The 57671-nt window shown below is 60.9% G+C and carries 50 protein-coding genes and 3 pseudogenes (2 of these 53 cut by a window edge); 20 read left to right on the forward strand and 33 right to left on the reverse strand.

All coding sequences use genetic code 11. The features are described from left to right. Positions 1-233, forward strand: partial view of a mycofactocin biosynthesis glycosyltransferase MftF gene (gene mftF / locus F0311_RS14945; protein WP_150462740.1) — the 3' end only. Its footprint begins 1219 nt before the window's first position; only the last 233 of its 1452 coding nucleotides appear in the window; the start codon falls outside the window, past its left edge; its stop codon occupies positions 231-233. Here the strand turns inward: mftF and F0311_RS14950 are convergent, their stop codons facing one another. Continuing rightward, positions 234-1652: a class II fumarate hydratase gene (locus tag F0311_RS14950; protein ID WP_223881399.1), complete on the reverse strand. Its 1419-nt coding sequence runs from the start codon at positions 1650-1652 to the stop codon at positions 234-236. It abuts the gene before it with no gap. A 143-nt stretch (positions 1653-1795) separates the two neighbouring features. On the opposite strand from F0311_RS14950, the gene F0311_RS14955 reads away from it, so the two are divergent. Then, complete coding sequence (locus F0311_RS14955; RefSeq protein ID WP_191089959.1) at positions 1796-2560, forward strand: rhomboid family intramembrane serine protease; 765 nt, start codon at positions 1796-1798, stop codon at positions 2558-2560. A gap of 6 nt (positions 2561-2566) precedes the next feature. On the opposite strand, the gene F0311_RS14960 is transcribed toward F0311_RS14955, so the two are convergent. From F0311_RS14960 to uppS, 7 genes are all read right to left on the reverse strand, one after another. Further along, positions 2567-2962 carry a type II toxin-antitoxin system VapC family toxin gene (locus tag F0311_RS14960; RefSeq protein ID WP_150462743.1) on the reverse strand — a complete coding sequence of 132 codons (396 nt, stop codon included), beginning with the start codon at positions 2960-2962 and terminating at the stop codon, positions 2567-2569. Then, a complete protein-coding gene (locus tag F0311_RS14965) occupies positions 2959-3186 on the reverse strand; it encodes a FitA-like ribbon-helix-helix domain-containing protein (protein WP_150462744.1) in 228 nt (75 codons plus the stop codon). The genes F0311_RS14960 and F0311_RS14965 overlap by 4 nt, the downstream gene beginning before the upstream one ends. Before the next feature lie 485 nt (positions 3187-3671). Then, on the reverse strand, positions 3672-7931 hold the full coding sequence (locus tag F0311_RS14970) for a hypothetical protein (RefSeq protein ID WP_150462745.1): 4260 nt from the start codon (positions 7929-7931) through the stop codon (positions 3672-3674). Continuing rightward, positions 7928-8578 (reverse strand): hypothetical protein, encoded by a 651-nt coding sequence (locus tag F0311_RS14975; RefSeq protein ID WP_150462746.1) that lies wholly within the window; start codon positions 8576-8578, stop codon positions 7928-7930. Before F0311_RS14975 ends, F0311_RS14970 begins: the two co-directional genes overlap by 4 nt. Before the next feature lie 250 nt (positions 8579-8828). Then, positions 8829-10181 (reverse strand): PhoH family protein, encoded by a 1353-nt coding sequence (locus F0311_RS14980; protein WP_223881411.1) that lies wholly within the window; start codon positions 10179-10181, stop codon positions 8829-8831. A 28-nt stretch (positions 10182-10209) separates the two neighbouring features. Beyond that, positions 10210-10458: a hypothetical protein gene (locus F0311_RS18580; protein WP_223881400.1), complete on the reverse strand. Its 249-nt coding sequence runs from the start codon at positions 10456-10458 to the stop codon at positions 10210-10212. 420 nt (positions 10459-10878) lie between these two features. Next, positions 10879-11724, reverse strand: a complete 846-nt coding sequence (gene uppS / locus F0311_RS14985) for a polyprenyl diphosphate synthase (RefSeq protein WP_396897454.1) — start codon at positions 11722-11724, stop codon at positions 10879-10881. An 85-nt stretch (positions 11725-11809) separates the two neighbouring features. On the opposite strand from uppS, the gene trhA reads away from it, so the two are divergent. Continuing rightward, positions 11810-12556, forward strand: a complete 747-nt coding sequence (gene trhA, locus F0311_RS14990) for a PAQR family membrane homeostasis protein TrhA (RefSeq protein ID WP_150462748.1) — start codon at positions 11810-11812, stop codon at positions 12554-12556. Between the two features lie 105 nt (positions 12557-12661). On the opposite strand, the gene F0311_RS14995 is transcribed toward trhA, so the two are convergent. Next, a complete protein-coding gene (locus F0311_RS14995; protein WP_150462749.1) occupies positions 12662-14986 on the reverse strand; it encodes a thioredoxin domain-containing protein in 2325 nt (774 codons plus the stop codon). A 418-nt stretch (positions 14987-15404) separates the two neighbouring features. Here F0311_RS14995 and F0311_RS15000 point away from each other — a divergent pair, with 418 nt between their 5' ends. Next, the gene (locus tag F0311_RS15000; RefSeq protein WP_191089960.1) at positions 15405-16115 is read left to right on the forward strand and encodes a restriction endonuclease; all 711 of its coding nucleotides are present in this window, start codon (positions 15405-15407) and stop codon (positions 16113-16115) included. Positions 16116-16267: 152 nt separating this feature from the next. On the opposite strand, the gene F0311_RS15005 is transcribed toward F0311_RS15000, so the two are convergent. Next, positions 16268-17020 carry an ABC transporter permease gene (locus F0311_RS15005; RefSeq protein ID WP_150462751.1) on the reverse strand — a complete coding sequence of 251 codons (753 nt, stop codon included), beginning with the start codon at positions 17018-17020 and terminating at the stop codon, positions 16268-16270. Next, a complete protein-coding gene (locus tag F0311_RS15010; RefSeq protein WP_223881401.1) occupies positions 17017-17760 on the reverse strand; it encodes an ABC transporter ATP-binding protein in 744 nt (247 codons plus the stop codon). Before F0311_RS15010 ends, F0311_RS15005 begins: the two co-directional genes overlap by 4 nt. A gap of 313 nt (positions 17761-18073) precedes the next feature. On the opposite strand from F0311_RS15010, the gene F0311_RS15015 reads away from it, so the two are divergent. Both F0311_RS15015 and F0311_RS15025 read left to right on the forward strand, forming a co-directional pair. Beyond that, positions 18074-18634: a GNAT family N-acetyltransferase gene (locus F0311_RS15015; RefSeq protein WP_223881402.1), complete on the forward strand. Its 561-nt coding sequence runs from the start codon at positions 18074-18076 to the stop codon at positions 18632-18634. Positions 18635-19386: 752 nt separating this feature from the next. Further along, positions 19387-20076: a helix-turn-helix domain-containing protein gene (locus tag F0311_RS15025; RefSeq protein ID WP_150462753.1), complete on the forward strand. Its 690-nt coding sequence runs from the start codon at positions 19387-19389 to the stop codon at positions 20074-20076. Positions 20077-20123: 47 nt separating this feature from the next. Here F0311_RS15025 and F0311_RS15030 read toward each other — a convergent pair whose 3' ends face one another. Beyond that, positions 20124-21068 carry a helix-turn-helix transcriptional regulator gene (locus tag F0311_RS15030; RefSeq protein ID WP_150462754.1) on the reverse strand — a complete coding sequence of 315 codons (945 nt, stop codon included), beginning with the start codon at positions 21066-21068 and terminating at the stop codon, positions 20124-20126. A 101-nt stretch (positions 21069-21169) separates the two neighbouring features. Here F0311_RS15030 and F0311_RS15035 point away from each other — a divergent pair, with 101 nt between their 5' ends. Continuing rightward, positions 21170-21706 carry a DinB family protein gene (locus F0311_RS15035; protein WP_150462755.1) on the forward strand — a complete coding sequence of 179 codons (537 nt, stop codon included), beginning with the start codon at positions 21170-21172 and terminating at the stop codon, positions 21704-21706. Positions 21707-21796: 90 nt separating this feature from the next. On the opposite strand, the gene F0311_RS18175 is transcribed toward F0311_RS15035, so the two are convergent. The 8 genes from F0311_RS18175 to F0311_RS15070 all read right to left on the reverse strand — a co-directional run bounded on the left by F0311_RS18175 (position 21797) and on the right by F0311_RS15070 (position 29841). Beyond that, positions 21797-21934 (reverse strand): hypothetical protein, encoded by a 138-nt coding sequence (locus F0311_RS18175; protein ID WP_191089961.1) that lies wholly within the window; start codon positions 21932-21934, stop codon positions 21797-21799. A 632-nt stretch (positions 21935-22566) separates the two neighbouring features. After that, the gene (locus F0311_RS15040) at positions 22567-23013 is read right to left on the reverse strand and encodes a GntR family transcriptional regulator (RefSeq protein ID WP_317982621.1); all 447 of its coding nucleotides are present in this window, start codon (positions 23011-23013) and stop codon (positions 22567-22569) included. Beyond that, a complete protein-coding gene (locus F0311_RS15045; protein WP_150462756.1) occupies positions 23010-25628 on the reverse strand; it encodes an efflux RND transporter permease subunit in 2619 nt (872 codons plus the stop codon). Before F0311_RS15045 ends, F0311_RS15040 begins: the two co-directional genes overlap by 4 nt. A 270-nt stretch (positions 25629-25898) precedes the next feature. Next, positions 25899-26264, reverse strand: a complete 366-nt coding sequence (locus tag F0311_RS15050; RefSeq protein WP_150462757.1) for a GntR family transcriptional regulator — start codon at positions 26262-26264, stop codon at positions 25899-25901. 16 nt (positions 26265-26280) lie between these two features. Beyond that, on the reverse strand, positions 26281-26934 hold the full coding sequence (locus F0311_RS15055; protein WP_150462758.1) for an ABC-2 transporter permease: 654 nt from the start codon (positions 26932-26934) through the stop codon (positions 26281-26283). Continuing rightward, complete coding sequence (locus F0311_RS15060) at positions 26931-27803, reverse strand: ABC transporter ATP-binding protein (RefSeq protein ID WP_223881403.1); 873 nt, start codon at positions 27801-27803, stop codon at positions 26931-26933. The genes F0311_RS15055 and F0311_RS15060 overlap by 4 nt, the downstream gene beginning before the upstream one ends. Positions 27804-28077: 274 nt before the next feature. Beyond that, positions 28078-28341, reverse strand: a complete 264-nt coding sequence (locus tag F0311_RS15065; RefSeq protein ID WP_150462759.1) for a hypothetical protein — start codon at positions 28339-28341, stop codon at positions 28078-28080. Between the two features lie 246 nt (positions 28342-28587). Beyond that, positions 28588-29841, reverse strand: a complete 1254-nt coding sequence (locus F0311_RS15070) for an MFS transporter (protein WP_191089962.1) — start codon at positions 29839-29841, stop codon at positions 28588-28590. A gap of 62 nt (positions 29842-29903) precedes the next feature. Here F0311_RS15070 and F0311_RS15075 point away from each other — a divergent pair, with 62 nt between their 5' ends. After that, positions 29904-30404 (forward strand): Lrp/AsnC family transcriptional regulator, encoded by a 501-nt coding sequence (locus F0311_RS15075; protein WP_150462761.1) that lies wholly within the window; start codon positions 29904-29906, stop codon positions 30402-30404. Positions 30405-30482: 78 nt separating this feature from the next. On the opposite strand, the gene F0311_RS15080 is transcribed toward F0311_RS15075, so the two are convergent. Both F0311_RS15080 and F0311_RS15085 read right to left on the reverse strand, forming a co-directional pair. Continuing rightward, on the reverse strand, positions 30483-31337 hold the full coding sequence (locus F0311_RS15080) for an IS3 family transposase (protein WP_150462762.1): 855 nt from the start codon (positions 31335-31337) through the stop codon (positions 30483-30485). Further along, complete coding sequence (locus F0311_RS15085; RefSeq protein WP_150462763.1) at positions 31334-31639, reverse strand: transposase; 306 nt, start codon at positions 31637-31639, stop codon at positions 31334-31336. Before F0311_RS15085 ends, F0311_RS15080 begins: the two co-directional genes overlap by 4 nt. A 331-nt stretch (positions 31640-31970) precedes the next feature. On the opposite strand from F0311_RS15085, the gene F0311_RS15090 reads away from it, so the two are divergent. Then, entirely contained in the window at positions 31971-33032 is a 1062-nt protein-coding gene (locus tag F0311_RS15090; RefSeq protein ID WP_150462764.1) for an IS110 family RNA-guided transposase, read from the forward strand. Positions 33033-33160: 128 nt separating this feature from the next. Here F0311_RS15090 and F0311_RS18585 read toward each other — a convergent pair. The 3 genes and pseudogenes from F0311_RS18585 to F0311_RS19150 all read right to left on the reverse strand — a co-directional run. Further along, a pseudogene (locus F0311_RS18585) lies at positions 33161-34119 on the reverse strand (IS3 family transposase); the annotation flags it as partial. Positions 34120-34179: 60 nt separating this feature from the next. Continuing rightward, positions 34180-34503: a helix-turn-helix domain-containing protein gene (locus F0311_RS18590; RefSeq protein ID WP_223881413.1), complete on the reverse strand. Its 324-nt coding sequence runs from the start codon at positions 34501-34503 to the stop codon at positions 34180-34182. 216 nt (positions 34504-34719) lie between these two features. Next, positions 34720-35553 (reverse strand): annotated as a pseudogene (locus F0311_RS19150) (PucR family transcriptional regulator ligand-binding domain-containing protein); the annotation flags it as partial. Positions 35554-35799: 246 nt separating this feature from the next. Between F0311_RS19150 and F0311_RS15110 the strand changes: the two are divergent. From F0311_RS15110 to F0311_RS15150, 9 genes are read left to right on the forward strand one after another with little or no spacing between them, the layout of a single operon-like run. Continuing rightward, complete coding sequence (locus F0311_RS15110) at positions 35800-37215, forward strand: aspartate aminotransferase family protein (RefSeq protein WP_191089964.1); 1416 nt, start codon at positions 35800-35802, stop codon at positions 37213-37215. Beyond that, complete coding sequence (locus tag F0311_RS15115; protein WP_150462768.1) at positions 37212-39308, forward strand: hydantoinase/oxoprolinase family protein; 2097 nt, start codon at positions 37212-37214, stop codon at positions 39306-39308. The genes F0311_RS15110 and F0311_RS15115 overlap by 4 nt, the downstream gene beginning before the upstream one ends. After that, positions 39309-41006 (forward strand): hydantoinase B/oxoprolinase family protein, encoded by a 1698-nt coding sequence (locus F0311_RS15120; RefSeq protein WP_150462769.1) that lies wholly within the window; start codon positions 39309-39311, stop codon positions 41004-41006. Continuing rightward, positions 41003-42445 carry an aldehyde dehydrogenase family protein gene (locus F0311_RS15125; protein ID WP_191089965.1) on the forward strand — a complete coding sequence of 481 codons (1443 nt, stop codon included), beginning with the start codon at positions 41003-41005 and terminating at the stop codon, positions 42443-42445. The genes F0311_RS15120 and F0311_RS15125 overlap by 4 nt, the downstream gene beginning before the upstream one ends. An 18-nt stretch (positions 42446-42463) precedes the next feature. Further along, positions 42464-43543 carry a TRAP transporter substrate-binding protein DctP gene (dctP, locus tag F0311_RS15130; RefSeq protein WP_150462771.1) on the forward strand — a complete coding sequence of 360 codons (1080 nt, stop codon included), beginning with the start codon at positions 42464-42466 and terminating at the stop codon, positions 43541-43543. Between the two features lie 12 nt (positions 43544-43555). Continuing rightward, the gene (locus tag F0311_RS15135; RefSeq protein WP_150462772.1) at positions 43556-44149 is read left to right on the forward strand and encodes a TRAP transporter small permease subunit; all 594 of its coding nucleotides are present in this window, start codon (positions 43556-43558) and stop codon (positions 44147-44149) included. Positions 44150-44192: 43 nt separating this feature from the next. Continuing rightward, positions 44193-45497 (forward strand): TRAP transporter large permease, encoded by a 1305-nt coding sequence (locus F0311_RS15140; protein ID WP_150462773.1) that lies wholly within the window; start codon positions 44193-44195, stop codon positions 45495-45497. Positions 45498-45515: 18 nt separating this feature from the next. After that, positions 45516-46721 (forward strand): MFS transporter, encoded by a 1206-nt coding sequence (locus F0311_RS15145; RefSeq protein WP_150462774.1) that lies wholly within the window; start codon positions 45516-45518, stop codon positions 46719-46721. Further along, the gene (locus F0311_RS15150) at positions 46722-47816 is read left to right on the forward strand and encodes a mandelate racemase/muconate lactonizing enzyme family protein (protein ID WP_150462775.1); all 1095 of its coding nucleotides are present in this window, start codon (positions 46722-46724) and stop codon (positions 47814-47816) included. A 204-nt stretch (positions 47817-48020) separates the two neighbouring features. On the opposite strand, the gene F0311_RS15155 is transcribed toward F0311_RS15150, so the two are convergent. The 6 genes and pseudogenes from F0311_RS15155 to mca all read right to left on the reverse strand — a co-directional run bounded on the left by F0311_RS15155 (position 48021) and on the right by mca (position 53713). Further along, complete coding sequence (locus tag F0311_RS15155; RefSeq protein WP_150462776.1) at positions 48021-49088, reverse strand: IS110 family RNA-guided transposase; 1068 nt, start codon at positions 49086-49088, stop codon at positions 48021-48023. A 435-nt stretch (positions 49089-49523) separates the two neighbouring features. Then, positions 49524-50072: a recombinase zinc beta ribbon domain-containing protein gene (locus tag F0311_RS15160; RefSeq protein ID WP_449580830.1), complete on the reverse strand. Its 549-nt coding sequence runs from the start codon at positions 50070-50072 to the stop codon at positions 49524-49526. A gap of 252 nt (positions 50073-50324) precedes the next feature. Then, a pseudogene (locus tag F0311_RS15165) lies at positions 50325-51478 on the reverse strand (IS3 family transposase). A 131-nt stretch (positions 51479-51609) separates the two neighbouring features. Beyond that, the gene (locus F0311_RS15175) at positions 51610-51852 is read right to left on the reverse strand and encodes a recombinase family protein (protein WP_150462780.1); all 243 of its coding nucleotides are present in this window, start codon (positions 51850-51852) and stop codon (positions 51610-51612) included. 376 nt (positions 51853-52228) lie between these two features. Further along, positions 52229-52636: a hypothetical protein gene (locus F0311_RS15180; RefSeq protein WP_150462781.1), complete on the reverse strand. Its 408-nt coding sequence runs from the start codon at positions 52634-52636 to the stop codon at positions 52229-52231. Between the two features lie 180 nt (positions 52637-52816). Next, positions 52817-53713: a mycothiol conjugate amidase Mca gene (gene mca, locus F0311_RS15185; RefSeq protein ID WP_396897455.1), complete on the reverse strand. Its 897-nt coding sequence runs from the start codon at positions 53711-53713 to the stop codon at positions 52817-52819. Positions 53714-53836: 123 nt separating this feature from the next. Here mca and F0311_RS15190 point away from each other — a divergent pair, with 123 nt between their 5' ends. After that, positions 53837-54274, forward strand: coding sequence for a DUF4307 domain-containing protein (locus F0311_RS15190; RefSeq protein WP_150462783.1), 438 nt, complete (start codon positions 53837-53839; stop codon positions 54272-54274). A 187-nt stretch (positions 54275-54461) separates the two neighbouring features. Beyond that, positions 54462-54965 (forward strand): transcription elongation factor GreA, encoded by a 504-nt coding sequence (greA, locus tag F0311_RS15195; RefSeq protein ID WP_223881404.1) that lies wholly within the window; start codon positions 54462-54464, stop codon positions 54963-54965. Between the two features lie 127 nt (positions 54966-55092). Here greA and ilvA read toward each other — a convergent pair whose 3' ends face one another. Further along, the gene (gene ilvA / locus F0311_RS15200) at positions 55093-56364 is read right to left on the reverse strand and encodes a threonine ammonia-lyase (RefSeq protein ID WP_150462785.1); all 1272 of its coding nucleotides are present in this window, start codon (positions 56362-56364) and stop codon (positions 55093-55095) included. After that, positions 56361-57671: the 3' portion of an AI-2E family transporter gene (locus tag F0311_RS15205; protein WP_150462786.1), read on the reverse strand. 186 nt of this gene lie beyond the right edge of the window; 1311 of the gene's 1497 nt are visible here — the last part of the coding sequence; its start codon lies beyond the right edge, outside the window — the gene reads right to left on this strand; it ends in the stop codon at positions 56361-56363. The genes ilvA and F0311_RS15205 overlap by 4 nt, the downstream gene beginning before the upstream one ends.

The following is a 57671-nucleotide window of genomic DNA, read 5'->3' on the forward strand; positions in this document are numbered from 1 at the left end:
GTTCTCTCTTTTCAAGCCGAGCGCGTCGACTGCTGCTAGTCAGCGCCACAGCGGACACGGTGTGGGAGTACGCCCGCCTCAAACCAGAGATGAGCCCAGCCAAGTTCGCATTGGCCCGCCGGCTCGATGACCTCGCCTACAGCCTCGGCGTGTGGAAGTCGGCACTGTGCTCAGGATCCCTGCGCACAGCTCTGCGGACGCTTGCTCCCACGCGACCGACTCGTCGCACCTGATTAACCAGGGTGGGTCATACTCATGACGTCGAGAGCGGAGTCCAGCTGCTTCTCGGTGAGCTCGCCGCGCTCCAGATAGCCCAGCTCCACCACGGCCTCGCGCACAGTGACCTTGTTCTTCACTGCGTGCTTGGCGATCTCAGCGGCGGCCTCGTAGCCGATGTATTTGTTCAGCGGGGTGACCACTGAGGGGGATGCTCCTGCCAAGAAGGCGGCGCGCTCCTTATTGGCGGTCAGGCCTTTGATCATCTTGTCGGCCATCACCCGGGAGGTGTTGGTGAGCAGGCGGATGGACTCCAGCAGGTTCTGGGCCATCACGGGGATGCCCACGTTGAGCTCGAAGGCTCCGTTGGTGGAGCTCAGTGCCACGGTGGTGTCGTTGCCGATGACCTGGGCGCAGACCTGGATGGCGGATTCGCAGATTACCGGGTTGACCTTGCCGGGCATGATGGATGAGCCGGGCTGCAGGTCCGGGATGGCGATCTCACCCAGGCCGGTGTTGGGGCCTGAGCCCATCCAGCGCAGGTCGTTGTTGATCTTCATCAGCGAGTAGGCGATAGTGCGCAGCTGCCCGGAGGCTTCCACCAGGCCGTCGCGGTTGGCCTGGGCCTCGAAGTGATCACGGGCCTCGGTCAGCGGCAAGCCGGTGTCCTCGGCGAGGTTGGCGATGGCTTTCTCCGCGAAGCCCAGCGGGGTGTTGATGCCGGTGCCTACTGCGGTGCCGCCCAGGGGAACCTCGGCGACCCGGGGCATGGCGGCGTCGATCCTTTCAATGCCGTAGCGGACTTGGGCGGCGTAGCCGGAGAACTCCTGGCCCAGGGTGACCGGGGTGGCGTCCATCAGGTGGGTGCGCCCGGACTTGACCACTTCGGCGAACTCCCCGGCCTTCTCCTCCAGAGCCTCAGCCAGGTAAGCAAGGGCTGGCTTAAGGTGGTTGATCAGCGCGCCGGTAGCGGCCACATGCACGGAGGTGGGGAACACGTCGTTGGAGGACTGGGAGGCGTTGACGTGGTCGTTGGGGTGGACTTCTTTGTCCGAGCCCTTCTCCTCGAGGTGGCGGTTGGCCAGGGTGGCCAGCACCTCGTTGGTGTTCATGTTGGAGCTGGTGCCTGAACCGGTCTGGAACACGTCGATGGGGAAATGCTCGTTGAGCTGACCGGTCTCCACCTGCTCAGCGGCGGCCACGATGGCCTCAGCCAGCTCAGCGTCCAGCACGCCGAGCTCGGCATTAGCCTTGGCGGCGGCCTTCTTCACCCGACCCAGGGCCTCGATGTGCGCCGGTTCCAGGGTACGCCCGGAGATCGGGAAGTTCTCCACCGCACGCTGGGTCTGGGCACGGTAGAGCGCCTCGGCAGGCACCTTCACCTCGCCCATGGTGTCGCGCTCAATACGGTACTGGGTCTCTGAAGTCTCAGTCACGTTCACTCGCTTCCTTGTCTCGCGATTCTCGCGAGCCAGGATCCGGCTCGCTCTCTTACAAGTCATCCTAACGTCAGAATCGGGGCAGGATCAGGGCAGACTCAGGGGGACATGACGTCGTGGGTTTCCGTACCATGGGGTATATGGCTTCCAGCGACTCAGCACATTCGATCGGCGGGGACTTCCTTGCTGCACTCAAACGGACTTTTGTGCCGGTGATCCTGCCGCTGGCCGCGATGTGGGTGATGTTTGTGCTCTCGCTGGTCTTGGGCAACTGGTTCAACCGGACGCTGGCGCTCAACGCCCGGGACTTCGGCGGGCTGATCGGGATCATCTTCATGCCCCTGCTGCATGGTGGGTTCGGCCACCTGCTGGGCAATACGATGTCCTGGCTGATTCTGGGCGGAATGACCTCAATGCTGACCAAGCGGTTCACCACGGTGATGGTCTCGTTGTGGCTGCTATCCGGGGCGATCCTGTGGGTCATCGGGACTCCGTGGGTGTGCCACGCCCCGGCCGCCAGCGGATGCGTGGTCAACCATATTGGCGCCTCGACGGTGATCTACGGGTTCGCGGCATTCATTGTGACCTATGCGATCCTGGCCCGCAAGTTCCTGGCGATGATCTTCGGGATCTTCGTGGCCTTCATCTACGGGATCTCGATGCTGATCGGGATGCTTCCGATCACCCCCGGGGTCTCCTGGACCGGTCACCTGGCCGGGGTGATCGCCGGCGTGTTGGTGGCGTTCTTCCTCACCAAGGAGGCGCGTGCTCAGCGCCTGGTGGGCAAGTCCTCGGCCGTTGCTCCCGCCCTGGATGCCCCCGAGCAGCGCGGCCGGGGCGGCAGGAACAAGAAGAAGGGCGACGCCGCAGACGGCATGAGCATCGACTACTCCAAGTACACCTGAGGCCGGTCAGCTCAGAGCTACGACCTCGGCTCGGTGGCCTGGCGTATTGGCGAGCTTGAAGTCCGTAGTGATCAAGGGGGCATCGAGACTCTCCGCCATGGCTATATACAAGGCATCGTAAGCAGACATATTGTCTCTGAGCGCCCAGGCCCTAGGAAGCAGAGGGTAGTGCGGCAATCTCGCCACTGGCAGCAGCTCGAGAGAGTGGACGGCTTCGTCAGCTTGCTGAACTTCGATCAGCCCCTGGTTCAGCATCCGCCTGATGGCGCTGAGCACCTCAGCATCCATCAGATGGGGACAGACTGCGCGAGCAGAATGCTCAGAGAGTATTCGGCGCACCTCTGCTGCAGGTTGTGCATTGGTCAGCATGTCGGTGATGGCCGAGGCGTCAAGGATAATCATCCTTGTGCGTCACGGTCTGCCCGCACGGCCTGAGCCCCCGGACTGCCCTTGAGCGTGGGGTAGCGAGACAACTTCTCTAACAGTTCATCCAGATCTGGGCGCTGCAGTGAGCGCGCGAGCTCCTCAGTGGCATAGTCGGAAAGCGTCTTACCCCGGCGCGCGGCCCGCGCCTTGAGCTCGCGATGCATCTCCTCGGGCACATTGCGCAACTGGATCATGGACATGTTTCTACGATAACTTCATCCCGATCACATGTGAAGAGTTGGGAGCTGATGCGCTCTCCAGCAGGATCACGAGCTGCAACATGTTCACCTGGGCGCGGCCATAGAGTGCGTTCTTCTCCTTCCTGGCCCTCTGGTGAACGACGACGCCGGCGGCGGCACCGAGATCGACTAGATACGTCCGGCCGCCTAGGCGCTGCCGGGCCAGAGTGCGGCGAGGAGTGGCTCGAACGCGCGGAAATCCGACAGGTTGTCAGTCATGACCGGGACACCATAGCTATATGCCTGGGCCGCGATCAGAGCATCCTTATCTCTGAGCTTCGAGCCTCTGAGCCCGCGGGTCCGTGCATGCTCGGCGATAGTTCCGTACACCGTGGTGCACGGCAGCTCCAGCCAGGCCAAGACGCATCCAGGGCAGCCAACCGCCTGCGCCGACGCTCAGTAACATCGGGACTCGGGGCACGCAGCAGCCCGGCATCCGGTACGGATCACCAATGACTACCTCGGAATCCCAGGATATGCACCGGCTCACAGACCTCACGACAGTTCTCCAGCGTCACGAGCTCTTGCTGCTCTTCGCTTTCTGGCTCACACTCCCCCGTGACCCCGCAGTCATCATCATTGTCACCCGTGCTCGGTGGAGCATCGGGGACTTCAGCCTCATCGACGATCACAACGGCAATCTCTACGGACAAGCCGTCGTCGGTTTCATATAGGTACGCGAGTTGCCCCGGAGCTCCGACGCTAGTGTGGTGGGGCGTCCGCCCCCGCAGATCATCACCTCTCAACGCGATCAATTCCCACCCACCGAAGCTCCCATCGTCCGAAATCCACATTGACTTATGAGTTTCGGAAGAACCTTCCTGATTGAATCCGTAATAGCGCCCCTCCGCGTCGGCCCCAACCGCGGACCAACATCGTACGTAGCTGGAGCACTCAACGCGTTCCGCTGGCCAGTCGCCCTCTTGAGGCTGCTCCAGCAATTCTCCAGTGACCGGGTCCAGTCTCCAAAGATTGTGATCATAGAGATCTTCAGGCTGACCCTGAAGCATCCCAGAGAAGACCACGTGGCCACTTCCCGGGACTACAAGACGGGAGATAAGGTACTCATGCTGCCGCCCAGGTTGCGTGGAGAATGGGCCGAACACTTCCCCCGACAGAAGATCAAGCGTGACCACATTAGAGACGTCAAGAATGTGCAAGGCGCTCTCATCGGGCGCAAAGTACAGGTGCTCCTGCCAGTAGAGTGGGTTGAGCGAGTCCAGCTGAACATCGCTGAGCTCAAAGGTCTCCAAGGTCTCCAAACTGGCTGCGTCCAGCACCCAAACGTGGATGGTGGGCTCAGAGTCCTCCGTTGATGGACAGTCACTGTCCTCCCCATGAGCAAGTTCTTCGACTGCTCCGACGACAACTACCTGGCCGCTCGCTGGTCGCATTGCTAGTCCCAAGTTATTCGCCGAACTGCAGGCACCCAGTTCAATGCGCCCTTCCTGTTCAATCTCCAGGGCCCCAATTTTCTGTGCATTAATGTGAATGTGCGTCTCGTCATCCTGGGTCCCGAGAGTCGGCAAATAGACGATTCGATGACGGGCATCATCGACATCCCAGCGCCCGGAAGGGAATCCTGTGGTTCCATGTAGAGGGGTTTCCGATACTATGGACGCCCCGTCTCCAGCAATCTCATAAATGAAGTCAGCCCGCGGCTGCCAATTCTCCGTCCTATGTGCGCCGGCTATGTAAAATCTGCCAGTATTCTCACCGTGGTGAATCCGGCTCCCCACAGACCAGACATCGTCGGGCAGCGGCACATGTCGGACAACTGCAGTGTTCCCCAGTTCAGCGGGACCTTCAAAGGGCGGTTCGTCCTCCGGAGGTGGAGGGTCTGATGGATCCTCGTCGGCGTCGTCGTCCTCTTCACGGGTGTGGCTGAGCTCGTAGAGGGTGCCCCGGCGCTCGAACCGAATGATGTCGTTGACCTCAAGAATGGTCCGGTTGATGATCGGTACACGGAATCTCATGCCGGCGGAAGCAGTACGCTCGGCATAGATTTCAAAAGATGCCGATTCGATGGCGGCTTCACCAACGTTGAATTCGACTTCTCCGTCCATTCCGATGGCAGCACCGAGGCCGACTTCTGGACCGACGACGCCGTAGAGCTTGGTGCTCATCGCCACGTTTAGCCCGACACTGGCATCGGCTTCGATGCTCGCTGTGGCAGAGAAGTCCTCCCCCACTGTGGTGGGGAAGCTCCACTGCGGGGTCGGGTTCACAGCATTGAACCGTCCGTTGCGGTAACGGAAACCCACGTCCTGACTGCGTACAGCGGTGTAATTGACCTCCGCGCTGCCTTCGACCGACCATGCGGCGGTGAAGTCTATTCCTGCTTCCATGGTCAGGGTTACCGGAACCGGCCCGATGGCAAAGTTGACCGGCGGCAGGTGCATAGTGAACAGACGCAGCCGTTCCCTGTCGCTGATGGCGTAGTTCACACCCAGCGTGTTGTCGAACGCGGTGTACGAGCTGACCACAAAGTCGAAGCGAGTCACCTCAACCCCTGTCGGTACACGGAAGGTCCGCTGCAGCTCGATGGTCAGTCCGAAAGTCAGCGTGATGCAATGGGTGATGTCTGATTCAACGGCGATCCCGCCGTTGCCAAGAATTTCTGCGCGCTTATCCCGGAACTCGGTTTCGGCGCTGGCCATATTGAACTTCGCCCCGTCACTATCCATCGCGAACTTGGGATTCATGTTCACACACTGCTGATGCCGGTTATTCAGACTGAAACCTGCCGGCATCGGCTGGCTGTAGGGGCTGATCAAGGAGGACACCGCCCCGGAGTGGGAGAAGGGCGCCAAAGAGGTAGCGGCGGGTTCAGCGGAATCCGATGGTCCGGGTAGCCCTTCTGGTGCTTCCACCACCTCAACGAAGATATCCCCGTCATCGACAATCTCGACGTCTCCGGCCTCCGGACCCTCAGAGTGCTGCTCAAACTCGAGACCCTCAACCCCGGTCCAGAGAATCTCACTTTCCACATCAGCCTGCAGGATCGCTTCATCCAGGGTGGCCCAGTCGGTGTGCACGACCCAGCCTTCGTCGTTCTCGTCCACGGAAATCACCCGGCGCAGGAACCCTTCCTCAGCGCCCTCCACAGAGCCGGAGACCAGGATTTCGCCTGGTTCAGCCTCCGGCGCCTCAGCCAGGATCACATAGTCGTCGGTCAGCTCGTAGACAACGGCATGCTCTTCCTGGATCACGGTATCGGGATGAATCAGGATCTCGTCCTCATCAGGGATCACCAGTTCCATGTTCAGCGACTGGCTGTCAGCGGCACCGCTGCGGTCCACCGCCTCAACAGTGATCGCGTAGGAGTCCGATGCCGGAGCGCCGGTGGTGAACCTCCAGATGACAGTGTCACCGGAGTAGTCCAGCTCGGCGGCACCGATCTGCTCGCCGTCCACCGTGATGACGACAGACTCAGCAGCAGAAGACGAGGCCACCGTTCCCTCCAGCACGGTGACTGCATCCTCACCCAGTTCGACAGTTCCGCCGTCGGTGTGGGAGGTGATGGTTAGCTCAGGGCCTCCGGAAGCCCCTTCGGCCCCCGCTGAGAGGAAACTGCCCAGGGGCAGGACAGCGGCGTCTACATCACCTCGCCGGGAGATGAGCGCAGCCTCCTCAGCGTCCAGCACGGCAAGCTGGGCTGAAGCGCCCATCACGGGGTCCACGAAGATCCCGGAGCCGCGCAGCTCAGCGTCGAGGTCGTCCCCGAGGAACGTGGGCTGTTCCCCCGGCTGAGCTGAGACGAGTACGACGACGCTCTCCGCATCGGTATAGCTGGCAGAGGGCAGCTCTGCGGGGGCCTCGTCACTGATCATCAGGTCCTGGGACTCACCGCCCAGCTCAGGGACAAAGCCCCCCTGGACGTTCGCAGCTTGTGCATTCTGCGGTGCCTCGGGCGACCAGCCGCGGACATCCACGTGGAGATCTGCTTCTCCCCCGGTGAAGGCAAAGGGCACAGAGCCTGCCTGAACTGGCACCACAGTGGTCAGCGTCGTCGTGCCCTGTGGGAGGCTCGCCTGTTGGGGGCCGATGCTGAGCTCACCGGCGGAATCGGTCTGGACCGTGGCGGTCAGCCATACTGAGCGTACTCCAGTGGAAGGCACTCCACCTTGTCCGGTGACTCCGACTTCGGTGATATCGACGCTCAGGCTCTCTCCGGCAAGTCCCTGGGCAGTCTGAGCACGGGTGACTGGTTCGGTCAGCGCAATCGTGGCCCCCGGAGCCGATTCGTCTCCGGCGAAGCTGGCCAGCAGTTCGACACGAGCGTCGATCTCGGCATCCGAGCCCAGCTCCATGGACCCCTCCACCAGCGGAACCAGCACCGTGGTGGAGGCCGAGGCTCCCGCAGCCACGCTCAGGGCGGGTGCGCCTGCCGCCGAAACGGTGGTGTCCTCGGCGGCGTCGAAGCCGGTGAGGCGAACGAGGGCGGCGTCGTGCCCTTCTGGAACTCCCGGAAAATCAACCGCCTGGGTGCCCTCGCCCAGCTGTGTGCCGTGGCCGGCTGCGGAATCCGCTGCAGGCAGACGGTGGTAGGATGTCTCGATGCTGATCGCCGCCGGCACCGCTGTCAGTGAATAGATCTCCCCCGGCAAGTCCTCCTCAGCCTGCACCGGGGCAGTTGCAGTGAGCAGCATAGCCGCCGAAACGGTGGCTGTGAGCAGTACCTGGGCTGTGCGTCGGAGGTTCACAGCGCCCCTCCCTTCCGGGTACGGCCTGCGTAGGCGAGACCAGCACCGCCGAGAAGCAGCAGAGCGGCCCCGGCAACGGCCCAGGCAATCACGGTTCCGGTTGCGGCGAGCCCACCTTCATCCTCTGCCTCGTCCTCAGGCTCATCAGAGGGGCTTTCACTGGTAGTACCAACGGCAGTGGGCGTCCCAGACTCAGTGGGAGTGGGCGACGTCGTCGGTGTTGGGGAGTCTGAAGGTGATGGGCTCTGCGTGGGTGAGGGCGTCTCACCCTCCTGTGGTGCCGCACTCAGTACTTCGCTGCTGGTCTGGGAGCTGAGAATATTGCTCGCCTCATCGGTGAAGGCGATGTAAAGCTCAGTCTCCAGGTCCTGAGCCACCTCCAGCTCCAGGACCGCATCCCCGGGTGAGACCTCGGTGACCGCGGTAACTCCCAGGATGGTGTCCCGGAAGTCCAGCTCTGCTCCGTCCAGGCTTCCGGTGACCACCTCTGCTGCGGCCTCCGCCGACTCCAGGTCTACCCAGAGACTGGTAGCTGATTCCGGGACAGTCAGCTCAGCGGTATAGTCCCCTTCTTCAGCCGGGACGGCGGACAGCGGCAATAGCCCGGCACCCGCCAGGACGGCGAGCGCCCCTTCAAAGTGATTCACGCAGCTCTCTCTTCACACAGTGCGAGGACCACAGCCGCCGCGGCACAGTTCTCCCTCAGAAGTCACGGCGGTGCGGCGCTACCCGGATCAGGCAGCTGCATATGAGCTTAGAGAGTCCCGGAGTGTTCCGAGGCGTTTCCGGCCCGGAACCGGAAAACCGGAACGGCATACCGTGCATACAGGGGGACGCCGGCCGGTCAATTCAGCAGGCGTCCGTCCCTTCCTTTGTCAGCGCGACTCTGCCGCCAGCTCAGCCCTCCTCCAGCAGCTCCGTGACCAGTGCCGCGATCCGGGAGCGCTCGGAGCGGGTCAGGGTGATGTGCCCGAAGAGCGGGTTGTCCTTGAGGATCTCCACCACCGCGGCCACCCCGTCATGCCGGCCCACACGCAGGTTGTCGCGCTGGGCCACATCGTGGGTGAGGACGATCTTGGAGTTCTGGCCCATCCGGGACATCACGGTCAGCAGCACGTTCTTCTCCAGGGACTGGGCCTCGTCCACCACCACCCAGGCATCGTGCAGGGAGCGGCCGCGGATATGGGTCAGCGGCAGCACCTCCAGCAGACCACGGGCCATGATCTCCTCCAGCACGTTCTCGCTCACCAGGGCGCCGAGGGTGTCGTAGACCGCCTGCCCCCAGGGGTTCATCTTCTCCGCCTCAGTGCCGGGCAGGTAGCCCAGCTCCTGGCCACCCACCGCGTAGAGCGGACGAAAGACGATGATCTTCTTATGCTCGCGGCGCTCCAGCACCGCCTCCAGCCCTGCGCACAGAGCCAACGCGGACTTACCGGTCCCGGCCCGACCACCCATCGAGACAATCCCGATCTCGCGGTCCATGAGCATATCGATGGCCAGGCGCTGCTCAGCAGACCTGCCGTGCAGCCCGAACACCTCGCGATCCCCGCGCACCACCTGCACATACTTCTTAGAGGTGGCGTCAATCTTGACCCGGCCCAATGCTGAGCCATGCCCGGAGGAGATGACCAGCCCGGTGTTGGTGGGCAGCCCTGCCACGCTTCCCGGAGACATCAGAGATGTCCCCGGGTCCCCGGCGTGTCGGTCATCGGCGGCGTCGAGCTCGATCCGCTCACCGTCGTAGAGTTCGCCCACCTGCTCCTCACTGGCGGTGATCTCCGCAACCCCGGTCCAGCCGGAGTCGGTGACCCACTCATTGCGGTACTCATCAGCAGACAAACCCATGGCGGAGGCCTTCACTCGCATCGGCAGATCCTTGGAGACCACCGTGATCTCCCGGCCCTCATCGGCGAAGGACTTAGCCACCGCCAGGATCCGGGAGTCGTTGTCCCCGTGCCGGAACCCGGCAGGAAGGACCTGTTCGTTGATGTGGTTGAGCTCCACCAACAGATGCCCACCCTGGTCGTTGAGCGGGATCGGCTGGTTCAGCGCACCGTGGTTCACACGCAGTTCGTCCAACAGCCGCAGGGCGGAGCGGGCGTAGTAGCCCAGCTCGGAGTCATGGCGCTTCTTCTCCAGCTCGGAGATCACCACGATCGGGATGATCACCTGATGCTCGGCGAAGCGCAGCACCGCTTTGGGGTCGGAGAGCAGGACCGAGGTGTCGAGGACATAAGACCTCTGCGCCAACTCGGCGGCAACGGCGGTGTCGAGGTCCTCAGCGGGTGCAGTGGTGTTCAAGGAGGCCACAGTATCTCCAAACAGGGTTTCGCCGTGACGGGAAGAGAAAAGGCCCCGCAGCTGAGCAGAGGTGGGCGGCGTCGTCGTAATCTTCCTCATCTTCGGGCTCGCTCTCTTCCCCAAGCGCGAGCTCGATGTCGAGGTCATCGACGTCGTCTGGCGAGAACCAGCGGTTCTCGCAGTCCTCAATCACCTCGGAAGACTCGAAGCAGGCTTCAGTCTCCACTCGGTTCAATCGGACACCCCATTCCGCAGCTGCAGGACCTGATGCATCCCCGCAACGGTTCTCGGTGGGTGGTCGGTCGACCCTCTGCCAGCTGCCTGGCCAGGGACCGAACCGGCCCCCTCTGCCATGTGGCGTCAAGCTGTGGGCCTTCCGGTCAGTGTTCTGACAATCCCCAATGTAGACCCGCAGAAGCGGTCAGCCCGGACAAAACACGGAACTTACTGTGACATCTAGGTAAATAACAGTTAACGACGCCGCGGTGACGACTCACTGCCCAAAGCGGCACTGGCGGGCGGCGGCGTGAAGGCCGCGGCAACGCGGCCGAGGCGGACCCGGCCTCAGGGACCCGTGCCGACGTCTGACGTTGATGCGGGCCACGGCGGGGAGCGAGCCGGACGTGCACCCACCATCGGGAGCACCTCAACTTCCGAACCGTCTCTGACGGTTCGCGTAGTCACGGAGTGCTCTAAGGAAGTCCACTCGCCGGAAGTCAGGCCATAGCGCCTCGGCGAAGTAGAACTCCGAGTATGCCGACTGCCACATCAGGAACCCAGAGAGCCGCTGCTCCCCGGAGGTGCGGATGATCAGGTCGGGGTCCGGCTGGCCCCGGGTGTAGAGCCAGTCACTGATCTGTGCCGTGCTAAGTTCCTCGGCGACCTCGGCCAGAGCTTTGCCCTGCTTGGCCGCGTCACGAAGCAGGTCTTTGACAGCATCCACGATCTCCTGCCTTCCGCCGTAACCCACCGCCACGTTGACATGCACGCAAGGAGCCTCCCCCGCCGGCTCACCGTCGGGCCTCACCCGCGGGATGATCCCGGTGGCGGTGGTGACGTCCCAGAGCTTGGTGGCCAGCGGCTCGGGCAGCAGCTCCGGCTGACCCACCGGGTTCACCCGCACCGGTCTGCCGCCGGGGCGGGACTCAGCGAGCCGGTCCAGGGTGTCGCCGATGATCTCCATGAGCTGGTCCAACTCGGCCTCAGAGCGGTTCATATTGTCAGTGGAGAGCATGTAGAGGGTGATTGTAGGGATGCCCAGCTCCGCACACCAACCGATGAACTCCACGATCTTGTCCGCCCCGGCCCGGTGCCCGTCTGCGGTCGGCGTGCCGGCCAGCTTGGCCCAGCGGCGGTTGCCGTCCACCATCACACCGATGTGCTCCGGGATGCGCTCGGGCTTGAGCTCAGTACGCAGCCGCCGCTCATAGACCGCATAGGCCACATCGGTCAGCCCGAGCAGCGAACGCTTGAGAGGTCCCCGTGCAGTCACAGGCTCCACTGTAGGGGATGAACATCATGACGCCACCCAACCATCCAAGTTACTTGCCAGTCACCTAGAGTTGTAAACTGGTCCAATGGGAAATCCCCCACACTCCCCACAGGATGCCCTCTCACCTGCCGAACCTTCCTCTGAAGTCCGAGTCGAGCAGACCCGCACCGCCTCAGCTGGCCAACTTTTCGATACTGATGTGCCGCTCAAGCCCCGCATGCGCGGCTGGCTGCACGCGGGGATGGTGCCGCTGGCGCTGGCTGCCGGGATCGTGGTGATCGCCCTCTCCCCCACTGCTGGGCTGCGGATCGCCTCGGCGGTCTACGCGATGACCGGTCTGCTGCTCTTCACGGTCTCGGCCACCTACCACCTGGGCCGCTGGTCGCCGAAGACTGCCCTGGTGCTCAAGCGGCTGGACCATACCAACATCATGCTGATCATCGCCGGAACCTACACTCCGCTGACCCTGGCGCTGCTGGAGGACCCCTCTCGGACCATCCTGCTCACCGGGGTGTGGACCGGGGCGCTGCTGGGGGTGGCGTTCCGGGTGTTCTGGACCTCGGCTCCGCGGTGGCTCTACACCCCTATTTACATTGTGCTGGGGCTTTCTGCGGTGTGGTTCATCGATGAGTTCTTCGCGGTCAGCATCCCCGCAGCAGTGCTGATCTGCGTCGGTGGAGCCGCCTACATCACCGGTGCGGTGTTCTACGCCCTGAAGCGGCCGAACATCTCGCTGCACTGGTTCGGCTTCCACGAGCTCTTCCACGCCTGCACCCTGGTCGGTTTCATCACCCATTACATCGCGATCATGTTCGGGATACTGTCCTACTGACTCCGACCGTGATCGCGGGTAAGGACCCAATCGCCCGGCAGGATCCCGCTGAACCGCCTCGCGTTTCTGGGGGCCGGGCGTGGAGAGTATTTGGCGTGCTGTCCTTCAGCTGAGCTGGACCAGCGCTTCCTCAGCAGTGGGCTGCGGGGCCAGGCACATCCCCCCGGAGATGCTGTTGAGACAGATGCTCACCTGCAGCTGCTGCTCCGGAGAGGGTACGACGCCGTCCCCCAAAGGCTCCACCGGGATTCCCAGCAGAGTGCCCGCTCGCCGCACCTCAGCTATGTCCTCTGCTCTGCCGCTGAGGATCCGGAACGCTGGCGAACCCAGTGCTGCCCGGCGCGCAGCCAGCAGCGATCCGCCCACGGCGATGGGGGCTTGGGGGCCGATGAGGGTGAGGTGGTGCAGCAGGTCGGCCGGCTGCAGCGGAAGCCAGGCGTCCTCCTTCTCTGGGTGCGGGTCCGGTTTCACCCAGGGCAGTGCGGTGATCAGCCCCAGCGCCTCCGCCTGCTGGAGCGCCTGCGCCAGCGCTGCGATACTGCTGGGCTCGGGGCCGTCCACCGGTGTGGCATCGGCGGCTCCGCCCTGCAGAGCAGACAGCAGGCCATCCTGATCCAGGGAGTCCAGTACGCGCAGCGACGCGTCCGCACGGCTGGCCGTGATGAACTCGTTGAGCACGAATCTCAGCACACTGATTCCCCGGTCCTGCCAGGTGGGACCGTGTGCCCCGGCGCTCACCAGTGCGAAGCACATGCCGGCGGTGTGTGCGTGATCAGCAAGGGTGCCGAGCCCGGTGCCGCGCGCAGCATCATAAGAGGTGCGGAAGATCTTTGCGGAAACCCCGGCTTCACTCTGCGCACTGACCCATCCGGCGCGCAGCTCATCCAGTCGACCCTCGGCAGTGCGGGGCGGATCGCTGTGATGGACTTCTGCGTGAAGCTCCCAGAGCCGTTCTGCGATGGTTTCGGCCAGCTTCAGCAGCTCAGGTTCATTCCACAGTGCGGCGGCTTCTGCGAGAGATCGCACAGCTTGGGCGTTCCAAGCGGCCACCACTTTGTCATCCCGCGCAGGCTGGGGCCGGTCCGCGCGCGCCCCTCGCAGCTGGGACAGCGCCTGCTCCCAGAGCTCAAGGTCTGTTCCGCTCAACGGCTCGTCGAAGTGAATGGTCCGGGGCGTCTGTGCCGTAATGTTCAGCGGTACCCCGGAGCGCAGTGCGTGCTCATCGGCAGACAGCCCATGATTGAGTTCGGCAAGCCGCTGGGTCTGCCTCTCATCCAGTCCAGCGTCCCGTCCCGCCTGGATCAGCTGCTCATCGCTGAACAGATAGGTGGCGCCCTCTTCCCGTCTGCCGTCGGTCCCGATAGTGTCGGCATCCAAGGATGAGGCAAGCAGCCCTTGGCTGGTGAGCATCCGGCGCTGCAGCCAGTCGATGGTCATCCGAGCCGCCCGCCGGGCGGTCTCCTGTGTCTCGGCCTCAGCTGCCGGATGCACCGACAGTCGTGCGTAGGCACCGAGCAGCTGGCCGTTGTCGTAGAGCATCTTCTCGAAGTGCGGCAGCTGCCAGGCCCGGTCCACCGTGTAGCGGGCGAACCCACCCTCCACCTGGTCGAACAGTGCGGAACGGGCCATCGCCTCCATGGTGTGCACGGACAGCCCGCCGGCGCGCTCTGCAACCTCCTGACCAGCACCCTCCTGCCCAGCCTGACCGCCCCGCAAGCCCCAGGCACCTTCCTCCAGCAGCCAGTCCAGCAGCGGAGAGGGCGGGAACTTGGGCGCGGCCCCGAACCCGCCGTGCACAGTGTCTTCCTGTCCTATCAACTGCTCGAGCACCTGCTGAGCGAGCGCTGCGTAGCTCGCCCTGTCCAGCACTGATGGCTGGAGGTTGTTGTTGTCTGGCTGCACTGCGGTGGCCAACTGGCCCTGGCGGCGTCGTTGGTCCCCCAGTGCTTCGGCAATCTTGGCCGCCTGCTCCGCTACCTGGCTCCGCCGCTGGACCCAGGCCTCGTGCACTGCGTGCAATACCTCAGTGAAGGAGGGGATCTGGCCTAAGCGATGCGGGGGGAAGTAGGTCCCGGCGTGAAAGACCCGGCCGTCGGGGAGGGTGAACACGCTCATCGGCCAGCCGCCCTGCCCGGTGAGTGCCTGGGTGGCGGCCATATAGGCGTCATCGACTTCCGGGTGCTCTTCCCGGTCCACCTTGATGCTGACAAACCAGTCGTTGAGGAGGGCTGCGGCGTCGGGATCCTCGAAGCTCTCATGCGCCATCACATGGCACCAGTGACAGGCCGCGTAGCCGATCGAGACGAACACCGGCACATCGCGGTCCGCCGCCTCCGCGAAGGCAGAACTCTCCCAGGGCCGCCAGTCCACCGGGTTCTCGGCGTGCTGGCGCAGGTAGGCCGACTGCGCGCTGCTGAGACGATTGCCCATATCTCCACCGTACGGCACTGCGCGGCAGCCGTCTCAACCCCGTGCTCCAGCCTCGGCACAGGCACCCACCCTGAGCGCCACCTCCGACTCCGGAGTGCCCGCCACCCGACCTTGAGTCGCCCGCCCCCGCTCCCGCCCTTGGGAATCACTCGTCCGGCCCCAAATCGCCCTTTTAAGAAGTTTCTGTACCGGATCCTGGCGATATTCCGGACTTTTCCAGGCTGATAACACCGACATCTGGCACATCAACTGCCAGCATCAGCGGATACGATGACGAGCGATGGACAATATGCGACGACACTTTGCACGCTGGACTCGGAGGGCGAAAGGTCGAGACGCCCGGCCTGGCGAGTACCTCGAAAGCTACGTGACCTATATATACCAATCGCTGCTCGTACGTCATGCTCAGAATCTTCGAGTGACGAACCGCGCGAAGGTGCCGGACAAGCGTGGAAACAAGTACGAGATCGATGTGTTCTTCGAGTTCGAGATCGCAGACATCCAGCATCGCGTTGCGATTGAGTGTAAAGATCACCAGCGCCCGGTCACCCGCGATGAGGTCATCGCGTTTCACGGAAAAATCACCGATATGCCAAGCACGATCGGCGTCTTCGTATCGCAGAACGGCTTCCAGCAAGGAGCCAAAACTTATCTCGAGGAACACGGCGTCAAGTACTTTGACGGTACATCGCTGCCGACCTTCGGCAACGCCGTCACATCTTGGCTGCAGCCGGTAATGCTCCCGAACGAATCAGCGATCGGCCAGCCATTCTGGACAATCATGCCAGCCCAAGATCGAGAGCCAACCGGCTCGTGGCTAATCATCCCGTTGGATAAGGGTTCGCACACCGGTCGGATGGAACAAGACGGAGCCGTACCACTCTTTTGGTCAAAGCCTGAAGCATTGCGCTATCAAAAGTTTGCTCTTACGGATGACGACCCATCCTGTGTGCGAGGTCTAGAACAGCCCGCCTTGCGGGCCATGATCGGTCTCGCTGATCTGGTCGGAATTCGCTTTGCGACTATGTCGCCGTTCGTACATGATGGACGTCGTCTCTATGAGTGCACTTCCTGGAACCCACAGGACCTTGCTGACGAGTTCGTGTCAGTCGGCGTTACGAACCGGTAGCCGACGTCCCGTAAACACACTCACCTGTGGTCATGCGCGTAAACCAAACGAGCCCGTTGTGTCCGAGATGTGTTGGTACCCGAGTGTCCGAGATCTCCTGAGACATGACACATGCCTGTATTCCTGTGTCAGCGCGGCGTTTGGGTGACGTCTCATCGCGCTGGGTACCACCGAAAGCGCCACCGACCTACGAGTGCGGCCACAATGAGGACGACGCCGAGGAAGAGCAACGGCATGACCACGTCGCCGAACGGATCCCCAACCCAGGCGTGTTGAGCCGCTTCCACGAACCAGCGAACCGGCGAGTATTGGATGATCCGCTGAATGCCCTCTGGCAGTACTGCCAAGGGTGTGAATGCCCCAGATGTGAGCATGAGCAGAATCATGAGGACGTTCCCCATGCCCGTTGCGGCCGAGGTTGAGGGATAGACAGCGGCAAGGGCGCAGCCCACTGCGAGGAAGGTGCTGAGTCCGATAACGCACACGGCGAGGACGCCGCCAACGTTGCTTGGCATGGATACCCCGAAGACTCCGATCCCGATGGCCAGGGCAGCGAGCATCCCTGTGATGCCCACAAGGAAGTGGACTGTGAGGCTAGCTGCCATGAAGGTCGATCGGCGCAAGGGCGTCAGGCTCAGCCGTTGCAGGGCTCCGGAGTCACGCAAGGTGAGCATCGCCACTGGCACCTGGAGCACTCCGGTCATCGCGAGAACAAGGGAAGCGAATGCAGGCAGAGTTGCGTCGAGGAACCCCTGCCCCTCGAACTCCGGGCGAGGGGCATTGCCGAAGATTGTCCCAAGGGCGAGGACGAGGACAGGAGCGAAAGCGAAGGAGAAGAACAGCCCTACAGGGTCGCGGCGCTGAGAGCGCCAAAGGGCAGTGACGAGGCCTCGGTAGGCGTTCACGCAGTATGCTCCTCCGTGGTGATGTGACGGCCGGTGAGAGCGAGGAAGACGTCTTCCAGTCCAGGGCTGGTCGCGGTCATGCTCGTGACGGTGAGGCCGCGTGCCGAGAGCGCAGCGAGGACGGCCTGCAGGCTGTCCGCCGCGCCGTGAAGGGTCAGCTCATGTCCTTCGATATGGGCTCCAGTTACACCGGCAACGCCGGAAAGATCGAGTTCTTGATTGGGTGCCGTGGAGAGCGTAAGCCGGGCGGTGGTGTCACCGGCATGGTCTCGGATCAGTGCGGGCACGGTGTCCAAGGCCACGAGACGACCGTGGTCGAGGATGGCAACTCGATCACAGAGCCGCTCAGCTTCCTCCATGTAGTGGGTGGTGAGGACCACAGTGGCACCCTCATCCCGAACATGTTCCACGGTGTCCCACATGTTGCGACGTGACTGTGGGTCGAGGGCGGTGGTGAGCTCATCAAGGAAAGCCAGCTCGGGGCGGTTGATCAAGGCAAGTGCGACGAAGACCCGCTGCCGCTCGCCTCCGGACAGCCGGTCGACCCGCGCTCCGGCCTTGTCCCCGATGTCGAGGTTGGTGAGCAGCTCGCGCCACGAACGCGGGCGCTCATAAAGGGCGGAGTAGAGCTCCATGGCGTCCTGAACGGTGAGTCGGGGCGGGAGTGCGGCGCTCTGCAACTGGACTCCCACTCGCTGGGCTAGCGAGCGCTGCTCCCTGATCGGATCAAGGCCGAGCACCTCGACCCGCCCGCGCTCGGACGGTCAAGCCCCTCCAGGCAGTTGAGCAGGGTCGTCTTCGCCGCAATTCCACTTACATTTTCTCTCACCGTTTGTGCGTCTGCCCAGGGGCTTCTCTAGAAGTGAGCTTCGACAACCCACCGGCTTCTACGAGCTTGACGACCCGGGTGAGAATTCAGGTAGCGCCCTGTGTAGACGCAACAGGGGCCGCACTTAAACGACACGCCCTCACTATAGGGTCGCTGTCACCGGCTTGGAATCATGTGGCTCATGAGCGTACTCAAGGATCAGCCTCCACAGCTAAGCTTGCGTCTTGATCTTGTACGAGCAGAATCGCCGCGTTACTGGAGGGTGGTCATCTGGATTGACTCCGTGGAGGACTCGGGCTGAGCGCCCTGAAGACATCGCGGATATTCGCGCGATCAACCTGGCGGCATTCCCCAGTGATGAAGAAGCCAATCTCGTTGAGGCACTTCGCGCTGACCCCGAAGCATGGATTGATGGGCTCTCGATTGTCACCCTCGACAGCAGCGGCACCCCAATTGGCCACGCTCTACTCACTCGCTGCAGTGTCGGCCAAGAACCAGCCCTGGCGTTGGCCCCATGCGCAGTCCATCCTGAGTATCAACATCAAGGCGTAGGTAGCGCAGCAATCAGAGCAGGCCTCAACGCTGCAAGAGAACGCGAAGAGAACCTCATCGTGGTCCTTGGACACGCTGATTACTACCCCCGCTTCGGCTTCTCCCCCGCCTCACAGTTCGGAGTCACCGCCCCCTTCGATGTGCCAGACGATTCATTCCTAGCTCTCGTATTGGATACCACCCGTGAAACCCCACGTGGTGAAATCCAATACCCTGCCGCGTTCGGAGTATGAACCGCGGACCTCATCAACAACGGCCAGGCGTGGCTTCCCCGTCCCGCACCCACTACCCATCGCGGCCTAGAAATATATGGGACGCCTGACCTCGCAAGAACTCGCTTCTCGACGATGAGCAGACCGGGCCCGTCACGTGATCAAACACCCTTGGGTCCGAATACATTCTGGCCATCCGAAAGACGACCCTGCTCCCCCAGCAGGTGAAGATATGTGCCGCACTGCCCCAAAGCTGCGATCCACTAGAGTGCAAAACGCGACATGCGGTACTCGCCACAATTCCACCCACATTTTCTCTCACCGATATGCCCTTTGACCTGCTGTTTCACCAGAAGACGAACTCCACTTACCCCATAGGATCTCGCGCATCTCCCACTCCCAACAAGCCACTCGGTGGCGTTCCTTCTTCTGCGTAGTACCTCGCCAGCGGTGTGGACAGGCTGCGATCGCCATCACCGGCGGCGACCGTGCGCATCAGATACCGCACACCATCGCCCGCACTGAGCACCCGCATTGAAACCGTCACACACGGTGGGTGAGCCACCGCCCCGCCACGAGTACGCGACCATCATCGTGGATCAGATCGTGGTGCGCCCGCTGACCCAGGCCGCCCAGCACAAGGTGATCCGCACGGGCTGATTCCACGGCCGAGGCCATGTCACACCTGGTGCCGGTCAATAATTGGTGGCAGATGACCGTCTCGAACGACACAGACTTCCCACCCATCCGTCCGGTCGGCGCATGCAGGTCCGTTGCTTGCCGCGATCGCGGGCATCTCGGTCGAGTACTACACCCGCCTCGAACAAGGACGCGCGTCCCGCCCCTCGCGGGAGATACTCACCGCACTGGCGCGGGCATTCCGACTCTCGAACGCCGAGCGGGATCACCTGTTCCGGCTCGCCGACGAGCGACCTCCGCAGCCCCGAGCACCCGCCGCAGAAATCCGACCGGGGCTCCAACAGCTGCTCGACAGCCTGGACGACACCGTGCCGGTCACCATCCACGACGGCCGGCTCGACATGCTGGCCTTCAACTCTGCCGCGACGGATCTGTTTGGGCCCATCTTCAACGACGGGCCCTATGGCCACAACATCGTCTACCAGGCCTTCACGTCGGCAGGACTCCGCATAGTGCTCGGGAACGAAGGAGCGGAGCAATTGGCCCGAGTGGCCACCGCCGAACTCCGCAAAGCACTCAGTCTCTACCCGGAGGACGAACTCCTTCGTTCCTTGTTCCGTGAGCTGTTGAGGAGCAGCTCCGAGTTCAGCCGCCACTGGGAGCGAGGAGAAATCGGAACATGGAGCTCCGCAATGAAGCACATCAACCATCCGACTCAAGGTTTGCTCGCCTTCGACAGCCAGATGCTGCACGATCCCGAGAGCGACCACTGGGTCATACTCTTCACCCCCGCCGCGGTGACAGCCACCAACCTTCCTTACTGAACCGCCGACCCCGGCGACAAGCACGCCGCCAGCAAAATCCAAGCGCTTCACACCTCCAATCGGTTCGCCCAGTCCCGCAACCGGTCGGCGTACTCGGGAGGCGAAGCGCTGATGACGGGTTCGCCTGACATCCCGACCGCGATCACCGCCCAGTCCATGGAGTCGGCGTCAATCTCGACCCGGCACCGATCGGCCTCGACGCCGGTCACCTCGACCCAGCGGCCGACGGCTCGGCGGACCCGCTCGGCGGGCGCGGCCAGTTCGGCTACGACCTTGACGGCGTGGCGGCCACGGATTCCCGCCTCGACGAACTCGGCCGCGTCGCCACCGGGTAGGTCTCGTCTCCGGAACCGGTCGCGGGTGCTGTCGACTCGCGTCATCCTGTCGAACCGGAAACTGCGCCAGTCGCAGCGGTCCAGGTCGTAACCGACCAGGTACCAACGTCGGCCCAGAGAGACGAGCTGGTGAGGCTCCACTCGGCGGCTCGTCCGCTCGCCGTCGGCGGCGGTGTAGTCGAAGGTGACGCGTTCGTCGTCTCGGCACGCTTGAGCGACCGTCACCAGCTGTTCGGAGTCGGTCCCTTGAGCCGCCCACGGGGTGTCGGCAGAGACGGTCACTGCGCGAAGGGCCTCGACCCGACGCCGCAGCCGCTGTGGCATCACCTGAATGACCTTGGCCAGTGCGCGTACCGAGGTCTCAGCGATGTCGGTGATCGAGGTGTGGGCCGAGCTCAGTAGGCCGACCGCGAGCGCGACCGCCTCGTCGTCGTCGAGCACCAGCGGCGGCAGTGACGCGCCCGGGGCGAGCTGATAGCCGCCGCCGACGCCGCGGTCAGACCGTACCGGATAGCCAAGGTCCCTCAACCGGTCGATGTCACGACGCAGTGTCCTCAGTGAGACGTCCAGCCGGTCAGCGAGTTCGGTACCGATCCAGAACCGGTGGTTCTGCAGAAGGGACAACAGCCGCAGGGTTCGAGAGCTTGTGCTTGCCATGAATTGATTGTCGCGCAGATTCTTCGCGATTAGTGACAATAACTGTCACTAATAGTCGATAGCGTGTGGGTACCTGACCACGAACGATAGAGGAACCACTCATGTCAAGCACCGGTGACCATGTGACCATGGACCAAGAGCGGGCCGATCTGCTGTCGAGCCTGGCTCACGCGCGAGGCTTCCTGCGGTTTACCGCACGTGATCTCACCACCGAGCAGGCCTCGGAACGCACGACCGTGAGCACCCTGACCCTCGGCGGGCTGATCAAGCACGTCACGGGAGCCGAGAAGGGTTGGGCGGAGTTCATCGTGGCCGGTGCCGCATCGATGGAGAAGGGCTTCTCGGAATGGACCGAGGACGACTTTGCCGAACGGGAGAAGGAGTTCCAGATGCAGCCCGGCGAGACCCTCGACGGTGTGATGGCCGCCTACGACAAGGTGGCCGCCGGAACCGACGAGTTGGTGCGCACGCTGCCGTCCCTGGACGTCGTGCACAAGCTGCCGGAGGCGCCGTGGAACATCGAGCAGGCGTGGTCGGTCCGTCGGGTTTTCCAGCACATCATCGCCGAGACCGCGCAGCACGCCGGCCACGGCGACATCATTCGCGAATCCCTTGACGGAGCCAAGTCGATGGGGTGACCGCTATGTCGATCGAGCCCGACGGTAAATGCCCCACGCTGCGAATGGAATCACGACCACGGTGCCGATGATGGTCCACACAGCCATCTGTTACCTGAAGGTACCCACCATCACCGCGACCATGGTCAAGGTGAGCGCGATCGCTCCGACGACGAAGGCGGCGACCTGAAGCGGTGGCAGCCCGTAGTACCGGACGTCCCAGAATCCGAACAACGCGCCAGTGATCACGGCAGCTCACGGATGCGAAACCCATCGCGTCGACGAGCGCAGCAGGACACCGCGAAACCCGATCTCCTCCCCCAAGGCCCCCAGCCCGACCGCGGACACCCGTCGCGGCTCACACTTGGTGCTCCGTAGCGGCGGTACTGGATCAGGGTGACACCTTCGTGAACCGTTGCGTCCAGCGCTGCGCCACCGCGGCCGGCTAGCGGGCCAGTCACGATCTCCGGTAAGTGGCTTCGGGTCACGGTGTGGGCCTCTCATGCCACGTTCCCAGTCTGGAGCAAGGGAGCGATCGCCACCCATCCTAGGGAGGAGAGGCCCGCCAGCCTTACTACTGGTGGCTTGTCTAACCCCATTACCGATGTCGAGTGGGAAGAGACGCGCGGGCTCAATGCCCTGATAGATGCCCACCGACAGGACCCGGAGTTCGTGTACCGTACCTAGCCGATAAGACTGAAGAAGCCGGCTACCCCATGACTACCAGAATCGCCTTCCCAATGACCCTTACCAGGCGTATTGTTCGAGCTGAGCCAAGACGGCCAGATGCTACAGGCCTATACCGGCCTTGAACCAGCAGCTACGACGATCTGACGCCTCGCTGAAATCGGTACCGATGCTTCACAGTGGGCCGGCCCCGGTTATCCTCGCCAATCTTCGCTCGTTAACTGGGACCTGAGAATGTCGATTAAGGTCTCGGTGGTGGACAGTCCCAGAAGGCGAGCTTCGTCAAGCATGGGAGTGAGGTAGTTCGCTACGAAGTTCCGGCACCGCTCAGTAAGGATGGCTTCTCGGGCACCAGCGGCTACGAACGTTCCAAGACCTCGGCGTTTCACCAGGAGACCTCGCTCTACCAGTCGGTCGATACCTTTTGCTGCGGTCGCTGGGCTGACCTTGAAGTACGACCCGAGCTGCGGGCTAGAAGGAACACGCCCTCCCTCAGATAGCCACCCGTCAAGCATGCTTTCCTGAAGCTGGTCTGCGACCTCGACGAAGAGCGGAGGTTCCTCGTTCAGGTGCTTGGTTTCCCGTGGTGGCACCTCGCCGGTGGGAGGCTCTTCGGGTGAACCCGACATTTCTTGACTCATCTGGTGTACCTCCTGACAGGCACTTCGGACGTGGTGACCACCGCGGGGTTGTTACGCCGGTGCCACTTGTCCCACAGGGTCAGCAAGCTTGGGAGCACTACCGTTGCGGCAAGTAGGGCGAAGCCGACTGCGTAGATGGTCACCAGTCCGAGCTGGTGGAAGGGCGTGAATGTGGAGGTAGTGAGTATGCCGAAGGCCGCGCAATTGGTGATCGCTGCCCCGGCCAGGGCACCTCCTGTGTGTCGCATGGTTGAGCGGATTGCGTCGGCGGTGCTGGCGTGACGCAATCGGTCTTCCTGGAAACGGTTTGTTACGTGGATGGTGTAGGGTACCCCGGCACCGATTGCGAGTCCGGTGATTGTGGCCGTGACTGGCCCCAAGGGGATGCCGGTGGCCCCCATGGCCGCGAAAGTCCACAGCACTACCAATCCGACCGGCAGCACCGTGATGACACCCAGCATCGGCCGACGATTCCGGAACCCGTAGGTCACAACCAACAGCACCAAAACCGCACCCACGGCCATTAACAACGTGATGATTTGTGACTCGGTCAGTGCTGTAACAATCTCATCGTCGATGATCCGCTCGCTGGTGGCTACGACCTCAACGCCTGTCGAGACAAGCGGCGCCAACGCTTCATCGAGGTTCTCCCGCAGCTCCCCGACACCAGACTCCCCGGCACTGGTCTGAATTGACATGCGGATCATCTCGAAGGAGCCGGCATCGTTACGTGCAAGTACGCGTTCTGCCTCGTCAGGCGCGACAATAAGCAGCGTGTCGTAGAGCTCGGCAACGTTCGCACCGGGATCGACGGTGAGATCCTCCCCGAGCCCCGCGGCCTCGGCGGCTTCAACCAGAGCCTCCGGTGGGGAGTCTTGGTCGGCAGAGGTGAGCAGTGTTGTCAGCAGCCCCACTGGCGAGTCCGCCTGAGCAGTACCCCCGAAGGTTTGGACATCGGGAACCTCGGAGAGTTCGTCCAAGGTACTGACCAGTGCATTGTGGACCTCCGGTGTTGCCACATCACCGGTGATCAGCACGTCGGTCGTCTCATCAACGCGGTCGAACCGGTCGGTTAGCTGGTTATACACAGCCATCGCAGGGGTATCGTCCTGCACGAAGTCGGTCACGCTGAAACGAACCTCGAGCTGATTCTGGCCCCACACACCGATCGAGCCACCCAGCCCGAGCGTGACAAGCAGGGTCAGTACCGGCGCTCGCGCCGCCAGGCCCGCGACTCGAGCCATGATTCCCGGCAGCAGCCTCTCCCTGCCACGGCCGAATGCTTGCCGTGGCAGTGTCCCGCGCGGCTCCGCGCGACGGTCGATCAGGTACCGCGTCGCAGGCACGAACGTCATCATCAGTAAGAACGATGAGACGATGCCGACCGCGGCCAGGACACCAAAGTCGACCAGCGCTGGCACAGGGTTGAACACGCCCGTCAGGAACCCCACAGCGGTGGTGACAGTCGCCAGCACAAGAGCAACGCCTACGGTGCGCACCGCGCGGACGAGCGCATCGCCGACGCTGCGTCCGGCCGCCAACTCCTCGCGGTAGCGACTAGTGAGGTGGATCGCGTAATCGATGCCGAGAGCGATCAATAGCACTGGCACGATCATGCTGACATCGTTCATCGGCCCGATCCAGTCGAGGTAGCCGGGTCCGAGCAGCACCCCGATGCCATTCATCCAGATGATCGCCATCACCACGGTCACCAGCGTGAGCAGCACATCGGCGATGGTGCGCCGGATTCCCGGCACGATCCGGCTTCCCATACCTGGTTTGACCCAATACACGAACCCGAGCAGGACAAAGATGACCAGAAACGCGGCCCCGAACAACTGGACGAGCTCGGTTTCGACCTGGCTTGGGTCGCCGACCAGCAACGCAACACTGAATGTCTCAGCCGTGTAGCCTTCCGGCAGCTCCGTCCCATCCACGGCCTCTGCGACCTGGGTGTCTATTGCCAGTTTTGCCTCCTCCTGCTCGGCATCAGTAAGGTTCTCAGGCACTGCTTGGTCGAGTTGAAGGAACACGAGCAGTAGTCCGCTATCCGCCTGTGGCGAGGAACCGAGCGAGGCATCACTGGGCAGCAGACTCGTAGTGAAGTCCGCCTGTTCGGCTGGCATCGACTCGAGAGCCTCGGAGAAGATTTGGCTTACGGTGGCGTCATCGGCCTGGTGCGGGTCGATCTCCTGCTCAGCCAGTGCGACCTGGACCGCAGACAACCAGTGCACAATAGCGGGCCGCTCTGCGGTAGCGGAGAGTTCCACCTCGGCAGGCAGAGCCGCCTCGATGGAGTCCATGATGCTCTCAGCGGCGGTGAGCCCGTCGGCACCGATTACGTCATCCCCGTCAACCAGCACCTGGAGAACAGCTTCGCCAGACTCGTCGAACCGCTTCGCGATCGTCTCGCTTGCCAGCACCTCAGGGTTGTCCGGCGCGAGTCCCTCGTTGCCGGTCGCGGACTGGGCTTCGCCGGAAAGGGCGGCGAACAAGGCGGTGAGCACCAAGGCGATCAGGAGCATCGTCGTGGAAACGGCAACGCCACGTCGCGACCGCCGACCGGAGAGTCCGGTCTTGTCCTCGGTCCTGCCGAGGTGTCCCGGGGTTGTCATGCTGTTATTCCTCTCCGTGGTTAGTTGCTGAGGATCGGCGGCGCCTCAGGGCGCCGGTGCGAAGTGACGCAAGAATTGTGGTGGATTTACTGTGCATGCTCAGTATGCACAGTTGAATCTGGAGCTGTCAACTGTGAGTGATAAACGAGGTATTTCAGCCGGGGTTATCTTCCGATTCCCATTCCCAAGTGGCGAGCAGGCAATGCGGATCCCGGTAGCGATCTGGTGCTGACTGGCCCCAAGGAATGCTGTCTTTGTCCCAGGTGGGTATCAGTACTCTTGTTTCACGATGTCGATCAGCTCATCGCGGGTGATGGCCAAGTCGCGGTAGAAACGGGCATCGTGGCGAAAGCGTTCGACGGCGAAGGTGTGGCGCTTGGCTGTCAATCCGTCCCTGGGGTGAGGAGAGACGAATGCCCCTTTGCCAGGCCTGGTGTAGATGAGATCGTCGGCCTCCAGCAGTTCCCAGGCCTTCTTGATGGTGATGACGCTAATGCCGAGCTCTCGGGCGACGGTTCGGATGGAAGGCAGCATCGAGCTGGGTTCCAGGCGACCATTGAGGATCTGCGCGGCGAGCTGGACATGAATCTGCTCATAGATCGGGGTGTCGCTTCGCTCAGCTATAACGATGTCCACGGAACAATCCTGCCCTTTACAGGTTCACGCGGTCGAACCGGCCCACCGAGAGCCGATATGAGGTCGCGGTAAGCACGAGGTAGGCAACTGCACCAATGGCTAGGACGACCAGCTGCAGGCCAGCGTCGGCTGGATCGAGCGTGTCAAGGACATCACTTGCCCCTGGGATGACATTGATGAGCAGCTCGAATATTCCATAAGAGACAAAGAAGGTGATTGCCGCGAGCACTCCGGACCGGCCGGTCTTGTACCCAGTACTGAAATACCCTGGCAAGAAGATCACGTTAAACAGCCCGGCTGAGACAAGCACTAGCCCGAAGAAGGCGTAGTTGCCATCCATGCCAATGACGTTGCCGTCAGGGGTAATCAGCGCGGCAAAGACCGCCACGATGGCCAAGGCAGCGAACTGGACCAGCTCGAGGGCCGCGACGCTGAGGTGCTTGGCGAGCACCACACGGTTACGGGAAACCGGCAAAGCGATAGTGAACTCGTGGTCTTTGTTCGCGTTCGCCTCAGAGAATGCGATGAACAGAGCCAGGATGAAGTAGGAGGCTCCGATGATCATCGGGTAGTGCGGAATGAGGTTGAACAGTGTCAGAGCCGCGGTAAGCAGGTAGGTTGGCGGAAGGAACAGCCGAACCTCTTTGCGCAACAAGGTGATAGTACTCATCGGGCTTCTTCCAGGTCGTAGTACAGCATCAGCGACTCCAAATCTGGCGCTTCGGTCTGCCAGGATCCCGCACCACTGTGGCCAGCCAAATCCGCGGTTCGCGCCAGACCAGTGAACCCATAGGCATGTCGCTTATAACTGATCAGCCGTCGCTGCAACTCGTCGGTAAGGTCTGCGTGACTCCCTTTCACGACGATGTGATTCGCAATCAGGTCATCTTTGGTGTCACGGGCGATGATCTCGCCGTCGCGAATAAAGACGATGTAGTCAGCACACTTGTCCAGGTCGCTGGTGATGTGCGTAGAAAAAAGGACAGCCCGCTCACCGTCTTCAACCACTTCCTGGATCAGGTCCAGCAGCTCGTCCCGGGCCACCGGGTCCAGCCCGCTGGTGGGCTCATCCAACAGCAACAGTTGCGCATCATGGGACAGCGCCATGGCCACTCCCAGTTTCACCCGCATCCCGGTAGACAGCTCACTGATCTTCTTACGATCATCGATCCTGAACCGGTCCAGATAGCCGGCGAACGCCTCGTCGTCCCAGTGCTCGTAGAAGCGTCGGTAGACGTCCATGACAGTGCGGACCGGAAACTTGGGGTAAAAATCGACGGGGCCGAGCAGGAAGCCGATCCGCTGCTTAGCCTGGGCTTGGTGCTCATGCAGGTCACGGCCCTCAAACGTGACGGATCCGGCATCGGGGCGCACGATGTTCATAATGGACTTTAGAGTTGTCGTTTTACCGGCACCGTTGGCTCCGATGAACCCCGTGATGAAACCTGCTGGCACCTCGAACGAGACATCCTGCAGCGAAAATGACGGATATGCCTTGACCAGGCCATCTACAACGAGCATAAATACCTCCGAGAGCAACTGTGTATGTCAAGTAAACACAGTCCTTGAAGTCGCGTCAACCCGGTAGCCGACCGCAGCCATCGTTCAGCGGCTGCAGAGATACCGTCGGTCGCCTTGAGAGCCGTTCCGCCGACCGTCACGATGACCGAGTACAGGCCCACCGGCCGACGTGTCACATAACTTCCCGTGCCGGCACCTGGAGCCCTCACGCTGGGCATCACGTGGGCGGATCTCAGAAGCAACAACCACACTTTACGAGCGGTGCCTGAACTTCATGAGCCCATTGGTCCAGTCAGCCAGTCTGAGACAAAACGAGTCGCCACCGCATGCGCAACGTCCAGCGCTGCGACCGGTCGGAATTGAAGGACTCCACCGTCGAGGCGGCAAGTTCCGGGTTCGAGGTGCGAGCGACGGTAGTCACGTTTCTATCGTTGAATGAGCAGGTGAAGGTTCTGAACGCCTTGCCGACCAGAAAATAGGTCGTCATCGCAACCACAACTTCAATACCGACCAAGGTGCGGAGTGCCGTCAGCGCTCGCAGTGATACAACCTCCATTCTCGAGGGTGGCGAGCTGCTGGTCGTCGGTAAGTCTGTGGACCGGATCGGTGAGAACGTCTCGACTGACCTCTCAGTCGATCGCGCCATGTGACGGACGCTCATTGACACACTCCAGCGTCAGCGTCGTGTCAGATGCAGGAAGGGTTGGCGACGCACCAGCGGAACCACGGCCCTGCTTGTCGATGTACCGTGAGAGCGTCGATAACGACCGCTCTTCGATGCGAGCAACAAGCCGGGATTCTCCTAGGCCCCTTGAGCCAGATGCCTGCCCTGTGAGATCACCTGGCGCCACGAGATGAGGGCTTGGACGATCGCGAATGCGATCAGGACGGTGAACAGCAGCCAGTACCCGAACTGCACGATGATCCACCCCACGGCGAGGGGAGAGGCGAGAATCGCGGTCTGGAAGACAAGGCCAGCGATCGGAAGCACCTGGGGTGCAACCGAGTCCGTGGAAACCGCGACAACGTGCGCCTGGGTGGCGGGTAGGGCCAGTCCGTATCCCAGCCCCATGGCTGCGGAGGCGGTCGCGTATGCGAGAGGGTTGGATCCGACGACCAGGAAGGATGCGACCGCGATCAGCATGACGGTGATCGAGATGGCGATCACGCGGACCTGGTCGAACCGCCTGACCCAAGGTGCGACAAGGAACCGGACCGCGATGACGGCGATGGTGTAGGCGACGTAGAAGAGTGAGTAGTCGAGACCCTGGGTGTTGGCGAAGGTGGTCTGGAACTGGGTCATGGTCGTGAACAAGCAGGCGAACAGTGCGATCACCAGCAACCACGGCCCGACGGGGGGCCTGACCAACGTGGCACTCGTGCGCAGTAGGCTCAGTTGTCGTTCGCCGCCTCGGTCGGGCGAAGTGGCTCTACGACGGTCAGGCGTCAGCGCTGCTGCGACCACGGTGGAGACCGCGGCAGCCGCGCAGACCAGGCCCGCGACGATGAATGTTCCGCGGAAGCCAAGCGAGGTGTGGGACATCCACCCGGCCAGCACCGGGCCGGCGCCGATACCCAGCTGCTGAGTGCCTGTCAGATACCCGAAGTAGGTCACCCGCCCGGAATCGGTGACCATCTCGTTCATCACCATCGGCATCACGGTGTAGACCACCGCCCAGGCCGTGCCCAGCAGGAGACCCACGACGGCCAGGGGTTCCCAACCGCCAGTCACGGTTGAGGTCGCGGCAGCGCCGGCACCGAACACGGTGATCGCCAGCACCAGCACCCACTGCGGGCGTAACGCCTCTGGATGGCTGCTAAGGACGATCAGACTCAGGACTGCGGGGATCACCGCCGCTGACAGTACGAGACCGAAGCTGGCCACGCTGCCGCCGAGGTCTTGTACGTACAACGGCAGCAGGAGCAGCATGCCGAAGCTGGTCGAGATACCCAGGGCCGACAGCAACACGGCGACGACAGCCGCTGCCCCCACGCCGGGACGCAAAGCGTCCGGTCGGCCATGTGAGTCCACTACTTCACCAGGTTTCGTTCCCATGCATATATCATCGAACATAAGAACGCCGATCAACATGTACATGTGAAGGTAGTGAAGCCATAATGGTTGATGACTCGAAGACCAAAAGCTCTTTTCGGCTACAGAACGGATCCACGTCTCTCGACGAGGTTAACTGTCGAATCCTCAGCGTCTTGGCAGACGAACCGCGACTCAGCACTTCGGCGCTGGCGCGCAAGGTCGCCATGTCGACACCTGCGGTGCGGGAACGCGTGAAGCGACTCGAAGAGGTTGGCGTGATCCGCGGCTACCACCTCGACATCGACCCCGCTGCCATCGGACTGCCCGTCGCCGCATGGGTCAGGGTTCGTCCCGGCCCAGGACAACTGCCCAAGATCGCCAAACTCGCGGAGGCGGTCCCACAAGTCAGCGAGTGCCACCGCATCTCCGGCGAGGACTGCTTCCTGCTCAAGGTGCACGTACCCCGGATCGAAGACCTGGAAGGCGTGCTCGACCGATTTCTCCTCTACGGACAGACGACCAGTTCCCTGATCGTCTCCTCGCCCGTACTACCCAGACCCGTTCTTCCCGCAGCCGCGGAATAGCACTCTTCTGAACCGTTCTGGGTTTTGTGGAGAGTTTGGTGTGTTCCGGGTTTGGTGGTGTCGGGATTTCTTGGGTTCTCATGCCGCGGTGATGATGCGATGGCGTTCGTCTTCTACTGGGGTGACCCACCCCAGCCGGCCATGGCGACGTTTGCGGTTGTGCCAGATTTCGAGGTATTCGAAGATGGCGTTGGCGAGTTCGATTCGGGTGTTCCAGATCAGGGTATCGAGAAGTTCAACCTGCATCCGGGACCAGAACGCCTCGATCATGGAGTGGTCATAGCAGTCCCCGACCGATCCCATTGAGGGGAGTCGCCCGGCAGCTTTGGCCCGTGTGGTGAAGGCCCAGGAACCAAACTGAACACCTTGGTCAGAATGGATTACTGTTCCTGGTTCAGCGTTCGCCCCTAAACGTGTGTCGATAGCCATCCCTAACGCGTTGGTCGCCAGGGCAGCAGTAGGTGAGGAGTCGATGGACCATCCCACCACCCGGCGAGAGAAGGTATCTAGCACCACGCAGCAGAAGACCTTGTCTTCGCGAGTGCGATGTTCGGTGAGATCGGTAACCCATAGCCGGTTTGGTTCCTGGCGGGGGAAATTGCGTTTCACCAGGTCTGTAGAGATCTGGTCGGGAAGGATCCGTTTCCACCTGCGCCGTCCCGTCAGGCCTTTCAGTCCGGCGCGCTGCATCAACAGGCCCACCTGCAGATGATCAACGCTGATGCCTTTACCCAAGGTGAGTTCGGCATGGACACGTCGGATGCCGTATCGGCCGTGAGAAGCCGCATGGACCTCGGTGATGACCTCGGTCAGCCACGCGTGTCGGATCTGCCGTTGGGAGGGCGCCCGATGGCGTTGAGCATAGTAACCGGACTCCGCCACCGACAGGACTCGGCACGCGACCTGGACCGGTAGCCCCTGGGCAGCGATCATCTCGACCGCCGCATGCCGCCTTTTGGGTCGGCGTCGGCCTTGAGCGCCTCCACCGCCTTTGTTGTCACAGCAAGCTGGACCTCTAGCTCGGCGATCCGTTTCTTCGCCGCACGCAGCTCAGCTTTCTCCGCAGTACTCAGCCCTACGATCAGGCCTCGGTCGATTCTGTCCTGGCGGCGCCAGGCGTAGATGGTTTGGTCACTGACCCCCAAGTCATGAGCGATGCTCGCAACGCTGCGCCCAGCGTTGAGCAGGTCCAGAACTCTACGTCGGAACTCGGCTGGATATCCTCTTCGTCCCATATGGCACTCCAATGCTCAGGACACCAGAATCCACGAAATTCAAACTCCTCGGAACCCAAGACACACCAGCCTCCATCAAACAGTGAAAATGGAATAGAGGACTTCGGGAGGGGTCTGGCTTCCTATCAAACTGACGCACTCTCCAGCGGTGTTGTCCTGCCTGGGACCCGTCGATTCCTCCCGGAGTCCTCGCTCAACGGCCTGGATGCCCAGATCGAGCAGGGATGTGACTTCATAGGACCCTGTGCAACGAGACCCGTCACTGTTGTGTCCTCCCAACCCGGTCTAGAGTCATCCAGCGCGAAGCCCTCGCGAAGGAGACGATCTCACCATGACGGTTCCATCTCTTGTCAGTCAAGAAATTGTTGTCGCCGGAATCGATGCCCATCAGGACACCCATCACGTTGCGGTACTCACCCATACCGGCACCCTTCTCAGGCATCAGCAGTTTCCCGCCACCGGACCCGGATACATAGCCCTGCTGGACTGGGTCGCCGCATTCGGACTCATCGACAGGATCGGTGTGGAATCGACGGGATCCTACGCCGCTGGTCTGACTCGATTCCTCACCGCGCAGGGCATCGATGTACGAGAAGTCAATATGCCCCACACCCATACCAAGGCACGCCGCGGCAAGAGCGACGCAATCGACGCCGAGGCGGCCGCCCGCAAAACCCTCGCTGGTGACGCTACAGCGGTGCCAAAGATGACCACAGGTCTCATCGAGTCCATTCGCTATCTGACACTGGCCAGGCAGTCTGCGGTCGAAGCCCGTTCAAGCGCGCTGGTGCAGCTGCAGGCGCTGCTGATCACCGCCCCGAATAGTGTGCGTGAGCGAATCACCGCGTCATCAGGTGCCGGCAAAGCCGTTCAATGTCTGAGATTGCGTGCGGACGTAGGTCGACTGGATGAACCGACACACGCCGCGAAGCTGGTTCTGCGCACATTGGCTGTGCGTATCAGAGGCTTCGACGAGGAGATCGCAACCCTGGACACCCACCTGGCTGGCATGGTCCAAGATGCCGCACCCACGCTTCTGAACCGGGTCGGGATCAGCACCGGCCATGCCGCCCAATTGTTGATCACGGCTGGGGAGAACATCGACAGGTTGCATTCGGAGGCAGCATTCGCACGTTTGTGCGGCGTTGCTCCGATCCCGGTGTCCTCGGGCAAATCTCACCGCATGCGCCTGCATCGAGGCGGTGACCGGCAAGCGAATAGAGCCCTACATATGATTGCAGTCTGCCGACTCCGGTACGACCCCAGAACCCGTGCCTACATGCAGCGGCGCCAGAGTGAGGGGCTCTCGAAGAAGGACGTTCTGCGATGCCTCAAGCGGTTCATCGCAAGAGAGGTCTACAACGACCTCAAAACCGACCTCGGGGTCCCTTGACGCTCTATAGGACCGTCCCAGGGCGGTTCACCTCCGATAACCCGCAACGTTAAGCCGAGGAATCCCTACCGACCCGTAGCACCACGAACCAGCAGCAAATTCCTCGGCTTAACGAAAACCTCGGCATAATCCGAATGTGCCACCAGCTGCCCGCGTTCGACGGGGTGGCCCTCGCGTCCTCGCTGCCACAGGCCCATGCGCAGGGGCAGGTCCACCAGCTCGGTGGCCTTGATGGTATCGGCGTGCCAGCCGATGATCCGCTGGGCGAAGACATCGACGATGAAGGCCACGTAGACAAACCCGGCCCAGGTGCGCACATATGTGAAGTCCGCGACCCAGACCCGGTTCGGCGCCGCGGCGGTGAAGTCACGATTGAGCAGATCCCCAGCCCGTGTGTCGTCCTTAGCCGGGATGGTGGTGCGCGCGGCCTTACCCCGGCGGACTCCGGCCAGGCCCAGGGTCCTCATGGCCCGATCCACCGCACCCGGGGTGGCCCCGGGCAGGCGACGGCGAATGGCCGCGGTCATCTTCCTGCGCCCGTAGAGGCCCTCAGCGGTGCGTTTGATGGTGCCGCCCTCCTTGCGCTTATAGGCCAGAGAGCGGATGGCATCTTCGACCATCGCGTCGGTGATGGTCCTGGTTGCCGGCTGGTGGTGGGCCTGTTTCCAGGCTCGGTAGGTCCTTGCCGCGACCGGCGTCCCCTCAGCGGTGAGGATGGCGCAGATCGACTCGACGGCATGACCATCAGAGCGCAGCTGATCGATGAAAGCGCTGATCAGCGGGATCGGGGGTCGAGTTCCCCCGCGAAGAAAATCGAGGCCTTACGCAGAATCTCGTTGGTCTCCTTCAACCGCTTGTTCTCGGCCTTCAACCGGCGAATCTCTTCGAGCTCACCGGTGGAGGTTCCCTCGCGGGTGCCGTGGTCGATCTCGTGCTGGGTGATCCATCGGCGCAAGGAGTCCCGGCCGACGCCCAGCTGGGCGGAGACGGCCTTGATGGCCGCGGTGCGGGAGGAGTACTCCGACTGGTGGTCCAGCACCAGACGGACGGCCCGCTGCTTCAGAGCGGGATCGGTGATTCGAGGCATGACTGCATCCTTTCAGCTTAAAAAGATGCGGCATCAAACCTGAGGCGCTTCAGATTCTGGCTAAACTGTGTTGCGTTGTAATGAGGAACTCTCATTCAACAAAAGAGCGAAATGAAGCTTCTGCAGATGTTCCCCCGCGAAAGTGCCCCCAGTGATCCGTTCTAATTTACGGATCCTGGTATACAACGTTGTGCGGCTGAGACCGAGTTCACGTGCCAAGTCTGCCTTATTATTGCCCGTACGGGCTGCCGCATAGACCAACTCTCTTAGATCTTGGGCATGTACTCCTGTCAGGCCATAACTGTACTTTTCTCGGAACCAGTCAAGGTCTGGATTGGTCGTCAGGTGCGCGATCACAGCCTCGGTGCCGAGATCTTCGGCCATCACGTACCCTCGCTTCTGCGACTCCGAGTGTGGACTCAGGACTGTAGGTAGGCGAGCAGCAGATCTAACTATGCCCGCAGCTCTTCCTAGACTGGGTAGGACCTCGTCAAGTCGGCTGAGACGATCGTCAACGCCTATCAAATGACGAGGAATGAGATTGTATGTGCGTCTCCGAGCTACCTCTTCACGCATGGAGCTCACCATCGATCCAACCTTCTTATGCAGAATATTTTCACTTGACGAGGAAGGCATGGAGACCAATACAAAGATTTCCCGCCCTGCTCCTGAGGCCACTAGAACGGGGAATCGGGCATGAAATGCTGCTTCGCGGATAAGACCTGCGAAGCGAGGCAAACGTTCCTCAGCCAAGTCCGAGGAAGTCTCATGAACCCGAAGCACCATCGCTACATACTTGCTGTCCCGTGGCATCCCCAAGACAGCTGCACGGTCCTCCAATTCTTGGGCGGAGAGCCCACCGGGGGCCTTTAAATCATCAAGTAGGTTAGTCGTGGCGCTCACGATTGGATCCCATCGGCCAGATGGATCTTGAAAGTTCATCTGTCGCGAGATTACTTCCCGGTGCAAACATTCAGTGATGTCTATGAATCTCACTTCACGTGAGAACCGAAGCAACGGGACAAGGTTTTTGGCATCTACCCGTGATTCGCGTTCCAGAGCCACTGAAGCAAGGGCCTTGAGAAGGCGGGGACGATCCTCGTGAACTTCCACGATAAACCCGGCGGCTGAAGCGGCATCTAGCTGGTCGAGGAAGGAGGAAAGCGCCTCTTCGAGGTCTGGGCGTCGCTCGGTATATCGGGCCAGCGTGGAAAGTACAAGTTCCCCACCATCAAGTAAGTCACGAGGGTGCTCATCAGCGGTGTTGTGAGTCCAGCGAACAGATCGGCTAAGGGTTGCACTGGGAGTTAATAACTTGGGGTTCCCAAACGCCACAGGGCGCATTCTGAGCGCTTCTTCTACAGTGAGTGTCCTCGGGGACCCGCCGGAAGACTCTTGAGCGAACCACATCTCAGCATGAGCCATACACCTCATCCTAGGGATGGTGTGTATCCAGAATGTAAAGCTTGCACAACGATGGTTTTACGTCCTGGGGCGGTTTCTACCGGTGCAGCCACCGGTAGAAACCGCCCCAGGACACGTCACAGAATTGAACCCACTACGGTTCAACGCAGGCGTAACACCATCGGAAACACTAACTTGACATTGTATTCAGAAGTTCTCTTGAAATTGGACATGCTGAGTCCTTCACAAGTGGGCCGTAGCAGTGAAACTTAATGCATGGCGAAAACGATGCACGCACCTTCATTTCCTGACACCTCTCAGTCCAGCTCTGCGCAACGGGTTACTGCCGAGCAGATCGAAGCCGGCCGAGTAGGTAAGACGCTCGACAAGCAACACGTGTTCCATACCTGGAGCGCACAAGACAAGATCAACCCGATGGTGATTCTCGACGCTGAGGGATCCTGGGTATGGGATGGGGAAGGCAACAGGCTGCTCGATCTGACCAGTCAGTTGATGTACACCAACGCCGGTCATAAGCATCCGAAAATCCTGGCAGCCATCAAAGAGCAGGCTGACAAGCTATGCACTGTCGCGCCGCAGCATTCCAATGAGACTCGTTCGGAAGCCGCCAGACTTATTACCGAACTCCTGCCGGCAGACATTAATCACGTGCTCTTCACGAATGGTGGCGCGGACGCCAACGAACATTCCGTTCGTATGGCACGCCTCCACACGGGGCGTCGTAAAGTGCTCTCTGCTTATCGCTCCTACCATGGCGGAACCCAGTTGGCCGTGAACATCACTGGCAACCCCAAGAGGCGAGTGCCGAACGATGACCAGTATGGAATCGTTCACTTCCTGCCGCCGTACGCGTATCAAAGCCACTTCCACTCTGACTCAGAAGAGCAAGAGGCCGAAAGGGCCCTGGCGCACCTTCGCGAAATCGTCGTATTTGAAGGGCCCGAGCAGGTCGCAGCGATCCTCTTCGAAGGTATCCCGGGGACGGCTGGAATCTACAAGTACCCAGTAAGTTACATGCAGGGTGTTCGTGAGCTATGTGACGAGTACGGCATCGTACTGATCATCGATGAAGTGATGGCTGGCTTCGGCCGATCAGGAAAGTGGTTTTCACATGAACACTACGGAATTGAACCCGACATCGTGACCTTTGCTAAAGGGGTCAACAGCGGCTACGTGCCAATGGGCGGCGTAGCCATGGACGACAAAATATTCGATTCGTTCAGAGAAGAAACGTATCCAGGTGGCCTGACCTACTCGGGGCACCCGCTAGCGGCGGCGGCGGCGATCGCGAATATCCACGCACTGCGGAACGAAAAAATGGTGGAGAACGCTGCTCGTGTTGGCCAAGAAGTTATAGGCCCTCGACTCGAGCAGATCAAGAACGGCCATCCTGCAGTGGGTGATGTTCGCGGTGTAGGGGTTTTTTGGGCCATCGAGCTGGTCAAAGACAAGGCAACGCGAGAGCCCCTAGCTCCCTACGGACAGGTTCCGCCTTGCGTTCCCCGGATGGTGGCCGCCGCCAAGGATAGAGGGGTACTTCCTTGGAGCGCGATGAACCGCGTCCAGATCTGCCCACCCCTCAACGTGAGTGACGAAGAGATGCACTTCGGTCTTGACGTTCTCGACGAAGTTTTAGCGATTGCTGATGAGGAGAGGGAGAGCGACGCATGACGGAATGGCGACTAGCAATTGATGTCGGTGGAACTTTTACTGACTTTGCCCTGGTCCACCCCATCCGGAAGAAAATCGAGGTAGGGAAAGTCTTGACAACTCCCGACGATCCTTCGACTGCCATCCTCAGTGGCGCTCGAGACCTCCTCGATCGGCACGGCGTGGAGCTCGATGAGGTGGGCTCGATCGTCCACGCCACTACAATCGCGCCCAACACCATTATCCAGGCTGCTGGGGCAAAAGTAGGCCTAGTCGTAACACATGGCTTCCGGGATGTCATGTTCATGGGGCGCCCCACCCGGTATAACACCTACAGCATTCTCGAGTTGGAACGTCACAAGCCGCTCCTGGAGCGGAAACATGTCTATGAGGCAACTGAACGAACAGCCGCCGATGGCATAATTCTCACCACGCCTGACCAGGAGGAGCTTAAAGACCTTTGTCTACGGATGGCAAAGGACGGCATCGAATCAGTCGCGGTCGCGTTCATCAACTCATACGCCAATCCTTCTAACGAACTACAGACAGCAGAATCGATTCAGCAGTACTTGCCCGGAGTCCCAGTCACTACATCCGCATCGTTGACTCGAATGGCCGCTGAGTACGAGCGTTTCAGCACCTGCGTCGCCAACGCTTATGTCAAGCCAAAGTTTCAGGCCTATATCGACCGGCTGACGTCCGGACTCAAGAACTTAGGGTTCACCGGAGATATCCACATGATGCAGTCCAACGGTGGTTTCACTCCGCCAGAGGCGTTGGTACAGAAACCACTGGTCGCGGTAGAGGCAGGACCTGCAGGCGGAATCATCGCCGCACGAGCTTTTGCTCAAGCTTCCAATGAGAACCACATTATCGCTTTCGACATGGGGGGGACCACGGCCAAAGTTTGCCTGGTAGAACCGGGTCCTCTGCCGGTCGGAACAAGCATTGAGATCGACCGCGAGCAGCTGAGAGACGGCACTGGAATTCCTCTTCGGGTGCCGAGTGTCGACGTCATCGAGATCGGAGCCGGCGGCGGCAGCATTGCCCAACCTCGTCTTGGAATGGTACAAGTCGGTCCAAAGAGCGCTGGTGCAGACCCAGGGCCCGCCTGTTATGCACGGGGAGGGACCCAAGCGACGGTCACCGATGCGAATATCACTTTGGGCTACCTGGCAGCAGAGGATTTCGCGTCGGACGAGCTGGCACTGAGTGTGGGGGCCGCAAGAGCTGCTATCTCCGACGAGATCGGATCGGAACTAGGGCTCACCACCGACGCCGCTGCCTGGGCCATTCACGATGCCGTGACCCTCAACATGGAGCACGCTCTTCGGGCCGCGAGTGTGGATCGGGGCAAAGACCCCCGCGGATTCGCTCTAGTCGCAACTGGCGGGGCCGCACCTACCCATGCGAGCCGGCTGGCCCGGCGTCTCGGCATGGCTAAGGTCATCATTCCACCTTATGCGGGTGTTGCCTCCTCCTTGGGTTTTCTGGAGGCAGACTTTCGACAGGATGTGACCGTCCATATCAATGAGAGTTTCGATGAAAACACCTGGCAGTCTCTTGAGAACCGAATCGAAGAAACCAAAAAAGACCCAACGCTTCGTGAGGCCGAGACCACGTCAGAAGAGAGCCGGTCCTATTACGAGACCTTCGCCCGCATGTCGTGCAAAGGCCAGGGCAGTGACCTAGAGATCTCGTTGATGGGTCTCTCCAGCGCGGCAGAAGTGCTGCACCAGTTTAAGCACCAGTACGAGGATCTTTACGGATCCATGCCGCCTGCAGGTCCGGTCACCGTCACCAGCATCCGGGTGGCTCGCGTTACTGAATCTGGTTCCAAGGTCAGTGAGGCAGCGACTCATGCGGATACCACAGCGAATCCGACCGATAGTGGCAAAACCCGTGAGGTGTACTTCCCAGAAGTGAGGGGCAGAGTGAGGTGTGCTGTGTACACACGGGAACAATTGCGGGGCGCCCCAATCCCTGGTCCAGTCGTGATCGTGGACTCGGAGTGCAGCACGCTGGTACTGCCCGGGGACAAGGTGCATGTGGACGCTTTCGGAAGCGTCATCATCGACGTAAATCAGAAACAACCCGAAGATGAGGTGGTCTAAGTGGCGGACACAATGACGAGAGCCGTGGTCTGGCGCGGCCTGATTGCTGCAGCTAATGACGCCGGCCGGGTCCTGAAACGTACTGCTTTCTCGGGGGCTATACAAGAAGGACAGGACTTCTCGATCGGGGTCTTCGACGAACAAGGAAGAATGATCGTTCAGGGGGATTTCAGCCCGGGCCACCTGGGAGCCATGCCCTCGGTGATTAAACACGTAGAAGACTACTTTCCAAGAGGTTCCCTCAGTGCGGGCGACGCCGTTCTACTGAATGACCTCTTTATGGGGTCGGGCCACCTTTTGGATTTCTTCTTGGCCACTCCTGTTTTCGTAGAGAAGGAGTTCATGGGGTACGCAGTCAGCTGTGCTCACATGGCTGATGTAGGAGGCGCCTCCCCCGGTTCTCAGCAAGTGGAAGGAATATTCGACTTCTATCAGGAAGGAATTCGTTTTCTTCCAACACTGATGTGGCACGAAGGCGAAGCGGTGGGCGACGTCCATCGGATCCTCGCAGCAAATGTGCGGGTGCCAGACACTGTGCTGGGGGATATTCAAGCGATGCGAAACGCTAATTTAGTGGTTGAAAAGAGATTTAGCGAACTTGTGATGAACCAAGGGAAAGCGGCGTTTCGCCAAGTCTGTGATGAGGTACTCAGCATTTCCGAGGCGGCGATGCGCGCTGAGATCTCCAAGTGGCCGAATGGAGTCTACTCTGCAACGGACTATTACGATGACTTCGGACCCGGCACTGATTCGCTGAAGATTTCGGTTCAGGTCACAGTTAACGATGATTCAGTTGACTTTGATTTTTCCAACAGTAGTCCTCAAACTCGCTCTGGAATTAATGCTGTCAGAAACTATCTTGACTCTTACACACTCTTCAGCGTCAAGTCGATGGCCGACGATGGTCAGGTTCCACAAAATGCAGGCTCCATGGCGCCCATTAATATTACCTGTACCCCGGGGACAGTTGTTAGCGCTATTCCGCCGGCCGGAGGTGGAGCTCGGGCGATTATGCAGCAGCGTATTGTGGACGTGATTTTTCAAGCCATGGCGGAGGCAATACCAGATCGAGTCTTAGCGCCCTCATCCCATTGGGCGAATCCCATTATCGGCGGCTACGACCCAGAAACCGGCAAGCAATTCGTGAACTACGAAATCGTGGTCGGAGGATTCGGAGGACGACCAGATCGCGACGGCGTTGAGGCAATGTCGGCTTCGTTCAATATTGACACCGTGCCAGTGGAGATCGCCGAAGCAGCTGCTCCACTTCGCGTACTTCGTCACTCATTCATCCAGGACTCTGCGGGCGTCGGACAGTTCAGGGGCGGATTCGGGGTGCGGAAGGACATCCAGTTCTTCGGCAAGGACATGACCCTCACGAATTTGGGAGAGCGGCATGTCTTCCAACCTCCCGGAATACTTGGCGGTGAACCAGGCATTTCGGCTTCGACGGTGCTCAATCCGGACAAGGAGACAGCGAAGGAACTCCATTCCAAAGGAACGTACTTCCTGGACTACGCGGACGTGGTCTCCTTCAGGCTCTCGGGCGGAGGAGGCTACGGTTCTGCTAGTGAACGTTCCGCGAAGGCAGTCGCTGCAGATGTTGAAGCCGGCTTGGTGACTGAGAGTGCCGCCCTGGCGAACTATCCCGCTTACCGTGAATCACAGCCTCTCAAAACGCGCAAGGAGGCAAAGTGAGGACGATCGATAACATCATTGGGTCGGTTCCTGGGGTTGGTGGAAAGGAGCACGTAAGTCTCTATCACTCCTACACAGGAAAGCAGACGGCTCAGGTTGCTTTAGCGACCACGGAGAACGTGACCAGCGCACTTGTGGCCGCGGATGGTGCTCGGGCGGAACTCGCGAATTATCCAGCACACAAGCGGGCTACGTTGCTCCGGCAATTCAGTGAGCGTATCGAGGGTCAATTTCAGGTTCTGGTCGACGGAATCGTGGCGGATGTGGGAAAACCACGCTCCGAGGCGCAGCTCGAGGTTCATCGTTCGATAGAAGTGGCGCGGCTTACCGCTGACGCTCTGCTGGGCCTCTCTGGTGAGGTCGTTGCCATGGGGGCGAGTGCTTCGGCAGCAGGAAAAGCCGGATTCGAGTATCGAGTCCCGGCCGGCGTCGTAGTTGCCATAACACCATTCAACGCGCCTCTGAACCTGTCGGTCTCCAAAGTCGTCGCTGCCTTGGGAGCGGGGTGCCCTGTAATTCTCAAACCGCCGCTTAATGCCGCCCAAGCGCCCACGACTGCGATGCGTGAGCTCATCCAACTCGATTGGCCAACTGGTGCTATCTCCGTGGTCCAGGGAGGGAGCGATGCCGGAGAGCAACTCGTTAGCTCCGACATTCCGCGTGTTGTGACTTTCACCGGAAGCTTGGCGGCGGCACAGGCCATCACCAAGGTTTCCGGGGTAAAGAAGCTGGTCTTGGAACTGGGTTCCATGGCACCGACGATCGTTTGTGACGACGCTGATCTCGACGATGCTGCGAATCGTCTACTCCGAGGTGGTTTTGGGACCGCCGGCCAAGCATGCATCGCAACTCAGCGCGTCCTTGTTCAAGAGCAAGTATGGGATGACTTTGTCGCTTCCTATGTTCCCCGCGTTAAGGATCTGTGTGTCGGTGACCCCGATAATTTGAATACTGTGGTCGGGCCCATGATTGATGAAGACGCCGCGCAGCGGGTGCACGATTGGATCCAAGAAGCTCAGGCATCGGGAGCTTCTATCCTTTGCGGGGGGGACCGACTTGCTCCTCGTATCGTTGAGCCCACCGTTTTAGCAAACGTACCTCAGAACGTGAAGCTGGCGACCAGGGAGGTATTTGGCCCTGTAGTGGAACTGATTCCCTTCCGAACAGACCAAGAGGCTGTGGATATTTCTAATAGTACCCCTTATGGTCTCCAAGCAGGTGTTTTCACTAGCACTATTGACCGCGCGTTCTCTTTCTTCACCGCGCTTGAATTCGGTGGCGTACAAATCAACGAGTCAAGCCGAGTGCGGCACGACCTTCATGCATTCGGCGGCCGAAAGGGGAGCGGTCTTGGTTCTGAGGGAGTAAAGCACGCCCTTGAGGAAATGACAGAAATAAAGTTCATGGGTGTCCGCCTGAAAGCGGATTATCCGTACTGATATCAAGAGGGGAAGCTAATGAACAGCAGGTCACAGACTGGACGAACTCGCAAATCAACAGGCGCTGCAATTCTTGTGCTGGTGGCAATGGCGGGTCTCGCCGCATGCGGCGGGGGTAACGGCGGCGAAGACAATGGTGGTGACGAGGAACAGACTCTGCGTTTCGGACACTACCAGGCTCGTGGCCCAGCGGTTGAGGGTGAAGGCAGGCTGGCCGATGCTATTACCGAATCGGAGAACAACAGCTTGACCATCGACGTGGGCTGGTCGGAATCTTATGGTGCAGCGGGCGAACTCGCCGATCTCGTGCAAGCTGGAGCACTGGACATCGGGCTTGTAGTTACTCACTACGGCGTTGAAGGTTTTCCTATTCATGCTCTCCAAACGGCCGGGTTCTGGACCTCAGATTCAGTTGAGGGACTCGAAACTCAACGGGAACTTGTCAATGAGGTTTTCAATAGTGATCCCTTTGAGGAGGAACTCGAGAGTCACAACCAAGTCGGGTTGCTTCACCAGGCACTCGCTCCTTATTACCTGGTGTCCCCCGAACCAGGTTGTTCGTTGGAGGACCTTCAAGGTGCACGAGTACGGTCACTCGGTGAGACCTATCCGGCCGCCTTAGGAGCTATCGGAGCGACGCCTGTTTCGCTGACTGCCGCTGAATTCTACGAATCGATCGAACGAGGGAATGTCGACTATCTAACAGTGGCCGCGGCGCACATCGTGTCACAGGATTTACATGAAGTGGCTCCCTACGCTTGCGGTCCCATCTTCTGGTTAGGGAATGGGCACACGACCACGATGAATCTTGATGTCTGGAACAGTCTGAGTGAAGAGGAGCAGGAGGATATTCTGTCCATCGCGGAAGAGACCCAGGACTGGTATTTCGAGAACGCTATCCAGGAAGAAGAAAACCTCGTCGAGGAACTGTCGTCTGAGGGCATGACCTTCGAGTCCTTTCCAGAGAAAGACCTCCAAGAATGGATCGAACAAGCACCGGATTCTATTGAGTGGTGGAGCAGCCTCGTCGAGGATTCTCACCCGGACCTAGACGTCGGTGCGCTTGCGGAACAGGTCCGGGAGATCACCGAATTCTAACGAGAGTGTGCCATGTCTCCTGACAATAAATCGAGCGATGGCGTGGGGCGGGGTCGACTACTTGTCGACCGCGCCCTACGCCGGATCACCAGTGCGATGTCGATCACCCTTCTGTGCTTAGTGGCCACCGCCCTGTCGGTGAGTTTGATCATCAGCGCAACGGATGCGATCAGTGGTCGGTTGCTGAGTCAGCCGATCACTGGGGCCCTAGAGATGCGCGCTAACCTGCTGCCGGTTATTGGGTTCGGGGGATTGGCCTACGTACAGCACCGCAAGGAGCACATTAAAGTTGAACTCCTTACCTTCTTCTTGGGGGCTCGACTGCGCACTTATGCTTCAGTTCTAGCTCTGCTGATTATGGCCACCTTCGCAGTGCTGCTCATGCTGGCCACGTGGGAGGCCGCAGTACAAAGTTGGCAGATCGGACAGACGACCCCCGGCGCGGTTCAATTCCCCGTTTATCCCACGAAGTTCGCCATCTCATTTTCTCTTGGCGTACTGGCTCTTCAGTTCGTATTGGACGCGATTCGCGATATCGTTCGCCCCCCTGAAGCTGAACCGATGAACGACACCGGAACTGAAGTACCCCAGGGGCCCGTGGTCTGAGCACGTGTTCTTAGAGACTTAATTATATGCAAGGAGAACTCCCATGGATCCCATAGCAGGTGGCATTATCGCCTTATGTCTGGCGCTCCTTCTGCTGGGTGTGCACGTCGGGTTTGCCCTCTTGATTTCGGGAGGAGTCGGCCTCTTCCTATTGGCAGGCTTCGATACGGCTTGGGCCCAACTGTCGGCCATGCCTTATAGTGCGTCAGCAATAGAATCCCTTTCGGTTATTCCGTTGTTTATTCTTATGGGGATGGTTTTTTACCGGGCCGATTATACCAAAGAAATCTTCGATGTGGCCTTCCGCTGGGTTGGAGGGCTTAGAGGCGGAAGTGTGAATGCCACGACCTTGGCAAGTGGTATCTTCGGGGCTATTACCGGTTCGTCCGTGGCAGCGGCTGGTGTATTCAGCAAGGTAGCGCTTCCTGAAATGGTTCGACGTGGGGTAGATAAGCGTCTCGCAGCTGGAAGCATCGCAGCTGCAGGCACCGTTGCCAGCATGATTCCTCCCAGTATGTTGTTGGTGATGTACGGCATCATCACGGAGTCTTCTGTGGCGATGCTGCTAACTGCTGGACTGCTCCCGGGTCTTCTGACAATCCTTGTTTACTGCGTGGGCGTGAACCTCGGAGTGAGGCTCAAACCCGAACTTGCGCCGACAAATGATGAACGGTACTCCTGGTGGGAGCGCATCTCCTCGATGCGCAGTCTTTGGGGAATCGTCGTGATTTTCGCAATCGTCATGGGCGGAATATACCAAGGTTTCTTTACGGTAACTCAAGCTGCAGCTGTGGGATCGGCGGCTGCGATTCTCCTAGCAGTTGTCCAACAAAAACTTAAAGTAAAAGGACTACGCAATAGCTTTGTCGACGCTGCTGCTCAGACCAGCTCATTGATGATCATCATCGTAGGTGGAGCAGTATTCGCTCGATTCCTCAGCTATTCAGGACTCGTCTCGGTCGTATCCAGGACCCTTGAAGATGCCGGACTTCCCAGTTGGGTTTATCTCCTGATATACATCCTTCTCTTCATCGCCTTAGGGATGTTCCTCGAGGGATACTCGATGATGGTGCTTGCTTTGCCAATCATGTTCCCCTTGATGATGAACCTAGGTTTCGACCCCATTTGGCTTGGAATCATCACCGTGAAGCTCGCAGAGATCGGGTTGATGACCCCACCAGTGGGATTGAACGTCTTTGTTGTGAAAAGTTCCTCCCCAGTTCCTATCACGCTGAAGGAGACGTTCAGCGGAGTCTGGCCGTTCCTCGTCCTGGAGCTGGTAACTCTCACCATCCTGGTGCTCTTCCCGGCTATCGCACTGTTTCTGCCCGAAACAGCATCCTCATGATTCTCGGACCATAAAAGTATGACCACAGAAGCACCTACTCACAACGAGGGGACATTTCGGATTCAGCTCAGTTTAATTTCTTTGGGTGTGGCGGTCTTCACGCAAATTTACGCCATTCAGGGAGTGCTTCCGGAAGTGGCCCGAGATCTTGACATCACACCGGCTGATGCCGCGTTGACCATGTCGTTTGCTACTTCGGGAATCGCCGTAGGCGTTCTACCCTGGGCGTGGGCTGGGGACCGTTTCGGTCGTTTGCAGAGCATGCTTACCGCCGTCGGCGTTTCGACTGCGTTAGGATTGATTTCCCCCTTTTCACCGAATTTAGAGATCCTTCTATGTCTGCGCTTCTTGACTGGCGCCACAATGGCCGGAGTTCCCGTACTGACAGTCGCATATGTCCGAGAAAGCTTTTCGGGCCGCCGCGCTGCAACCGGGGCGGGCGCATATGTGGCCGGTATGGCAGTGGGCGGTGCGAGCGGGCGAGTTATTGCCGGACCACTGGGTCCGGAATTAGGGTGGAGGGGAGCAATCTTCATTCCGGCTTTAGTAGGATTGCTTGCAGCGATGATATTCGTATTTGCGATCCCTAAAGTTTTTTCGTCTCCGGCTTCACCGGGATTATCCCAGTTTAGGCGTTTAGGTTCGGCCTTGCGTGTACCGCAGCTTTGGATCCTCTACCTTCAAGCACTGCTCGTAACTGGCGTTTTTATCACCGTCTACAACTACCTGGGGTTCAGAGTGCAGTCGCCGCCATTCTCACTGTCCTCCACGGGTGCAGCGTTGCTGTTCCTTGCATATTTCTCTGGGATGATATCGTCCCGTTTCACGCCTGGGTTCTTGACCAAACATGGGCATCAAGCGACCCTGCTCATAGGTGCCTTGGGAATGTTTATTGGCTTAGGAGGTATGCTCACGCACATGCTGTGGCTGGTCGCCTGCGGGCTTGTACTTTACACCGCGTGTTTCTTTGTCGCACATGGAGCAGGATTAGCCACATTGGGGGAGGTTGCCGAAGCGTCCTATCGCTCCCAGGCCAGTGCCTTGTTCACCATCTGCTTCTATATTGGCGCAAGTTTCCAAGGATGGGTTCTGGGGATTGTTTTCGAGAGGTACGGCTGGAGTGCCATGAGCGCAGGAATTGCAGGTGCTCTTCTAGTCTGTCTCGCTATCTCTTTTGTGGGCCGGGGCTCTCGTAGCCCGTCATTTGCCCAATGGAGTCAGTAAATGCGTATATCGAGCATAAGTGTTACCCCTTTCAATATCCCGTATCACAGCCCGTTCGTTATGGCGAGTGGCGTCCTTACGGAAGCATCCCATGTTCTGATTGAAGTTTTTACGGACGAGGGAATTTCGGGTGTGGCGGAAGCGTCTTCCCGTCCAATGATCTACGGTGAATCTCAGTCCTCCATCCTTACCGCTATAAAACAGTGGTTTGAGCCGGCAATTGTAGGACTAAGCCCTTATGCCACTGGCGTGATTTGGGAGCGTATCTCCCGTGTGGCAGCCAATAACACCGCAAAAGGGGCGCTCGACATTGCTCTTCATGACCTTCGAGGAAAGGCTTCCTGCACTTCCACATGGAAGCTGTTGGGAGGCACCTCGCCTGAAGTGCGTGTTACTCGCATGCTCAGTCTGTCCTCTCCCCAAGAGACCGCCGAGGAAGTATGCGAAGCCATTGAGATGTTCGGTATCACATCATTCAAAGTAAAAGTCGATCACCATGTTCAAGCGTCACTCAAGACCGTAGCTGCTGTGAGGGAGGCGGCGGGAGTCGAGGCCCACATTTACGTTGACGGGAACCAGAGTATGAAGCCGGTGGAGGCTCTGTCATTGGCGCGAGGTCTTAAAGAACTAGGTATTGAACTGTTCGAAGAACCAATCGGTGCTACGGATTTCAGAGGACGAAACCGACTCACCGCCCATGGCATTATCGTTGCGGCCGACGAAAGCGGGCCTGACGTTCAAACAGCTCTGCTTCAGCTCAGGGAAGGTGGATGTACGGCAGCGATTGTCAAACCCGCACGCACCGGGTACACAGAAACGATGCGCATCTCGGCGGTTGCCCATGCTCTGGGGGCGAGGGTTCTCGTGGGAAGCCAGTCCGATTCGGCGGTCGGAACGATTACCAGTGCCACATTCGCCGGAGGTCTGGTGGAGACCGCGGGTGAACCAGCGGAGCTAGATTTTTTTACTCGACTGACAGATCAAGTGACAGTGGAACCTCCTTCTATCAAACAGGGACGCATTCACGTGAATACAGAAGCGTCCGGCAACGGGGTAACCATAGATCAGGAGAAGCTCGAGTTCTATTCACGCTGATCAGCTGCGACTCCCTGCCACCCTAGAGGAACTGCGGGCCCCGATTCTACGGTTTCGGGTGCACTACAACGCCTGGCGGACCAGCAAGCAGTGAATCCCGGCTACGGCCTGGGATCTGCTGGAGCATACCCCGGCCGCCGAGCCCATCGCCATGGAGGTGTTAGAAGCCAAAGCGGCTCATCGCAGATGACCCTTCTATAGATGTCAAGTGGTGTTTGGAGTCGGGTGTGCGCCGCTGAGTATTCGGTAGATTCTCCGGGCGAGGTAGCGTTTGAGGCATCTACGGATCTCTTTGGTCGTGCGTCCTTCAGCAACGCGTTTGGCGACGTAGGCGCTGGTCTCGACGTCATGGGCCATGCGGTTGATCGACACCATGTGCAAGGCCTTGTTCAAGCGGCGGTCTCCGCCGCGATTGAGGCGATGTCGGCGGGTATTTCCCGAGGATGCCGGGATCGGGTTGACGCCGGCCAATGACGCGAATGCCGCCTCGGAACGCACCCTGCCGGGATGTGACCAGGCGGTCAGGCAGATTGCCGCGGTGACTGGGCCGAATCCTTTCTCTGCTAGCAGTGGTGCGGCCTCGCTGACCTCGACGAGTTCCGTGATCTGGGTGAGGTTCGCAGTAAGGGTCTCATCGAGTTCGATGATGTGCCCAACGAGCCGGACCGCCTCCGTGCGAGCAACAGACAGGGCCAGGTCTTCGGCACGAGACCGCCACCGGGAGACCTCCGTGATCAGAGCACCGGTCAGTGACTTGCGGGCGTCAATGCCGAGATCGTTAGCGCGCAGCAGCGCGGTCAGTGTGTTCACCATCCGGGTGCGCTCATCGGTCATAGTCTCCCTGGCAGAGACGAGTACGCGAAGAGCCTGGCGGACGCCTTCGTTCAGGCGAGCTCGGCGTAGCTGCTCCTCGGTCAGCGGCAGGACGGCGGTGGCGATCCGGTGCGCATCGAGCGCATCGGACTTCCCGACCCCGCGGCGAGCTCGAGCACTCATCCGGGCAGCCTCAGCAACCGGGTAGCCCTGAGCGGTGATGGCCCCTGCGAGCACGGCCCCGTAAGTGGCGGCACCCTCGATCACCCACAGCGTGTCGGCATCACCTCCGGTACGGCGGCTCGCCCATGAGACGGCGCGGTTGATGCCCGCGCTGGTGGTCGGGAACTCACGAGTATCCAACAGCTCGCCGGTCGTGGTGATGACGGCGTAGACGTGGTTACGGGCATGGGTGTCGACGCCGACGACAAACGGATGTGAATGCGCGACGATAGTCATAGCGGTCGTAGCCTTCCTCTATCGGGACATACGGTCATGGCCACTGACGGCCTGTGCCAGTCTGGGAAGAGGTCACTTCGGAACAGCTCTGTGTCATCTGCGAGGCACCGCTACGGGGCCAAAGGGTGTATGAGTCACAACCACAGGACGGAACGGCCAGTACCTACCCTGCCAGCCAGTCCCAGACCAGCCACCACCAAGATGAACCGCCCTGGGTTTCTTGGAGACTCTGGTGTGTTCCGGGTTTGGTGGTGTGCCCGGGTTCGGCGGCGTCTCCGGTCAATACAGCTAGCAGACGGCGGGCGTAGCGACCCGCTGCCGAACACCTCGGTTTGGCCTCTGGTGGTCCACCTCCTTCACGGGAGGTGACACCGTGACCGAACACACTTCACCCGCCGGAAGCAACGATGCTCCGACACAAACTGGCTCGGCCAGTCAGGATCTCGATACCCCAGAGAGACTGAGCAGTTCGCGGTCGGCGTCGAGCCTGACTGCGAGACCGACGCGCGCCGTCTGATCCTTAGCGGATGTGATGCGGGTGAAGGGGCTGAGGGTGATCTGCTCGAACGCTGCAAGCACCGCCTCCTCCACAAGGCTTTGGATTTCAGTGGCGCGGATCGAACGGTGACACCCGCCCCGCACGGTCTGCACACACTGGTACACCCCGCCCCGGTGAATTATCGCCCGCCCACAGTCAGAGCAGCGAATCAGGCCCGAGAACGGATACAGCCGCTTCGCAACGCCGCTGCCGGGCTGATGGAAGTTCCTGACCTTCTTCCGAGCGTCGAAGACATCGGAGACGTGCTGCCAGGTGTCCTCGTCCAGGATCGCGGGCCACACCGCCTCGACCTGCATCTGCGAGGTCTTGGAGCGAGTGCCGTCCGGGAGGATCGGACGGTACTCACGTACGCCTTTGATGGAGGGGTTGCGGAGCATCAGTTTGGGTGCCCTGTCCGACCATGCGCATCCGTGGGTGGTGAGGATGCCGCGCCCGAGTCCGTACGAATCCGATACAGCGACTCACCCGCCAGCACCCGCTGAGCTGCCTCGGCTACCATCGGCCCGGTCACCGAGTCGATGACGAGAGCACCGCTGACGGCGCGGTAACCGAAGGGCACACGACCACCGTGCCAGGTGCCCTCAATGGCCTGCTGCTTCGCCGCCCGCGGGGCTGATGCAGGAACGGGTGACAGGTTGACCTGCCCTATGGTTTGGTTACCTAAGGTCATGTAGCGCTCAGGCCATGAGGGGTGTCACGGTTGAGCGTAGTTCAAAGTCCGCAGGGCAGAGGTAACCCAGCCCTGAGTGCCGGCGCTTGCGGTTATGAAATATCTCGATGTAATCGAAGATCGCGTTGGCCAGTTCGATCCGAGTTCTCCATCGCTGCCGGTTCAGCAGCTCGATCTGCATCGAAGACCAGAAGCTTTCCATCATGGCGTTGTCCAGCCCATCACCGATGGTGCCGAAGGAAGGCATGAGCCCGGCCTGGCGGATTTTCTCCCCGAAGGCCCAGGATGTGAATTGGGTACCGTGATCGGCGTGAACGATGCCACCAGGGCCCGGCGTCCGCGCTTTGAGCGCCATGTCCAGAGCATTGAGCACCAGGGTCGTGTTCTGCTGGCTGTCGATGGACCAGCCCACGACTTTTCTGCTGTAAGTGTCCATCACCGCACAGCAGTAAATCTTGCCCTCAGCCGTGGGGTGTTCAGTGATGTCGGTGACCCAGAGCTCATTGGGCTGGATGCGGTGGAACTTCCGGTTGACCAGGTCATCTGCGGTCACCACCCCACGTAGTCGTTTCGTTCTTACCGGGCCAGGAAGCCCGTAGATCCCTGCGTTGTGCATCAATTTGAAGACCAGTCGTGAACTGACGGAGACGCTCATTCCCATGGTCAATTCCGCGTGGACGCGCCGGTAGCCGTAAGTGCCTCGAGAGGCGGTGTGAACTTCTCGGATGAGGCCGGTGAGCCATTCTCGTCGCATCTGCGAAGGCGCAGTAGGACGACGTAGGTACCTGTAGTAGCCAGGCTTGCTGACGCCGAGGATGCGGCAACAGGTGAGCACGGGGAACCCGGCGGCGACCAGGGTATCGATCACCGGGTGAACCCTTTTGGGTGGGGTGCCTCCTCACCCAAGAACTTTGAAGCGATCTTCAGGATTTCAAGTTCTTGTTCCAACTCGCGGATGCGTTTACGAGCCTTGCGCAGCTCGGCACTCTCCGCGGTGGCGATACCGGGGATCTCTCCCTTGTCGATTCGGTCCTGACGGACCCAACGCCGCAGCACAGCATCACTGATCTGAAGATCAGCTGCCACCACAGGGACTTTTCGGCCCGCACGCACTAGCGCGATCGCACGGTGGCGGAACTCAGCAGGATAGGCTTTCGGCATTTCTCAGATCCTTCCGATGAGGACCTGAACGCTACACCTGAAGTGGTAACCCCCGGGTAGGGCAGGTCATAGCGAGTCAACCACCCCTGCATCAGCCCCGGCGGATCACCCGCCGCACCCGCCGCACCCGCTCATCCGCTCATCCGCTCATCCGATGGCAGCGTGGTCGTGCGCTGCTTGAACGCCGAGGTGTCGTTCTTTCGGAACACCACCATTACTTCCCACCCGTGGGCGGCGGCGTAGGCACGGCAGTCGGCCTCCTGCCGGTCAACCCCACGCTCTGTGCCCCCAGGGTCATCGCTGATCCGCACATACACCGCCGCCCGCGCTGACAACGCCGATCCCATAGCCTGTTCGTGCTGTTCGTGGCCCATCTCTGGCCCCACCTTCCTACTCGTGTGAGAGGTAGGTGCGTTTACAGAACCTCGGCTAGTTTGCTGTACCGGATTCCGGTGCTGTTTCCGGGCTGCGCGAGATTTTAGCGACGATATCGGGCACATCAACTGCGTAGCTAGTCAGGAAAAGAGACGACGACGCCGGGGAGAGGCGGAGTCAGAGGGAGCGAGCCGGGCACCGCCGCAACACCTGGCGCAGGAAGCAGCGGGGCTGTGACAAAGCCCCAGCACGCCGAGAGAGCGGAGGCTGCTGAGAAAGCGCACAAGAAGAAAGGAGGGGCGTCCGCCGCAGCCTGAGACCGGGGATGCACCACGGGGCAAGGCGCGTTAGGCAGGAAGGGACGAGGGCGCCCTTCTAGGAGCGGGACTGCTGGGCAGAGTGCGGGTCAGCGGCGGGCTCGGCGTCCACGGCTGTCTCAGGATCAGCAGCCGGGCCGAAACGGGCTTCGGCCGCGGCAGTGCGCGCATGCTGCTGGGCCTCAGAGATGCTCGCCGGGGTGATCTCACCGGGGAACTCAGGCTCCTCCTCGGCCAGCTCGGCCTCCACCTGACTGCGGTACTTCATCTTCCGGGCCCGCTTAGCCATATCCCGGACCACAAAGATCAGCAGCACAACCACCAGCAGGGTGAACAGGAAGCCCTCGATGCCGGGAGAGATCTGCTCCTCGGTGAGCCCATCGCGCAGGTCCGGGGTCTCACCGCCGCCGCCGCCGGGCCACCACTGGGTGCCGGCGGAGATCAGCGCATCGAAGGAAAGAGCCACAGACCCAGTCTACTCGCTTTGCGCGGTGCTATGCGGGGCCCTCTGAGGCAGGGGACCGACACCTGATATCTGGGTCCCACTCAAACGCATTGCGTCTGTGTGGGCCATGTCAGGCAGGGAGAGAAGCCGCGCCAGAAAGCCCAGCGACCGAGCCGAACACCGAACCAGTGCCTGCGCAGCTCAGCGCAGCCCGCTGAAGAGATCGTACTCGGGGAAGGCCGTCTCAACCTTGGAGTCCACCAGCACGAAGTCGTCATAGGGCCAGACCTCGCGCAGGAAGTCATTGGGGGTGGCGAAGAAGAATCCTTCCGGCTCCACCTGGGTGCGGTGGGCGCGCAGTGCGGCGTCGCGGGCCTCCAGATAGTCACCCACCGGCACCTGAGTGGTGACCTCGTGGGTAGTCAGCCAGTCCGGACGGTCGCCCTCCTCCCAACGAACCAGCCGCTCCTCATAGGGAGATTCGATGCCAGCCTCCACCAGCGCCCAGTGCAGGGCGCGCAGCCGCCCGGGATTGAAGGCGCGGTCGTAGTAGAGCTTCTGGGGTGCCCAAGGCTCACCGCAGCCCGGGTAACGCTCCAGGTCGCCAGCGGCGTGGTAGGCCTCCACCGCGATCCGGTGGCTCATAATGTGGTCGGGATGCGGGTAACCGCCGGATTCGTCGTAGCAGGTAACCACATGCGGCCGGAGCCTGCGGATCAGCCGTACCAGGGGCGCTGTGGCCTGCTCCAGCGGCAGGGTGGCGAAGGACCCGAACGGCAGCGGGGGCATGGGGTCGCCCTCCGGCAGCCCGGAGTCACAGAACCCCAGCCACACATGTTCAATACCCAGTGCCTGCGCCGCCTCAGCCATCTCCACCCGGCGCACCCCGGGGAGGTCCCGGTGGCACTGCTGGATCTCTCCGGCCGCGGGATTCAGCAGGCTGCCCTCCTCGCCCCCGGTGGCGGTGGCCACCATGACCTGGGCGCCGGCCTCCACATAGGCGGCCATCATCGCCGCCCCCTTGGAGGACTCGTCATCAGGGTGGGCGTGCACCGCCAGCAGCCGCAGCCCTGCGGAGTCCGGCACCCGGCCGGGCACCTGGGGCGCCTGCCGGGCCAGCTCAGCGGTGGCGGCATCGTGCTGGGAGCCTCCGGCCGGAACGGAGACGGCATCGTTGTGCGGCAGCGTGGTCTCTGACATGAACACCTAGAATAGTGCTTTGTGAGCCTCTCCGATTCCACCGGTCACACTGGGACCTCTGACCTTGCTACCCGATACGGCGCTGGCCGGGGCAAGATGTCCCCTGCGGTGCAGAGACTGCTGGTGATCGGCGCCCTGGCGGTGGCTGTGGCGACCACGGTGTGGTTCACCATCAGCATGAACGTGGGGCGCCTGGAATACCAGGAGGTGGGCTACACGATCGAGTCCGACACCCGCGCCAGCGTGGACTTCGAGGTGACCAAGGACTTCGAGGCCACCGCCCAGTGCATGCTGCATGTGCTGGACGACTCCTATGCGATTGTCGGCGCCCGCATTGTGACTCTTGGCCCGCATGAAGGCAGCTCTGAGGCTGACCGCAGCCAGTACTACAGCTCTCAGCTGCGCACCGAGTACCGGGGTGTCACCGGGATCGTGGACTCCTGCTGGTTGGTTGACTAGAAAGTACGACGACGACGCCTGCTCAACTGCCTGCCCGGGCACCTGCCTGCTGTTCACAATGGGCGCAATACTGCTTGGACCGTTGAGATTCCGGGCCAGCAGGCCTAGTATGTTTCAACATGCAACTACCCCGCCAGGGATACCCCGGCGGGGTCTGTATTTAGAGAAGGCCCTAGGAGAATCTGTCGTGGCGACTAACACCCCCGAAGCTGAAGAGACTGGCCAGTGGCTCTCACAGGAGGCCTATGACCGCCTCTCTGCGGAGCTGGAGCAGCTCAAGGGCCCCGGCCGGCAGGAAGTGGTTGACCGGATCGCCTCTGCCCGGGAGGAAGGCGATCTGAAGGAGAACGGCGGGTACCACGCCGCCAAGGAGGAGCAGGGCAAGATCGAGGCGCGGATCGCCTATCTCTCACACCTGCTGGAAAACGCCAATGTGGGCGGTACTCCCCCCGACGACGGGGTGGTGGAGCCTGGCATGCTGGTCAAAGCTAAGGTGGCTGGCCGGGAGATGGAGTTCATCTTCGGCAACCGGGAGATCGCCGGGGACACCGATCTGGCTGTCTACTCCGATGCCTCCCCCATGGGTGAGGCGATCGGCGGCGCCAAGGAAGGCGATAAGGTCAGCTACACCGCCCCCAACGGCAGTGAGATCGAAGTCGAAATCCTCTCCGCACAGCCATACACCGGATAAAACTCAGCTGGGAGCGAAGCAGGAGCCCTGACCTGACCTCAGGACCCCGTCCAAACGCCCTGCGGTTGGGCAGACCACCTCAGCAAGCAGCGCCTTCAGCGCGAACGGCGCAGCCGCCGGGACAAACTCAGTTCATGACCAAAGGCTCGTAGCCCTCGGCGCGCAGAGAGTTGAGCACCAGGGCGGAGTGCTCAGTGCCCTTGGTCTCCATGTTGATCACGATGGAGACATCGCCCATGGAGAGCTCCCCGCCGATCCGTGAGTGATCCACGCCGATGACATTGGCGTCGGTATCGGCGATGATCCGCGAGATGATGGCCAGTTCCCCGGGCCGGTCCTTAAGCATGAGCTTCACGGTGAGGAAGCGATCGGCAGCCGAAAGTCCGTGCTGGATCACCCGGAGCATGAGCATGGGGTCGATATTTCCCCCGGAGAGCACAGCCACCACGCTCTCAGGCCGGATGCCCAGTGTCTCAAGCTTGCCCTCCATCAGAGCGGCCACACCCACCGCTCCGGCCGGCTCGACCACCAGCTTGGAGCGTTCCAGCAGGAAGATCAGCGCTTTGGCGATGGCATCCTCACTGACGGTGACCACTTCATCGACCAGCTCTTTGATGATCTCGAAGGGGATCTCACCGGGCCGGCCCACGGCGATGCCGTCAGCAATGGTGCGCACCACCTGCAAGGGCACCAGCGCGTCTGCGGCCAAGGAGGGCGGATAGGCGGCGGCGTTTTCAGCCTGCACACCGACCAGCTTGATCTCGCGCCCCTGTCGGGCGGCCTCCTGCTTGAGCGCCACAGCTGAGCCGGCCAGCAGGCCACCGCCGCCGATACCCATAATCACCGTGTCTACATCGGGCTGCTGTTCGAGGATCTCCAGGCCGATGGTTCCCTGGCCGGCCACCACATCGGTGTGGTTGAACGGGTGGATGAACACCGCACCGGACTCATCCGAGAATTTCTGGGCCGCAGCCAGGGCCTCATCCACATTGGAGCCGTGCAGCACCACCTCAGCGCCGTGGTCCCGAGTAGCAGCCAGCTTGGGCAGCGCCACACCCCGGGGCATGTAGATAGTGGCCTTCACGCCGAGTTTCTTGGCCGCCAGCGCCACACCCTGGGCGTGATTGCCGGCGGAGGCCGCCACCACTCCGCGGGCTTTCTCCTCCTCGGTGAGCCGGGCCATGCGCACATAGGCACCACGTACTTTGAAAGAGCCGGCCCGCTGCAGGTTCTCGGCTTTGAGATGGACCGTGGCCCCCAGCATCCGGCCCAGCGCCCGGGAGTGTTCCATCGGAGTATCGACGATCACCCCTTCGAGCAGTTCACGAGCAGAGCGCAAATCCTCCAGCTGGACGCTGAGCTGGCGGCCCGGGCGGACATCGGCGGCAGCATCAGTCATCGTCTGCGGGGCTCCTCCTGCTCCGGGGCTTCAGGACTCGCAGCGGATTCTGTGCGGTCCTCGGCGGCGGGCACCGGAGCAGCCGCCAGCTCAGGCTCATCGGCGTCGTCGTGATCAGTGCTCTTGCTGCGCCCGAAGCCGTGCTTACCCGGATCCAGGCCGGGGATGGTGTCGAAGATGCGCTCCTTGAGGGTGCGCAGGCTGGCCTGCTCCTCGGCCTCGATGATCTCACGCTGGGCAGCTCGGCGCAGGGCCTCCTCCTTCAGTGCGCTCTCCATCTCAAGGGCCTCGGAGTCCCCGCGCCACTCCTCCTTATTCAGGTACTCAATGGCTCGTTTGATGAAGGCCAGCACCGGCACTGCGAACAATGCTCCGATGATGCCCAGCAGGGTGGTGCCTGCGGTCACTGCGAGCACCACGGCGAGCGGGTGGAGCTTGACGGCCTTGCCCATGATGATCGGCTGGAGCACGTTGGACTCCAGCTGCTGGACGGCGATGACCACCGCGAGCATCCAGAACGCGGTGATGAAGTCATGGGCCACCCAGGCCAGCAGCACAGCGACTGCGCCGGTGACCACCGCACCGACGACTGGGATGAATCCGCCGAAGAACACCAGCACTGCGATGGGCAGAGCCAGCGGGACGTCCAGGATCACCGCGCCGATGTAGATGCCGACGGCGTCCACAAAGGCCACAAACACCTGGACCCGCATGAAGGTGCCCACTGACTTCCAGCCGCGGCGGCCGGCGCCGTGGATGGCGGGGCGGTGCTTGGCGGGGGCGAAGAGCACCAGGGAGTTCCAGATGGTCCGCCCGTCGGAGAGGAAGAAGATCAAGGTGAACAGCACCAGCACGGCACCTACGCCGAAGTTGGTGGCCGCGGAGCCGAAAGCCCCGGCTGAGGACATGATGGTGTCCTGGTTGTCCTGGACCCAGGCGATCAATTCGTCGATGGCCTGGTTGAACTCATCGGCGGAGACCTCGATGCCGAAGTCCTGGAGGGTCTGGTCGGCCCAGTCGATGAGCTCGTAGATACCGGTCTCAATCTGCTCAGCCATTTCGGCGAAGCCTTCGACGATCACATTGCCGACCTGGACCAGGATGGCCGTCACCGCGCCGAGGAAGACCACAATGGTGGTCATGGCCGCCAGGATCCGCGGGAATTTGATCTTGACGAAGACATTGTGCAGCGGCTTCAGCAGAGTGGAGAGCAGCCCGGCGATCAGCAGCGGGATCAGCAGCAGCATCACATGGCCGAGCAGCCAGATGGCTACACCGGCTGCGATGAGGATGATGATGATCCGCCA

The organism is Nesterenkonia ebinurensis (assembly GCF_008711175.1).
GTDB lineage: Bacteria > Actinomycetota > Actinomycetes > Actinomycetales > Micrococcaceae > Nesterenkonia > Nesterenkonia ebinurensis.

Excerpts from the sequence above, each read along its gene's own strand:
- F0311_RS15085 (WP_150462763.1), bottom strand. The coding sequence starts at position 31,639 with ATGGGACGAAGAGGATATCCAGCCGAGTTCCGACGTAGAGTTCTGGAC.
- F0311_RS15040 (WP_317982621.1), bottom strand. The coding sequence starts at position 23,013 with ATGAGTCAAGAAATGTCGGGTTCACCCGAAGAGCCTCCCACCGGCGAG.
- F0311_RS18590 (WP_223881413.1), bottom strand. The coding sequence starts at position 34,503 with ATGGCCGAAGATCTCGGCACCGAGGCTGTGATCGCGCACCTGACGACC.
- F0311_RS14965 (WP_150462744.1), bottom strand. The coding sequence starts at position 3,186 with ATGTCCATGATCCAGTTGCGCAATGTGCCCGAGGAGATGCATCGCGAG.
- F0311_RS15155 (WP_150462776.1), bottom strand. The coding sequence starts at position 49,088 with ATGACTATCGTCGCGCATTCACATCCGTTTGTCGTCGGCGTCGACACC.
- ilvA (WP_150462785.1), bottom strand. The coding sequence starts at position 56,364 with ATGACTGATGCTGCCGCCGATGTCCGCCCGGGCCGCCAGCTCAGCGTC.
- F0311_RS15140 (WP_150462773.1), top strand. The coding sequence starts at position 44,193 with ATGGATCCCATAGCAGGTGGCATTATCGCCTTATGTCTGGCGCTCCTT.
- F0311_RS15145 (WP_150462774.1), top strand. The coding sequence starts at position 45,516 with ATGACCACAGAAGCACCTACTCACAACGAGGGGACATTTCGGATTCAG.
- F0311_RS15035 (WP_150462755.1), top strand. The coding sequence starts at position 21,170 with ATGTCAAGCACCGGTGACCATGTGACCATGGACCAAGAGCGGGCCGAT.
- F0311_RS15135 (WP_150462772.1), top strand. The coding sequence starts at position 43,556 with ATGTCTCCTGACAATAAATCGAGCGATGGCGTGGGGCGGGGTCGACTA.
- F0311_RS14955 (WP_191089959.1), top strand. The coding sequence starts at position 1,796 with ATGGCTTCCAGCGACTCAGCACATTCGATCGGCGGGGACTTCCTTGCT.
- F0311_RS15175 (WP_150462780.1), bottom strand. The coding sequence starts at position 51,852 with ATGGGCCACGAACAGCACGAACAGGCTATGGGATCGGCGTTGTCAGCG.
- F0311_RS15150 (WP_150462775.1), top strand. The coding sequence starts at position 46,722 with ATGCGTATATCGAGCATAAGTGTTACCCCTTTCAATATCCCGTATCAC.
- F0311_RS15080 (WP_150462762.1), bottom strand. The coding sequence starts at position 31,337 with ATGATCGCTGCCCAGGGGCTACCGGTCCAGGTCGCGTGCCGAGTCCTG.
- trhA (WP_150462748.1), top strand. The coding sequence starts at position 11,810 with ATGGGAAATCCCCCACACTCCCCACAGGATGCCCTCTCACCTGCCGAA.
- F0311_RS15090 (WP_150462764.1), top strand. The coding sequence starts at position 31,971 with ATGACGGTTCCATCTCTTGTCAGTCAAGAAATTGTTGTCGCCGGAATC.
- F0311_RS15070 (WP_191089962.1), bottom strand. The coding sequence starts at position 29,841 with ATGGGAACGAAACCTGGTGAAGTAGTGGACTCACATGGCCGACCGGAC.
- F0311_RS14960 (WP_150462743.1), bottom strand. The coding sequence starts at position 2,962 with ATGATTATCCTTGACGCCTCGGCCATCACCGACATGCTGACCAATGCA.
- F0311_RS15045 (WP_150462756.1), bottom strand. The coding sequence starts at position 25,628 with ATGACAACCCCGGGACACCTCGGCAGGACCGAGGACAAGACCGGACTC.
- F0311_RS15030 (WP_150462754.1), bottom strand. The coding sequence starts at position 21,068 with ATGGCAAGCACAAGCTCTCGAACCCTGCGGCTGTTGTCCCTTCTGCAG.
- dctP (WP_150462771.1), top strand. The coding sequence starts at position 42,464 with ATGAACAGCAGGTCACAGACTGGACGAACTCGCAAATCAACAGGCGCT.
- F0311_RS15055 (WP_150462758.1), bottom strand. The coding sequence starts at position 26,934 with ATGAGTACTATCACCTTGTTGCGCAAAGAGGTTCGGCTGTTCCTTCCG.
- F0311_RS15065 (WP_150462759.1), bottom strand. The coding sequence starts at position 28,341 with ATGGAGGTTGTATCACTGCGAGCGCTGACGGCACTCCGCACCTTGGTC.
- F0311_RS15115 (WP_150462768.1), top strand. The coding sequence starts at position 37,212 with ATGACGGAATGGCGACTAGCAATTGATGTCGGTGGAACTTTTACTGAC.
- F0311_RS15075 (WP_150462761.1), top strand. The coding sequence starts at position 29,904 with ATGGTTGATGACTCGAAGACCAAAAGCTCTTTTCGGCTACAGAACGGA.
- F0311_RS14995 (WP_150462749.1), bottom strand. The coding sequence starts at position 14,986 with ATGGGCAATCGTCTCAGCAGCGCGCAGTCGGCCTACCTGCGCCAGCAC.
- F0311_RS15110 (WP_191089964.1), top strand. The coding sequence starts at position 35,800 with ATGGCGAAAACGATGCACGCACCTTCATTTCCTGACACCTCTCAGTCC.